46 protein-coding genes and 3 tRNA genes (1 of these 49 only partly in view) are annotated in these 57,671 nt (G+C 50.7%); 20 read left to right on the top strand and 29 right to left on the bottom strand.

What is annotated here, in order from left to right:
* Positions 1–40: 40 nt before the first annotated feature.
* From putA to HMPREF2551_RS04315, 4 genes are all read right to left on the bottom strand, one after another.
* The gene (gene putA, locus HMPREF2551_RS04300; protein ID WP_070837381.1) at positions 41–3,646 is read right to left on the bottom strand and encodes a bifunctional proline dehydrogenase/L-glutamate gamma-semialdehyde dehydrogenase PutA; all 3,606 of its coding nucleotides are present in this window, start codon (positions 3,644–3,646) and stop codon (positions 41–43) included.
* Positions 3,647–3,868: 222 nt separating this feature from the next.
* On the bottom strand, positions 3,869–5,395 hold the full coding sequence (gene putP / locus HMPREF2551_RS04305) for a sodium/proline symporter PutP (RefSeq protein WP_036493802.1): 1,527 nt from the start codon (positions 5,393–5,395) through the stop codon (positions 3,869–3,871).
* Positions 5,396–5,846: 451 nt separating this feature from the next.
* Positions 5,847–6,641 (bottom strand): formate/nitrite transporter family protein, encoded by a 795-nt coding sequence (locus HMPREF2551_RS04310; protein WP_036493807.1) that lies wholly within the window; start codon positions 6,639–6,641, stop codon positions 5,847–5,849.
* Positions 6,642–6,839: 198 nt separating this feature from the next.
* Complete coding sequence (locus HMPREF2551_RS04315; RefSeq protein ID WP_070837383.1) at positions 6,840–9,053, bottom strand: RelA/SpoT family protein; 2,214 nt, start codon at positions 9,051–9,053, stop codon at positions 6,840–6,842.
* 88 nt (positions 9,054–9,141) lie between these two features.
* Here HMPREF2551_RS04315 and grxB point away from each other — a divergent pair, with 88 nt between their 5' ends.
* Entirely contained in the window at positions 9,142–9,852 is a 711-nt protein-coding gene (grxB, locus tag HMPREF2551_RS04320) for a glutaredoxin 2 (protein ID WP_070837385.1), read from the top strand.
* Between the two features lie 60 nt (positions 9,853–9,912).
* On the opposite strand, the gene HMPREF2551_RS04325 is transcribed toward grxB, so the two are convergent.
* Genes HMPREF2551_RS04325 through HMPREF2551_RS04335 form a run of 3 tightly spaced genes read right to left on the bottom strand, consistent with a single transcriptional unit; the run spans position 9,913 to position 13,399 of the window.
* A complete protein-coding gene (locus tag HMPREF2551_RS04325) occupies positions 9,913–10,431 on the bottom strand; it encodes a PqiC family protein (protein WP_070837387.1) in 519 nt (172 codons plus the stop codon).
* Positions 10,431–12,092, bottom strand: a complete 1,662-nt coding sequence (gene pqiB / locus HMPREF2551_RS04330; RefSeq protein WP_070837389.1) for an intermembrane transport protein PqiB — start codon at positions 12,090–12,092, stop codon at positions 10,431–10,433. The genes HMPREF2551_RS04325 and pqiB overlap by 1 nt, the downstream gene beginning before the upstream one ends.
* On the bottom strand, positions 12,089–13,399 hold the full coding sequence (locus HMPREF2551_RS04335) for a paraquat-inducible protein A (protein ID WP_083323111.1): 1,311 nt from the start codon (positions 13,397–13,399) through the stop codon (positions 12,089–12,091). Before HMPREF2551_RS04335 ends, pqiB begins: the two co-directional genes overlap by 4 nt.
* Positions 13,400–13,792: 393 nt before the next feature.
* Between HMPREF2551_RS04335 and HMPREF2551_RS04345 the strand changes: the two genes are divergently transcribed.
* Positions 13,793–14,416 carry a biliverdin-producing heme oxygenase gene (locus HMPREF2551_RS04345; RefSeq protein ID WP_003747519.1) on the top strand — a complete coding sequence of 208 codons (624 nt, stop codon included), beginning with the start codon at positions 13,793–13,795 and terminating at the stop codon, positions 14,414–14,416.
* A 168-nt stretch (positions 14,417–14,584) separates the two neighbouring features.
* The gene (locus tag HMPREF2551_RS04350; protein ID WP_070837392.1) at positions 14,585–16,957 is read left to right on the top strand and encodes a TonB-dependent hemoglobin/transferrin/lactoferrin family receptor; all 2,373 of its coding nucleotides are present in this window, start codon (positions 14,585–14,587) and stop codon (positions 16,955–16,957) included.
* Positions 16,958–17,034: 77 nt separating this feature from the next.
* On the opposite strand, the gene mnmC is transcribed toward HMPREF2551_RS04350, so the two are convergent.
* Positions 17,035–18,645: an FAD-dependent 5-carboxymethylaminomethyl-2-thiouridine(34) oxidoreductase MnmC1 gene (gene mnmC / locus HMPREF2551_RS04355; protein WP_070837394.1), complete on the bottom strand. Its 1,611-nt coding sequence runs from the start codon at positions 18,643–18,645 to the stop codon at positions 17,035–17,037.
* Between the two features lie 124 nt (positions 18,646–18,769).
* Here mnmC and HMPREF2551_RS04360 point away from each other — a divergent pair, with 124 nt between their 5' ends.
* Entirely contained in the window at positions 18,770–19,360 is a 591-nt protein-coding gene (locus tag HMPREF2551_RS04360) for a tyrosine-protein phosphatase (protein ID WP_070837396.1), read from the top strand.
* A 75-nt stretch (positions 19,361–19,435) separates the two neighbouring features.
* On the opposite strand, the gene cysE is transcribed toward HMPREF2551_RS04360, so the two are convergent.
* Positions 19,436–20,254 carry a serine O-acetyltransferase gene (gene cysE / locus HMPREF2551_RS04365; RefSeq protein ID WP_003747509.1) on the bottom strand — a complete coding sequence of 273 codons (819 nt, stop codon included), beginning with the start codon at positions 20,252–20,254 and terminating at the stop codon, positions 19,436–19,438.
* A 150-nt stretch (positions 20,255–20,404) separates the two neighbouring features.
* Between cysE and grpE the strand changes: the two genes are divergently transcribed.
* The 3 genes from grpE to HMPREF2551_RS04380 all read left to right on the top strand — a co-directional run bounded on the left by grpE (position 20,405) and on the right by HMPREF2551_RS04380 (position 23,682).
* Positions 20,405–20,965 (top strand): nucleotide exchange factor GrpE, encoded by a 561-nt coding sequence (gene grpE, locus HMPREF2551_RS04370; RefSeq protein ID WP_003747507.1) that lies wholly within the window; start codon positions 20,405–20,407, stop codon positions 20,963–20,965.
* Positions 20,966–21,267: 302 nt separating this feature from the next.
* Complete coding sequence (dnaK, locus tag HMPREF2551_RS04375) at positions 21,268–23,196, top strand: molecular chaperone DnaK (RefSeq protein WP_049348822.1); 1,929 nt, start codon at positions 21,268–21,270, stop codon at positions 23,194–23,196.
* A gap of 267 nt (positions 23,197–23,463) precedes the next feature.
* A complete protein-coding gene (locus HMPREF2551_RS04380; protein WP_070837398.1) occupies positions 23,464–23,682 on the top strand; it encodes a hypothetical protein in 219 nt (72 codons plus the stop codon).
* Positions 23,683–23,755: 73 nt separating this feature from the next.
* Here HMPREF2551_RS04380 and HMPREF2551_RS04385 read toward each other — a convergent pair whose 3' ends face one another.
* From HMPREF2551_RS04385 to HMPREF2551_RS04435, 11 genes are all read right to left on the bottom strand, one after another.
* Positions 23,756–25,096 carry a DUF2868 domain-containing protein gene (locus HMPREF2551_RS04385; protein ID WP_070837400.1) on the bottom strand — a complete coding sequence of 447 codons (1,341 nt, stop codon included), beginning with the start codon at positions 25,094–25,096 and terminating at the stop codon, positions 23,756–23,758.
* Positions 25,097–25,799: 703 nt separating this feature from the next.
* A complete protein-coding gene (locus HMPREF2551_RS04390; RefSeq protein WP_070837402.1) occupies positions 25,800–27,545 on the bottom strand; it encodes a DUF927 domain-containing protein in 1,746 nt (581 codons plus the stop codon).
* Complete coding sequence (locus HMPREF2551_RS04395) at positions 27,542–28,642, bottom strand: DUF7146 domain-containing protein (RefSeq protein ID WP_070837404.1); 1,101 nt, start codon at positions 28,640–28,642, stop codon at positions 27,542–27,544. The genes HMPREF2551_RS04390 and HMPREF2551_RS04395 overlap by 4 nt, the downstream gene beginning before the upstream one ends.
* Positions 28,639–28,824, bottom strand: a complete 186-nt coding sequence (locus HMPREF2551_RS04400) for a polyribonucleotide nucleotidyltransferase (protein WP_070837406.1) — start codon at positions 28,822–28,824, stop codon at positions 28,639–28,641. Before HMPREF2551_RS04400 ends, HMPREF2551_RS04395 begins: the two co-directional genes overlap by 4 nt.
* On the bottom strand, positions 28,821–29,036 hold the full coding sequence (locus HMPREF2551_RS04405) for a PTS sugar transporter subunit IID (RefSeq protein ID WP_070837408.1): 216 nt from the start codon (positions 29,034–29,036) through the stop codon (positions 28,821–28,823). The genes HMPREF2551_RS04400 and HMPREF2551_RS04405 overlap by 4 nt, the downstream gene beginning before the upstream one ends.
* Before the next feature lie 144 nt (positions 29,037–29,180).
* The gene (locus HMPREF2551_RS04410) at positions 29,181–29,447 is read right to left on the bottom strand and encodes a hypothetical protein (RefSeq protein ID WP_070837411.1); all 267 of its coding nucleotides are present in this window, start codon (positions 29,445–29,447) and stop codon (positions 29,181–29,183) included.
* A 287-nt stretch (positions 29,448–29,734) separates the two neighbouring features.
* Complete coding sequence (locus tag HMPREF2551_RS04415) at positions 29,735–29,992, bottom strand: helix-turn-helix domain-containing protein (protein WP_070837413.1); 258 nt, start codon at positions 29,990–29,992, stop codon at positions 29,735–29,737.
* A gap of 119 nt (positions 29,993–30,111) precedes the next feature.
* The gene (locus HMPREF2551_RS04420) at positions 30,112–30,318 is read right to left on the bottom strand and encodes a helix-turn-helix transcriptional regulator (RefSeq protein ID WP_070837415.1); all 207 of its coding nucleotides are present in this window, start codon (positions 30,316–30,318) and stop codon (positions 30,112–30,114) included.
* Between the two features lie 252 nt (positions 30,319–30,570).
* Positions 30,571–31,221, bottom strand: coding sequence for a hypothetical protein (locus tag HMPREF2551_RS04425; protein WP_070837417.1), 651 nt, complete (start codon positions 31,219–31,221; stop codon positions 30,571–30,573).
* 334 nt (positions 31,222–31,555) lie between these two features.
* Positions 31,556–32,797 (bottom strand): tyrosine-type recombinase/integrase, encoded by a 1,242-nt coding sequence (locus HMPREF2551_RS04430; RefSeq protein WP_070837419.1) that lies wholly within the window; start codon positions 32,795–32,797, stop codon positions 31,556–31,558.
* A gap of 196 nt (positions 32,798–32,993) precedes the next feature.
* Positions 32,994–33,078: transfer RNA gene (locus tag HMPREF2551_RS04435), tRNA-Leu, on the bottom strand.
* A 161-nt stretch (positions 33,079–33,239) separates the two neighbouring features.
* Between HMPREF2551_RS04435 and HMPREF2551_RS04440 the strand changes: the two genes are divergently transcribed.
* From HMPREF2551_RS04440 to HMPREF2551_RS04455, 4 genes are all read left to right on the top strand, one after another.
* A complete protein-coding gene (locus HMPREF2551_RS04440) occupies positions 33,240–33,905 on the top strand; it encodes a hypothetical protein (protein WP_070837420.1) in 666 nt (221 codons plus the stop codon).
* Positions 33,898–34,491 (top strand): GTP cyclohydrolase II, encoded by a 594-nt coding sequence (ribA, locus tag HMPREF2551_RS04445; RefSeq protein WP_003685106.1) that lies wholly within the window; start codon positions 33,898–33,900, stop codon positions 34,489–34,491. Before HMPREF2551_RS04440 ends, ribA begins: the two co-directional genes overlap by 8 nt.
* A 125-nt stretch (positions 34,492–34,616) precedes the next feature.
* Positions 34,617–34,692: transfer RNA gene (locus HMPREF2551_RS04450), tRNA-Val, on the top strand.
* Between the two features lie 33 nt (positions 34,693–34,725).
* A tRNA-Asp gene (locus HMPREF2551_RS04455) sits at positions 34,726–34,802 on the top strand.
* A gap of 201 nt (positions 34,803–35,003) precedes the next feature.
* Here the strand turns inward: HMPREF2551_RS04455 and parE are convergent.
* Positions 35,004–36,989 (bottom strand): DNA topoisomerase IV subunit B, encoded by a 1,986-nt coding sequence (gene parE, locus HMPREF2551_RS04460; protein WP_049359887.1) that lies wholly within the window; start codon positions 36,987–36,989, stop codon positions 35,004–35,006.
* A 68-nt stretch (positions 36,990–37,057) separates the two neighbouring features.
* Entirely contained in the window at positions 37,058–37,594 is a 537-nt protein-coding gene (locus HMPREF2551_RS04465; protein ID WP_003747493.1) for an RNA pyrophosphohydrolase, read from the bottom strand.
* Positions 37,595–37,922: 328 nt separating this feature from the next.
* On the opposite strand from HMPREF2551_RS04465, the gene HMPREF2551_RS04470 reads away from it, so the two are divergent.
* The 3 genes from HMPREF2551_RS04470 to HMPREF2551_RS04480 all read left to right on the top strand — a co-directional run bounded on the left by HMPREF2551_RS04470 (position 37,923) and on the right by HMPREF2551_RS04480 (position 40,813).
* Positions 37,923–39,062 carry a polyamine ABC transporter substrate-binding protein gene (locus HMPREF2551_RS04470; RefSeq protein ID WP_070837422.1) on the top strand — a complete coding sequence of 380 codons (1,140 nt, stop codon included), beginning with the start codon at positions 37,923–37,925 and terminating at the stop codon, positions 39,060–39,062.
* A 107-nt stretch (positions 39,063–39,169) separates the two neighbouring features.
* A complete protein-coding gene (locus tag HMPREF2551_RS04475; RefSeq protein ID WP_063076269.1) occupies positions 39,170–39,442 on the top strand; it encodes an ACT domain-containing protein in 273 nt (90 codons plus the stop codon).
* A gap of 15 nt (positions 39,443–39,457) precedes the next feature.
* Positions 39,458–40,813, top strand: a complete 1,356-nt coding sequence (locus tag HMPREF2551_RS04480) for a PFL family protein (RefSeq protein ID WP_070837424.1) — start codon at positions 39,458–39,460, stop codon at positions 40,811–40,813.
* Positions 40,814–40,879: 66 nt separating this feature from the next.
* Here the strand turns inward: HMPREF2551_RS04480 and HMPREF2551_RS04485 are convergent, their stop codons facing one another.
* On the bottom strand, positions 40,880–42,409 hold the full coding sequence (locus HMPREF2551_RS04485; RefSeq protein ID WP_070837426.1) for a helicase HerA-like domain-containing protein: 1,530 nt from the start codon (positions 42,407–42,409) through the stop codon (positions 40,880–40,882).
* A 241-nt stretch (positions 42,410–42,650) separates the two neighbouring features.
* Between HMPREF2551_RS04485 and HMPREF2551_RS04490 the strand changes: the two genes are divergently transcribed.
* Positions 42,651–43,880, top strand: coding sequence for a multidrug effflux MFS transporter (locus HMPREF2551_RS04490; protein ID WP_070837428.1), 1,230 nt, complete (start codon positions 42,651–42,653; stop codon positions 43,878–43,880).
* 61 nt (positions 43,881–43,941) lie between these two features.
* A complete protein-coding gene (gene murI, locus HMPREF2551_RS04495) occupies positions 43,942–44,751 on the top strand; it encodes a glutamate racemase (protein WP_003747483.1) in 810 nt (269 codons plus the stop codon).
* Between the two features lie 63 nt (positions 44,752–44,814).
* Here murI and nadC read toward each other — a convergent pair whose 3' ends face one another.
* Both nadC and HMPREF2551_RS04505 read right to left on the bottom strand, forming a co-directional pair.
* A complete protein-coding gene (nadC, locus tag HMPREF2551_RS04500; protein ID WP_070837430.1) occupies positions 44,815–45,696 on the bottom strand; it encodes a carboxylating nicotinate-nucleotide diphosphorylase in 882 nt (293 codons plus the stop codon).
* Positions 45,697–45,925: 229 nt separating this feature from the next.
* The gene (locus HMPREF2551_RS04505; protein WP_070837432.1) at positions 45,926–46,864 is read right to left on the bottom strand and encodes an NUDIX hydrolase; all 939 of its coding nucleotides are present in this window, start codon (positions 46,862–46,864) and stop codon (positions 45,926–45,928) included.
* Positions 46,865–47,019: 155 nt separating this feature from the next.
* On the opposite strand from HMPREF2551_RS04505, the gene nadA reads away from it, so the two are divergent.
* Together nadA and nadB are read left to right on the top strand one after the other, a co-directional pair.
* Positions 47,020–48,132: a quinolinate synthase NadA gene (gene nadA / locus HMPREF2551_RS04510; RefSeq protein WP_070814239.1), complete on the top strand. Its 1,113-nt coding sequence runs from the start codon at positions 47,020–47,022 to the stop codon at positions 48,130–48,132.
* Between the two features lie 51 nt (positions 48,133–48,183).
* Positions 48,184–49,692, top strand: a complete 1,509-nt coding sequence (nadB, locus tag HMPREF2551_RS04515; protein WP_070837434.1) for an L-aspartate oxidase — start codon at positions 48,184–48,186, stop codon at positions 49,690–49,692.
* Positions 49,693–49,863: 171 nt separating this feature from the next.
* Here nadB and pgmB read toward each other — a convergent pair whose 3' ends face one another.
* From pgmB to HMPREF2551_RS04530, 3 genes are all read right to left on the bottom strand, one after another.
* Entirely contained in the window at positions 49,864–50,529 is a 666-nt protein-coding gene (pgmB, locus tag HMPREF2551_RS04520) for a beta-phosphoglucomutase (RefSeq protein WP_070837436.1), read from the bottom strand.
* A gap of 12 nt (positions 50,530–50,541) precedes the next feature.
* Complete coding sequence (locus HMPREF2551_RS04525) at positions 50,542–52,800, bottom strand: glycoside hydrolase family 65 protein (RefSeq protein WP_070837438.1); 2,259 nt, start codon at positions 52,798–52,800, stop codon at positions 50,542–50,544.
* A gap of 74 nt (positions 52,801–52,874) precedes the next feature.
* Positions 52,875–54,227 carry an SLC45 family MFS transporter gene (locus HMPREF2551_RS04530; protein ID WP_070837440.1) on the bottom strand — a complete coding sequence of 451 codons (1,353 nt, stop codon included), beginning with the start codon at positions 54,225–54,227 and terminating at the stop codon, positions 52,875–52,877.
* A gap of 340 nt (positions 54,228–54,567) precedes the next feature.
* On the opposite strand from HMPREF2551_RS04530, the gene ettA reads away from it, so the two are divergent.
* Positions 54,568–56,244, top strand: a complete 1,677-nt coding sequence (ettA, locus tag HMPREF2551_RS04535; RefSeq protein ID WP_070837441.1) for an energy-dependent translational throttle protein EttA — start codon at positions 54,568–54,570, stop codon at positions 56,242–56,244.
* Between the two features lie 65 nt (positions 56,245–56,309).
* Here ettA and HMPREF2551_RS04540 read toward each other — a convergent pair whose 3' ends face one another.
* A complete protein-coding gene (locus tag HMPREF2551_RS04540) occupies positions 56,310–56,945 on the bottom strand; it encodes a multidrug efflux system transcriptional repressor MtrR (protein ID WP_049343935.1) in 636 nt (211 codons plus the stop codon).
* 226 nt (positions 56,946–57,171) lie between these two features.
* Between HMPREF2551_RS04540 and HMPREF2551_RS04545 the strand changes: the two genes are divergently transcribed.
* Positions 57,172–57,671: the beginning of an efflux RND transporter periplasmic adaptor subunit gene (locus HMPREF2551_RS04545; RefSeq protein WP_070837443.1), read on the top strand. 769 nt of this gene lie beyond the right edge of the window; the window shows 500 of its 1,269 coding nt (coding positions 1–500); the start codon lies at positions 57,172–57,174; the stop codon falls past the right edge of the window.

Genomic DNA, 57,671 nt, shown 5'->3' on the forward strand with positions numbered 1-57,671 from the left:
AGGCCGTCTGAATTTCAGACGGCCTTTGATTTGGCTACGATTAGTCGGCAACTGCCATCAGGCTGGCATTACCACCGGCAGCGGTAGTATTGATACTGCAAGAGATTTCTTCAAATACTTGCAGGATGTCCAGACCTTGTTCGGAAGGCAGGATGCGGATAAGCGCACCGTCGCGGCCGGCCAATTCTTGTTTGCGCTCGCTGCTCAAAGGCTCGATGGCGGCAACATGGCTGATGCCTGCTTTTTCAGGTTTGCTGTTGACTTGCAGCAAACCGTCTAAATCGGCAGAGTAGGCAGCCAGTGGGCTGTTTGGCTCAACAACGGTTTGAATGCCTGCGGCAGCCAGCTCGGTCAGAGCAGAGAAGGCTTGCAACAAAGTACCGCCGTGTACCCAAACGTGTTTCGGAGAGCGCCAGCTCAATGAGTTGCGTTCGCCGGTTGGGCCGACCAATACGGTTTCGGCTTTGCGCAGAGTGCGAACTCGCGCGTGACCCAAAGCTGCGGCTGCAGTTTTCTTCTCTTCTGCATTAAACGGCAGTTTGTGAACCAAAGTTTCCAAACGTTTGAGCGCGTCTTCGTCTGCTTGGCCGATACGGCTGAGGGTTGGCGCAACCCATTCAGGAGTGCGAACCAAACGTTGCAGATAGAATGGACCGCCCGCTTTAGGACCGGTACCGGACAAGCCGTGACCGCCGAAAGGCTGTACGCCGACAACGGCACCGACGATGTTGCGGTTAACGTAGATGTTACCGGCTTCGATGCGGTCGCGGATGTGTTCGACAGTACCTTCGATACGGCTGTGTACACCGCTGGTCAAAGCATAGCCTTTGGCGTTGATTTGGTCGATGAGTTGATCCAATTCGTTGGCGCGATAGCGGACAACGTGCAATACCGGACCGAACACTTCGCGTTGCAACTCGTTCAAGTTGTTCAATTCAAACAGGATTGGACGAACAAAAGTAGAGTTGTTGCTATCAACGTCGGCAGCAGTTTTGACTTCGTGGTAAGCCTTCGCTACACCTTTCATTCTGTTGATGTGGGCCAACAGGTTTTGTTGGGCTTCAGCATCGATGGCAGGGCCGATGTCTGTGGTCAGTTGGGTCGGTTTGCCGACAACCAATTCGTCCATTGAGCCTTTGATGATGTTGACCATTTTATCGGCAACATCTTCTTGAACGCACAAGATACGCAGAGCGGAACAACGTTGGCCTGCGCTGTCGAAGGCAGAGTTCAATACGTCGAGGCAGACTTGTTCCGGCAGGGCGGTAGAATCCACAATCATCGCGTTTTGACCACCGGTCTCGGCAATCAGGACAGGGTTGTCGTCGCGTTTGGACAGTGCTTTGTTAATCAGACGCGCTACTTCGGTAGAACCGGTGAAGATGACACCGCCAATGCGGGCATCGCCGGTCAGGGCAGAGCCAACATCACCTGCGCCGAGTACGAGTTGCAGCGCAGAAGTCGGAATACCGGCTTGATGCATCAGGGAAACGGCGTAAGTAGCAATCAGGCTGGTTTGTTCGGCAGGTTTGGCGATAACGGTGTTACCGGCAGCCAATGCAGAAACCACTTCGCCGGTAAAGATGGCCAATGGGAAGTTCCATGGGCTGATGGCAACGATTGCGCCGACAGCTTTGGCATCTTTAGGCAGGGTGTTTTCAGATTCGTTGGCATAGTAGCGGCAGAAGTCAACGGCTTCGCGTACTTCGGCAACGGCGTTGTTCAAGGTTTTACCGGCTTCGCGGACTGCCAGCATCATCAATGCAGGCGTGTGTTGTTCCAACAGGTCGGCAAAACGGCGCAGGCAGTCGGCACGTTCTGAAGCAGGTTTGGCGCTCCACTCAGGCAGGGCGGCAACGGCTGCACCAATCGCTTCTTGAGCCAATGCAGCATCGGCAAAGCTGACGGTACCGACAACATCGTTGTGGTCTGCAGGGTTGCGGACAGGTTGCGCTTCGCATACGTTACGCGCTTCGCCATTGACGATAGAAGCAGCGTGGAAGTCTTCGGAAGAAGCTTGGTTGAGTTTTTCTTGCAGGTTTTGCAATACGGTTTCGTTGCTGAAATCTACGCCTTGAGAGTTCAGGCGGTCTTTGCCATACAAATCGCGTGGCAGAGGCAATGCCGGATGCAGGTGGATGCCTTGTTCGGCGATGGTGTCGAACGGGCTCTTAATCAGGTGGTCGATGCTGATGTTTTCGTCAACGATTTGGTTCACGAAAGAAGAGTTCGCACCGTTTTCCAACAGGCGGCGTACCAAGTAGGCAAGCAGGGTTTCGTGTGTGCCGACTGGGGCATACACGCGTACGCGGCGGCCTAAATTTTGCGGGCCGACCACTTGGTCGTACAGGGTTTCGCCCATGCCGTGCAGACATTGGTGTTCAAAGTCTTTGCCTTTACCCATTTGGTAGATTGCGCCCAAAGTGTAGGCGTTGTGGGTGGCAAATTGTGGGAACACGGCATCTTGCGCATCCAAGAGTTTGCGTGCGCAGGCGAGGTAGGAGATATCGGTGTGGACTTTACGGGTGTAAGTCGGATAGCCTTCCATGCCGTCTACTTGAGCCCATTTCACTTCGCTGTCCCAGTATGCGCCTTTAACCAAACGGATCATCAGTTTTTGGTTGTTGCGGCGGGCCAGGTCGATCAGATAGTCGATAACGAACGGGCAACGTTTTTGGTAGGCCTGAACAACGAAACCGATACCTTTGTAGCCGGCCAAGTCAGGGTCGGAAACCAAAGCTTCCATCAAGTCCAAAGACAATTCAAGACGGTTGGCTTCTTCGGCGTCGATGTTGATACCGATATCGTATTTTTTACCCAAAAGGAACAATTCTTTCAGGCGCGGCAGCAGTTCGCTCATCACGCGTTCGTGTTGGGCGCGTGAGTAGCGTGGGTGGATAGCGGAAAGTTTGACGGAGATACCGTTGCCTTCGTAAACGCCTTGGCCTGCGGCATCTTTACCGATGGCGTGAATGGCTTGGACGTAGTCGTTGTAGTAGCGGTTGGCATCTTCTTCGGTGTAGGCGGCTTCGCCCAACATATCGAAGGAGAAGCGGTAACCCATTTTCTCGCGCTCTTTACCGTTTTGCAGTGCTTCTTCAATGGTTTGACCGGTGACGAACTGTTTGCCCAACAGGCGCATGGCGTAGTTAACACCTTGACGGATCAGAGGGGCGCCGCCTTTGCTGATCAGACGGCTCAATGCGGAACTCATTTGTTTGTCGTTTGTCGCGGTCAGTTTGCCGGTAATCAGCAGACCCCATGCGGCCGCGTTAACGAAGAGGGAAGGGCTGTTGTTCAAGTGGCTTTTCCAGTTGCCTTCAGAGATTTTGTCGGCAATCAGGCGGTCACGGGTGGCATTGTCCGGAATACGCAGCAGGGCTTCGGCCAGACACATCAGTGCAACACCTTCTTCACTGGAGAGGGAAAACTCGTGCATCAAGGCATCTACACCGCTGGCTTTGGTACGGCTGGCACGGACTTGGGTAACCAAACGACGGGCAAGCTCGGAAGCGGCGTTGCGCTCTTCGTCGGTCATCTGTGCACGTTGCAACATATCCTGTACGGCTTCGATTTCATCGCGGCGGTAGGCATCGGTTATCGCTTGGCGCAGAGGAGTTTGTGTTGGAAAAGCAAAGTTAAACATTATTTAAGTTCTCCAGAGGTTTTTTCATGATTTCAGACGGCCTGGATAGGATTGCTAAAACAGGTATTCTGAAGGATAGTAATATCGTAATAAATTTATGATGCGGATACAAGATGCATCCGCATAAATTGCTGTTTTTTCTGATAAGTATCAGATTATTTTGAGACAGTTTATGTCGTAAAAACGGCCTGCACGGAATCATGCAGGCCGTCTGAAAACACCTTATTTAGAGGCGCGGTATTCTGCGTCTGCTTTTTCAAAGCGTTCTTGCAATTCGCGTGAAGGTTTTTTGTCGATCAGGGACACCAAAACAATCACGAGTGTGCAAATGATAAAGCCTGGAACGATTTCATAGACAGTAGTGAAACCTGTTTCTTGTGCGGCCAAAGCAGGTTTTTTGATCCATTCAGCCCAAACCACTACAGTCAGTGCACCTGCAATCATGCCGGAGAGTGCGCCGTAGGCAGTAATGCGTTTCCACAGTACAGACAGGATAACAACCGGGCCGAATGCGGCACCAAAACCTGCCCATGCGTAAGCCACCAAGCCCAATACTTTGCTGTTAGGGTCAGAAGCAATCAGGATGGAAATCACGGCAATCGCCAAAACCATCAGACGGCCAATCCATACCAACTCGGCTTGTTGTGCTTTTTTACGCAGGAAGCCTTTGTAGAAGTCTTCGGTAATCGCGCTGGAGCAAACCAACAATTGGCAAGACAGGGTGGACATTACGGCGGCGAGAATCGCGCTCAAGATGATACCGGCAATCCAAGGGTTGAAAAGCAGGGTGGCCAAAGCGATGAAGATACGTTCGTGGTTGCCGTTCATTTCATCAACGTGGGCAGGGTTGGCACCGAAGTAAGCGATACCGAAGTAGCCGACAGCTACGGCACCGGCCATACACAGAATCATCCAAGTCATACCGATGCGGCGTGCAGAAACCAAGGATTTGGCACTTTCGGCAGCCATGAAGCGGGCCAAAATGTGCGGTTGGCCGAAATAGCCCAAGCCCCAAGCCGCGGTGGAGATAATGCCGATGACGGTCGTTCCGGCAAACAGGCTGCCGTATTCTTTACCGGTAGAAGCGGCAACTTGTTGCATAGCGGCATTCATTTGATCTGCACCACCCAAGCCCAAGTACACCATTACAGGGGTCAGGATCAATGCAAAAATCATCAAAGAAGCCTGCAGGGTATCGGTCCAGCTTACGGCCAAGAAACCACCCAAGAAGGTATAGGCGATGGTTGCGCCGGCACCCAGCCACATGGCTTGATTGTAAGACATACCGTGGAACAGGCTTTGGAACAGGGTAGCACCGGCCACGATGCCTGAAGCACAGTAAATAGTGAAGAAGAACAAGATAATCAGTGCGGAAACCACTTTCATCAAGTGACCGCCGGCACCGAAGCGGTGGAAGAAGTAGTCAGGCAGCGTCAGTGCGTTGTTGGCGTATTCGGTATGCACGCGCAGACGGCCTGCAACCAAAAGCCAGTTGAAGTATGCGCCTACAATCAGACCAATGGCAATCCAAGCTTCATTCAAACCGCTCAGGTAAATGGCACCAGGCAAACCCATCAAGAGCCAACCTGACATATCGGAAGCGCCGGCAGACATTGCAGTCACGAACGGGCCCAAGCTGCGGCCGCCGAGGATGTAGTCGTCGAAGTTGCGGGTTGAAAAATAGGCGGCAAGGCCGATCAGTAATACGGCGACCAAATAGATCGCGAAAGTGATATACATGGGATTCATGTACTTATTCCTCATCTAACTTTTAAAATGGGTTTGAAATTGCAAGCAATTCATACCCAAACTTTTTTCTAATAAAAATACAGCTTAAAAATCCTGTTTTTTGCGAGAGAGACAGGATAAATTATTTTCAAATACAATAAAATACGAAATCTTAATGCATTAAATTGTAAATAATTTAAACCAGCATACCGCAAAAAGTCGCTTTTGCAAAGCGAAGAACTCAGCCTTTATTCGAAATTGATGCCGCCTTTTGGCTAAGTCATTTAAAAACATAAAAATATATAAATTTTTACCGATGATGACGAAGGAAAGTGTGTGAAACTATCTTTCCTGATGTTTTTTGGGGATTAAAGAGAAAAAGTAATTAAACGACTTGGACTTTCAGACGGCCTTGTGCAGAAACCCCGTATCTGTGTCGGGCAGATACGGGGTTTTTAGAAAAAAGGCTACATCAAATAGAAAAATCGTCTTTTAGTAAGTGTTTGTAAGCAAAGAGATAAGAGGCTGCAACAAAGGATGATCCGCCCAGGACGTTGCCTAAGAAAACGGGAATCATGTTGTAGAAAAATTGACCCCAGCTGACATTTGCGCCCGCCCAAATGCCGGCCGGGATGATGAACATATTGGCGACAAAGTGTTGAAAGCCGATTAACACGAAGATCATAACCGGGAACCACATGGCCAAGATTCGTCCTGAAGTATGGCGTGCGCCGAAATAAAACCAGATGCCCATACACACCATCCAGTTACATGCGATGGCGGAAACGAATGCGCGGCCGAAGTCCATATTGACTTTGGCTTCGGCAATGGCAATGGTTTTCGCTGTGGCCGGTCCTTCGGCAAGGCCGACGTAGTGGCCGAGGAAATAGGCCATGGCTACGGCGCCTGCCAGATTGCCCAAGCTGACAATCAGCCAGTTGCGCACCAGTTTGTGGGTGCTGACTCGGCCGGTCAATCTGCCCAAAGCCATAATCATCATATTTCCTGTTGCCAACTCGCCGCCGCCGATTAAGATACAAATCAGTGCGATAGGGAACACGGATGCGCCCAACAGGGCGGCCAGACCGTTCCATTCGGCAGGAATGCCGCTGATGACGCGCAGGCAGGCAAGATAGCCGAAGCCGACATAACCGCCGCCCAAGAAACTCAAAATCACCAACATCTTGATGCTGAATTCAGATTTGGCGCAACTCTTGCCGATGGCGTCCTGCAAAATTTCATGAGGGAACAGGTCTCGGGTATCCATGAAGTTTCCTTAAGGTTAATATAAGAATAAAAATATCTTTCTTTATCATACGGATGGCAAGTTTGCCTGAGAATATGGCGGACAGGAAATAATGGCTGATTGTAAGGATAGAAGCGTAGGTTATATATTGGCAGCCGATGTGTGAAAGGCCGTCTGAAAGCAATACTTTCAGACGGCCTTTAGATGGGGAGATGGAAATTATAAGCGCGTTACGCTTAAAACGCCTTTGATGTCGCCCAGACTGGCTAATACGCGCGGCAGGTCGTTGACTTGGCGGACTTCAAGGGTAAAGCGCATACTGGCTTCCAAATCGCGCGATTGGGTTTGTACCGCGGTGACGTTGAGTTTATGACGCGCCAGCGCATCCGAAACGTCGCGCAGCAAACCGGAGCGGTCTTGAGCGCGGATTTCGACATCGACGGCAAACACTTGTCCTTCCTGCAGGGCTGCCCAGCTTGCGTTCAACACTTTTTCCGGAGCCTGCTCGGCAAGGTGGCGGAAAGAAGGGCAGGTGCAGCGGTGGACGGAAATGCCGCGGTCGCGGGTAACAAAGCCCACAATATCATCGGGCGGCGCGGGTTTGCAGCATTTGGCAAGCGTGGTCATCAGGCCGTCTTCGCCGTCAATCAGAATGCCGTTTTTGCCGCCTTTTTTGATTTTGGACTGTTTGACGATATTGGTCTCGTCAACCGGTACCGGAGCCGGTTCGATCAAAGCGCCGCAGGCCTTACTGATGGCGCGGTTGGAAATTTCGCCCTGACCGATGGCCGTATAGAGTTCGTCGGTTTTTTTGAAGCCGAGTTTTTCCGCCAATGCTTGCAGATTGGGTTTGGGGAAGATTTTTGACAACTGTTTGTCCAGTTGGGCCCGGCCTGTTTCGCGCACGGTATCCGCATTTTGCTGGCGGATGAAGGCACGGATTTTGCTGATGGCGCGGTTGGATTTGACCCAGCCTTCGTAGAGCCAGTTGACGGAAGGATTGCCTTCTTTTGCAGTAATGATTTCAACACGTTGTCCGTTTTCCAAAGGCGTGGACAGTGGCACGATTTGTCCTTCGACTTTTGCACCGCGGCAACGGTCGCCCACGCTGCTGTGCAGGGCGTAGGCAAAGTCGATGGGAGTGGCGCCCGTAGGCAGGGAGAGGACTTTGCCGTGCGGGGTCAAAACATAAATCGTGTCGTTGAAAAGTTCGGTTTTAAAGGCGGCGGCGAGGTCTTCCTTGCCACTTTCGGCCATGTTTTCGCGCCAGTCTAAGAGTTGGCGCAACCAGGCGATTTTCTGTTCGTAGGCGGAATCGCCCTTGCCGCCTTCTTTATAACGCCAGTGGGCGGCGACACCGAATTCGTTGAATTGGTGCATGTCGAAGGTGCGGATTTGGACTTCTACGCCTTTGTCTTCCGGGCCGACGATAACGGTGTGCAAACTTTTGTAGCCGTTGCCTTTCGGGTTGGCGATGTAGTCGTCGAACTCGCCCGGAATCGGCTGCCAGAGACTGTGGACGATACCCAGCGTGGTGTAACACTCGGGAACGGTATCGACCAAAATCCGTACGGCGCGGATGTCGAACAGGCCGTCGAAAGTGAGCTTTTTCTTCACCATTTTTTTGTAAATGGAGTAGATGTGCTTCGGTCTTCCGGCGACTTCAAAATGAATATTGTATTTTTTCAGTTCCGTACGCAGGATATTGAGGAAGTTTTCGATGTATTCGAGGCGCTCGGTGCGCTTTTCGTCCAAAAGCAGGGCGATTTCGCGGTATTTTTCCGGCTCTTGATGGCGGAAGCCCAAATCTTCGAGCTGCCATTTGAGTTGCCACACGCCCAAGCGGTTGGCGAGCGGGGCAAAAATGTCAAGGGTTTCTTTGGCAACGGCGCGTTTTTCAGGATTGTCGGGAACGTTGCTTAAGAATTGCAGGGTGCGCGTGCGCATGGCCAGTTTGATCAGGACGACGCGGATGTCGGTAACCATCGCCAACAGCATTTTACGCATGGTTTCGGCTTGCTGGGCGCGCTCTTCCGGCGTGGCAAGGCTGTCCACGCGTGCGAATTGGGTCAGTTTTTGTACTTCGTCTACGCCTTTGACCAACTCGCAAACGGTGCTGTTGCAGCGTTCGGCAACCAATTCTTGCCAAGTGGGAACGTATTTGCCGATGTCGGACAAAATCGTAGCGGCCACAGCATCGGGCAATAGGTCGAGTTCGCTGACGATTTGCATCGAACCGAGGAAATGTTCCATTAAAGGCTCGCCGTAAGTCGTTAGGGCATCGGCGGGATAATGTTCTTTAGCCAGGTCAAAGGCCGTCTGAATCAGGTTTTTATCGGGATCAGGCAGCGCGGCGATATAGCCGTCGAACCATGCGAGGAGGCCTTCCAGCGTTACGCTCGATGTTTGGGGCGTTTGGCGAATAGTGGTCATGGCGTGCGTTTTTTTCTTTTTGATAAAAACGTTGCCATTGTAACAGTTTATTGCCGGCAGCCCTAGATTTGTATGCAAAGGTGGCGCTATGTTTCAGGAAGCCTTGTTTCAGACGGCCTTGGGTGTTATGGTTAACCGTTTTGAAATTTTAAGGAGTATTTTGATGAAACTGTATATTTACGACCATTGCCCGTTTTGCGTTCGTGCAAGGATGATTTTCGGCTTGCGCGATGTGGCGGTGGAAGAGGTTGTTTTGGCGAACGATGACGAAGCTACGCCGATTGGCATGATTGGCTCAAAACAAGTGCCGATTTTGCAAAAAGAAGATGGTTCGTTTATGGGCGAGAGTTTGGATATTGTCCGTTACATTGATCAAGGCTGTCTGAAAGAAGAAGTTCGTCCAGAAGTGCAGGCTTGGTTGGACAAAGTGGGTGAATACAATAACAAATTGGTACAGCCGCGCATGGTCAAAATCGGCTTGCCTGAATTTGAGACCGATGAGGCGAAACAATACTTTATTGACAAAAAAGAGAAAAATATCGGCAATTTCGAGACTAATCTGAACAAAACGGCGCAGTATCTGGAGCGTCTGCATCAAGACTTGGCCGAACTGGAAACGCTGGTGTGTGAAAGCGAGGGTTTGGGCGGTGAAATCAGTTTGGAAGATATCCTGACTTTCCCTATTTTGCGCAATCTGACCGTTGTGCGCGGTATTCAATGGCCGCAAAAATTGATGGATTATTTGCTGGCGATGAGCGAGCGATCCGGCGTGGCTCTGTATTTTGACCGCGCGTTGTGATGAATGTTTGAAACATAAAAAAGGCCGTCTGAAAATGTTCAGACGGCCTTTCGTTTAAGTTTAATAAGCAATCGTATCGGCAACCTGTGACAAACCGTTTTCCAATGATTCGAGCATGGCGGTATAGCCGTCGCCTTGCTGCGGCGTGATGGCGTTAAACGGTTTGCTGCGTCCGTCCGGCCATTGTGCATAACCACTGATGGTGGTCTGCCCCTGATAGCTGCCTTGGAAGGCTTCGATATAGACTTTTAGGGTTTGGCTGCTTTGGCTGCGTGAAGCAGGGACAAAAGTATGGCGCGGATTGAGGCGGTTGAGCTTGTTGCTGAGGTTGGCCGCCAATGCGCCATCGAGCGGTGCTGCCCAAAGGTGGTTTTTCGCCAGATTCACGTGATAGGCGTCGGTTTGGTAAACGAGGCCGCCGTTGGCAAGCGGTTCGGCAAGGTTGACTTTGACCGCGATTTCATTGCCTTGTGCAGCCGGACGGATGTATTGGCTGTCGGGCAGGACGAAATATTGTGTGCTTTGCGCGGTGCCGCAGGCGGCAAGCGTCAGGGCGGCGACAATCGGGAAGAGGCGCATTATCGGCTTCCTTTCGGGATAGGGTCTTTGCTGCTGCTGTTGAAAATCAGCGCATTGGGTTTTTCTTTCAAAGTATTAATCACGGGTTGAACGTCTTTTAAAGTCTTGTCCAAACTTTGCAGCGTATTTTGTACGTCGCCATAGATAGGCGATTGAGGCGATACGCCTTGCAGGGTTTGACGCAATTCTTTCAGGGTTTGGTTCAACTCGTTCGGAATGTTTTGCGTTTGCGGTTTGCCGACCAGTTTGTCGATGGAGCTTAGGGCAGCATTGGCAGATTTGAGGGTGGATTTGAGTTCGGCAAGCGAGCCGTTCAAGCCGGCAACGGTTTTATCCAATGGCAGATTGTTGAATTTATCTAACAAGTCGGCCACTTTTGCCTGCAAATCATCCAAACCGCCGCCTTGTGTGGCAATGACGGTATCGCCTGCGTAAACAGTATGCGGTCGCAGCTTGGGCGAGGCGGAAGGCTGATCGTTCAACTCAATCATTTTGCTGCCAGTCAGCAGGTTGTTGCTGGAGATGGTGGCAGTCAGACCTTTGTTTAAGGCCGTCTGAAATTGTTGTTTCCAATGCTCTTTGCTTTGCTCGTCGGCATTGATTTCCAAACGGGAAGGCTCGATGCGGATGCGTACGGGAATCCAGCCGTTTTCAAACAAATGCAGGCTGTCGTTGCGGTCGAAATAAGGAACGTCGGAAACCACGCCGACATTCAGGCCTTTGTATTCGACGGGCGAACCGGCGGTCAGGCCGCGTACGGATTGTTTGAAAAATGCAGTGTAATACAGTGAGCGGTCATCAGGCAGGTTGGCGACTTCGCTGCGGCTGTCATAAAGCGTGAAGCTGTCTTCGCTTTTGACGTTTTTACTGTTTTTGGTTTTCGGCGAATCAAACGAAATCGCGCCTGACAGCAGGGCAGGCAGAGGGGCGGAGTTGAGTTTGACGCCGCTGCCTGTGGTTTCGATATTGATGCCGTTCTCCAACCAGAAACGGCTTTCCGAATTAATCAGTTTGTCGTTGGGGCTTTGGATGAAAATGGTGTAATGCACACTTTGGTCGGACGGGTCGAAATGCGCGCTTTCTACTTGGCCGACCATAAAGTTTTCATACAGAATCGGGCTGCTGGCATTGAGGATGCGGTCGTTTTTACCAACTAAATTCAGGCGCAGGCCGCTTTGGCCGATGGCGGCAATCGGCGGAATGTCCTGCACGACAAACACATCTTGGGTTTCGCTGCTTTTGCCCGGCGTAAATGCGATATAGGAGCCGGAAAGCAAAGTGCCCAAACCGGTAACGCCGCTTTGGTCGATACGCGGTTTGACCACCCAAAATTGGGTATCGCTGCGGATAAGGTCTTTGGCATCAGCGCTGAGTTGGGCGGTAACTTCCACTCCTTTTTGGTCGTCGCGTAATTTGATGCGGGTAACGTGTCCGACATCGACGTTCAACACTTTAATAATGGTGTTGTTGACTTCGATGCCTTCGGCGCTGTCCATCAACAGCGTAACGACAGGGCCGCGGTTGCGGATGTCTTTAACCAAAAGCCAGCCGCCGGCAATCAGCGCAATTAGCGGAATCAACCACACGACAGACGTGAAGACATTGGTTTTCTTGACACGCGCCGGGGCGTGATAATTGGGTGAAGAATCGTGTTTTTTCATTGTTTTAAGGTCTGGTCAGAATCAAGGCCGTCTGAAAGCTGCTGTTGCTTGTCCCAAATCAGACGGGGATCGAAATAATAGGCCGAAAGCATGGTCAAAATAACGACCAGGCAGAAATAAACCGCCGCACCACCCGGCACGACGCGCGCCATATTGGTGTGGAACGAACTCATCAAAATAATAATCACAAAAATATCGATCATCGACCAGCGGCCGATGGATTCGGTAATCCGATACAAAACCGACATCTTGTCCGCGCTCATCATGGGTTTGAAGTATGCGGAATAAATCAAAACCGCCATCGCGATAATCTTCAATACCGGCACCATGATGCTCGCGCTGAAAATAATCACCGCAATCAACCGGTCGCCGTCGTCCCACATATACACAATGCCGTTGAAAATTGTATTGATCTCCAAAGCCGTCGGGTTGGACGAAATCATAATCGGCAGGATGTTGGCAGGGAAATACAGGATAAACGCCGCCACTAAAAACGCCAGCGAAATGCTCAGGCTTTTCGGGCGGCGGCGGTATAAGTCCGCACCGCAAACGCCGCAAGGCTGCTCGTTTTTATCGCGGAAATACAGGCAGCGGCTGCAACAGATTTTGTCTTCAGAGGCCGTCTGAACCGCATGGCCGCCGGTTAAACGGTGAATCTTATAATAAACCCAATGCTGCGGAATCGATACCGAAGTCCGAATCAGCATGACCGACAGCGGAAACATCAGATAAAACGCCGAGCCGAACTCTACCGTAGCAACGGACGAGAGCTTGATATACGCCACCAAAGTGGAAATGAAAAACACATCCACCATAATCCAATGACGCAGCCGCACCAATACACGCGTCGCAAAGCGCAGCGCAGGGTAGGCCTTTTCGCGTATCAAAGCCGTATAAACATACAGGCAGAGCAGTAAAAACAATAAAGGCGCACCGAAAGTAAGGATAAACATCACTTCCGCCAGAAAACCGTAATCCAGCGAAATTAAAAGCCGCATCATTTGTGGTAGCGACAAAATCGATGTTACGCCGAACAAATCGACGCGGATATACACCATATTGTACGCAAACGCCATCAGAATCAAGGTTGTCAGCGCATAGGCGATCGGCGCGATATACGGATTGTTTTCCACCTCCACGATTTCATGGTTGCATACCGGACAATGCGCTTCCTGCCCCTGACGCAGGCGCGGAATATCCATACGGCAGCCGCAATCCGGGCATTCCACCGTATGTGCAGGCAGCGTCGCATCAGGAAGATAAGACTTGTAGCGCCACCAGCGATGGTAGGCAGGAATCCGTTTCATGGTTCGGCAGGGGGTAAAGAAGGTGCAAAGAGTGTCGCATTATAAAGGAAAACAGCAGGATAGCCCAAATTTAGCAGATATTTGGTTGAATGGCGGCTGCTTCATAAGAAGGCCGTCTGAAAAGGCAGCAAAGGTTTTAGAAGACACTGGCTATGGGCCGTTAGATTTTATTAATAAGACCCAATTGAATTTATTGTCATTGAAATAGAAATGATATATATTATATTTAAAAAAGATGAGACTTATTGAATTGCAAAAGGCACGCCAACACTGAGCCGGAAGCATTTAAAAAGTTACATTCTTTGTTTTTAAAACGATTCTTTTCAAATTAGACGGTATTTTTAACCATAAAGGCCGTCTGAAACCGTTTGTCCTCTATTCAAAGGAAACATCATGAGTGAAACACAAGAGCTGACTTTCGCCAAACGCTTGAAAGAACAAACCACAGTTACACACGACAGCGTTGATAACTTGGTTATGTTTGTTCAGCCTTTCGTCAGCAAAGAAAACTACATCAAATTTTTGAAACTCCAATCAGTTTTCCACAAAGCTGTTGATCACATCTATAAAGATGCTGAATTAAACAAAGCCATTCCAGAGCTTGAATACATGGCGCGTTACGATGCTGTGACTCAAGACCTGAAAGACTTGGGCGAAGAGCCTTACAAATTCGACAAAGAATTGCCGCATGAAACAGGCAATAAAGCCATCGGCTGGCTCTATTGCGCCGAAGGTTCAAATTTAGGTGCCGCTTTCTTGTTCAAACACGCTCAAAAACTCGAATACAACGGCGAACATGGCGCACGTCACCTGGCCCCGCATCCCAACGGCCGCGGCAAACACTGGCGCGCCTTCGTCGAGCACCTGAATGCCCTGAATTTAACTCCGGAAGCAGAAGCAGAAGCCATTCAAGGCGCGCAGGAAGCGTTTGCCTTCTATAAAGTGATTCTGCGTGAAACCTTCGGTTTGCCGGAAGGCACAGAAGCCCCCGAAGGCATGACGCCGCACAGACATTAAAAATAATGAAACAAACAAGGTCTCGGCATGGATGTTTGCAGAGACCTTTAATTACACGACACAGATTTAGTTGTACGGGTTGCTGTCTTATTAATCATTAATGATTATCAGAATTTTTTTATGCATTAACTGATGGATGAACAATCCATTACATCTTGAGTTGATAATATGAAACCATTACAAATGCTCCCTATTGCTGCGCTGGTCGGCAGTATTTTCGGCAATCCAGTCTTGGCAGCGGATGAAGCTGCAACCGAAACCACACCCGTTAAAGCAGAGATAAAAGAAGTCCGCGTTAAAGGCCAGCGTAATGCGCCTGCAACCGTGGAACGTGTCAACCTCGGTCGCATTCAACAGGAAATGATACGCGACAACAAAGACTTGGTGCGTTACTCCACCGATGTCGGCCTGAGCGACAGCGGCCGCCATCAAAAAGGCTTTGCTGTGCGCGGCGTGGAAGGCAACCGTGTCGGTGTCAGCATTGACGGCGTGAGCCTGCCTGATTCGGAAGAAAACTCACTGTATGCCCGTTATGGCAACTTCAATAGTTCGCGCCTGTCCATCGACCCCGAACTCGTGCGCAACATTGAAATCGTGAAGGGCGCTGACTCTTTCAATACCGGCAGCGGCGCATTGGGTGGCGGCGTGAATTACCAAACCCTGCAAGGCCATGATTTGCTGTTGCCTGAGCGTCAGTTCGGCGTGATGATGAAAAACGGTTACAGCAGCCGCAACCGCGAATGGACAAATACACTTGGTTTCGGCGTGAGCAACGACCGCGTGGATGCTGCTTTGCTGTATTCGCAACGTCGCGGTCATGAGACCGAAAGTGCGGGCGAGCGTGGCTATCCGGTAGAGGGTGCCGGCAGCGGAGCGAATATCCGTGGTTCTGCGCGCGGTATTCCTGATCCGTCCAAACATAAATACCACAGCTTCTTGGGTAAGATTGCTTATCAAATCAACGACAACCACCGTATCGGCGCATCGCTCAACGGTCAGCAGGGCCACAATTACACGACTGAAGAGTCTTATAACCTGACCGCTTCTTCTTGGCGCGAAGCCGACGACGTAAACAGACGGCGCAATGCCAACCTGTTTTACGAGTGGACGCCCGATTCGAATTGGTTGTCGTTGTTGAAAGCGGACTTCGATTATCAGAAAACCAAAGTAGCGGCGGTTAACAACAAAGGCTCGTTCCCGATAGATTATTCCACCTGGACGCGCAACTACAACCAGAAGGATTTGGACGAAATCTACAACCGCAGCATGGATACAACCTTCAAACGCATTACGCTGCGTATGGACAGCCAGCCGTTGCAACTGGGCGGGCAACACCGCCTGTCGTTTAAAACATTTGCCAGCCAACGTGAGTTTGAAAACTTAAACCGCGACGATTACTACTTCAGCGGCCGTATTTTGCGCACGACCAGCTCGATTCAACACCCTGTGAAAACCACCAACTATGGTTTCTCGCTGTCTGACCAAATCCAATGGAACGACGTGTTCAGTAGCCGCGCAGGTATCCGTTACGACTACACCAAAATGACGCCGCAGCAACTGAATGCCGAGTGTCATGCTTGTGACAAAACACCACCTGCAGCCAACACTTATAAAGGCTGGAGCGGTTTTGTCGGCTTGGCTGCACAGCTGAGTCAGACATGGCGTTTGGGTTACGATGTAACTTCCGGTTTCCGCGTGCCGAATGCGTCTGAAGTGTATTTCACTTACAACCACGGCTCAGGTACCTGGTTGCCTAATCCGAACCTGAAAGCCGAGCGCAGCACCACCCATACCCTTTCTCTGCAAGGCCGCAGCGAAAAAGGTACTTTGGATGCCAACCTGTATCAAAGCAATTACCGCAACTTCTTGTCTGAAGAGCAGAAGCTGACCACCAGTGGCGATGTCGGCTGTACTCAGATGAATTACTACTATGGTATTTGTAGCAATCCTTATTCCGAAAAACTGGAATGGCAGATGCAAAACATCGACAAGGCCCGAATCCGTGGTCTTGAGCTGACAGGCCGTCTGAATTTAGGTCAAGTGGTTTCTTTTGTACCTGAAGGCTGGAAATTGTTTGGTTCTGTCGGTTACGCGAAGAGCAAACTGTCAGGCAACAACAGCCTGCTGTCCACTCAGCCTCTGAAAGTGATTGCCGGTGTCGATTACGAAAGCCCAAGCGAAAAATGGGGTGTGTTCTCCCGCCTGACTTATTTGGGTGCGAAAAAAGCCAAAGACGCTCAATATACCGTGTTTGAAAACACTGGTTGGGGTACGCCTTTGCAAGAAAAAGTAGTAGATTACCCATGGCTGAACAAATCGGCTTATGTGTTTGATATGTACGGCTTCTACAAACCGGCTAAAAACCTGACTTTGCGTGCCGGCGTGTACAATGTATTCAACCGCAAATACACCACTTGGGACTCCCTGCGCGGTCTGTACAGCTACAGCACCACCAACGGCGTTGACCGCGATGGCAAAGGCTTAGACCGCTACCGCGCGCCCGGCCGCAATTACGCCGTATCGCTGGAATGGAAATTCTAAGTAGTTAACGGGTAGCTAAAGGCCGTCTGAAAGTTTTGATGACTTTCAGACGGCCTTTTTTAGTTAAAACGAAATTTTTAAACGGATAACAACGGCTGCTGCCGAACAATCGCGCGGATGATGGCGCGGTTGGGGTGTAGCGCGGTTCTCAGCCTTTGTGATAGCGGATGCGGCAAGCCGAGTATTTCGGCTGCAATGGCAGCGGCGCAGATGGGGGCTGTCGCCAGGCCGCGTGTGCCGTGTGCCGTATTGATGTAGGCATGGGGCAGGTAAGGGCAGGGAATATTGTCGAGGCGGTAGTTTTTGTCCAATGCCAGTTTGGCGTAGGCGGACTGCATGGCGGCGATGTCGCTGAGTGCGCCGACAACGGGCAAGTGGTCGAGGCTGTCGCAACGCAGGGCGGCATGGCCTTGTGTGGATTGGAGCGGGGGAGTTTGCAGGCCGTCTGAAAATAGGGATTGTGCCAATGGCGGATTGAGTTGTTGCAAGGCGGAGCGGTTGTCGGCTTCTTCGTGCGGATACCAAGTTTCATCGTTGCTGTTGAGGACAAATGTCGCGCCGTAGCAGTGGCTGCCTTGCCAGCTCGGGCTGATGTAGCTTTCGCCGGAAATGGCGCAACGCAGCTTTTGTGAAAACGGGCTGGCGGACACAACGCCGGTTTGACCGCGGATTTGGCGGAAAGGCAGGGCGGAGACGTTGGTGTCGGCGGCAGTCGGGCTGTGTGCGCCCATACAATAAACGATATGGCTGGCGTTGAAATGAGCGTTTGGCGTGTGTGCCGTCCATTGTGCGCCGTCATGCGATACGGCGGTCAGCGGCGAGTGTTCGTGTAACTCGATCAGCGGATGGTTCAATAAGGCATGCACGACGGCGGGCGGATTCAGCCATACGCCTTGCGGCCAGTAAAGGCCGTCTGAAAATACGTCTATGCCTGCGATAGATGCAGCCTCTCCGGCAGATACGCTGCGGTAGAGGTGTTTATGCTGGTGTTGCAAACCCAAGGCCTGATTGCGTTTGCGTTCGCTGTCGTCAAAATTCAAATGCAATACGCCGTCTCCGCCCCATACGTCGGAATCGGGCAGCAAGTCTTCCAGCAATCGGCGCGTGTAGCCGTAGCCTGTCAGCAGCAGCTCGGTTTGTTCGGTATCGTGCGGTGAGATTTTGGCGTAGAGCAAGCCTTGGCGGTTGCCGCTGCCTGCCTGCGCTGCTTTTCCGGCCTCTAAAACGGTAACGCGTACGCCGTGTTCCGCCAGTTTGCGTGCGGTCGCTGCGCCGGCAATGCCTGCGCCGATAATCAGGACGTGTTCGGGCGCGGCTTGATGTTCAGGCCGTCTGAACCAAGGTTTTAGGGGAGTTGGGGTGGATTGGGGTATGGCTTCGGTTTGCCATTCGATATGAGGGAAATGTTCGTGCAAGCAGTCGGCGCGGTGTGGCGGAACCAGCCAAAGGTGCACGTCAGGCAAGAGGTTTTCTAAAACATTGACGCTGTTGAACTGAAGGCATTTCATGGCTTGAACGAGGCGGCTGTTCAGACGGCCTTCAAGCTCGGAGGGATGATTCGATAATGGAAAATCGGGAATATGGTTTTCAGGCAGGCAGACAATCAAATAAAGCGGCGCGGTATGTTGTTCGATGGCGCGGCAAAGGGTAGCAAGGGAAGGTGTGGTGTTCCAAGCAAGGCAGGTCATGATGAAAGGCCGTCTGAAAAAAGAGGCTTTATTGTAACGCGGTTTGCGCGGATAGAATATCCGGACGGGTTTTGATAAAATCTTTCGATATTTGTTTTCCCATTGATTTTCATACAGGAATTTTATGCGCCGTCTTTTATTGTGCCTTCTCGCTTCCGGCTTGCCCATCGCTTGCTCGTCCGCGCCGCCGGATAACGGCGGCAAAGCCTTTCAGTCCGAACGGTGGGCAACACCCATTAAACACGATGTCAACCTTTATCGCATCGATGACAAGCTTTACCGCAGTGAGCAGCCCGTTGCCGAAGATGGCGAAGCCATTGTCAAGCTGGGCATTCAAAGCGTGATCAACCTGCGCTTTTTCGACCGCAACGATGACGACCATTTGAAAGCGTATGGTTTGACCTTGCTAAACCGTCCGTTGCTGTCATGGAGCATTAAGCCGAAAGAGATTGCGGAAATCCTATACCTGATTGAAAAACAACAGCAAAACGGCGCGGTACTTATCCATTGTTATCACGGCGCGGACCGTACCGGTTTGATTGCCGGAATGTACCGCATCATTTATCAAGGCTGGCCGGTGGAAGAGGCAAAAGCCGAAATGCAACACGGTCCTTACGGTTATCACAGCATTTGGAAAAACATTGCCAAGCTGTTTACCGAAGAGAAAGTCAAGCAGGTTAAAACGCACTTGGAAGCCTTGCGCAAACGCGGTTGACGCCAAGATTTAAAATCATAAAAAGGCCGTCTGAAAGATTTGTTTTTTCAGACGGCCTTTTTAATGGCAGACGGTTTAAATCACAAAATCCGTAGATGATAATTGAATGCTTTGATCCATATCGGCAGAAGGGGTTTTGGAAGAGCGGCCGACCGGTTTGGCCGGTACGCCGACAACGGTAATTGAAGACGGTACGTCGGCAACCACCACGCTGCCTGCGCCGATTTTGGCATTTTTGCCGATGCGGATGTTGCCCAATATCGAAGCGTTCGCACCAATCATCACGCCGTCGCCGATTTTCGGGTGGCGGTCGCCGCTTTCTTTGCCCGAGCCGCCCAGCGTTACGCCGTGGAGGATGGAAATATTGTTACCCAAGACGGCGGTTTCGCCCGCGACAAAACCGGTGGCATGGTCGAGCATTAAACCATGACCGAAACGCGCAGCCGGGTGGATATCGACGCCGAACACTTCCGACATGCGGTTTTGCAGGAAATACGCCAGCGTTTTGCGGCCGTTTTGATAGAGCCAGTGGTTGATGCGGTGCGCCTGTACGGCGTGGAAACCTTTGAAATACAACAGCGGCAGCGAATATTCATCACAAGCCGGGTCGCGCTCGTAAATGGCTTTCAAGTCGGCCTCGACACATTTGCTGATGCGGGTGTCCGCACTTAAAGCCTGCTGATAAATTTCAAACAGCGCGCGCACGTCCATAATCGGACTGCCGAGCTTGCTGGAAAGATGGTAGGCCAATACCGAATCGAGAGACTGGTGGCGCAATACGGTTTGATGCAGGAAGCTCGCCAGCATCGGCTCGGCCGCGGCGGCGGCTTCGGTTTCTTCGCGGATGGTGTGCCACAGATTAAAATCAGTTGAATTCAAATGGTCTTTTTTCATGTTTGAGGCCGTCTGAAGAATACAATCAGATGGTTATCTTACCGTTTTCCAACGTATTTTAACAAGGCATTTGATAATCGGCATTCAAATGCTTGAAGTTTTTTCAGACGGCCTTATATATGAAACATCGAATATCAACACGCTAAAAGGATGTCAGAAATGACGGAGCATAACGAACAACATCAACACGAAGCAGAAGAAGCGGCAGCCGTAGAAACTGCCGAAACCGTTGAAACCGAACAAGCCGAACCGACTTACGAAGAACTTCAGGCGCGTGTCGCCGAGTTGGAAGGCCAGCTCAAAGACAGTGAATTGCGCGGTCTGGCAAACGAGCAAAACCTGCGCCGTCGCCATCAGCAGGAAATCGCTGATACCCATAAATTCGCCGGACAAAAATTTGCAGCAGAAATGTTGCCGGTTAAAGATTATCTCGAAATGGCGCTGCTGGACCAAAGCGGCAATTTCGATGCGCTGAAAATGGGCGTGCAAATGACTTTGAACGAGCTGCAAAAAGCGTTTGATGCCACCCATATTAAAGAAATCAACCCGCAGCCGGGCGACAAACTTGATCCGCACCAACATCAAGCGATGCAGGCAGTCGTCAGCGAGCAAGAGCCGAATACCATCGTCAGCGTGATGAAAAAAGGTTATACATTGGCCGACCGCGTGCTGCGTCCTGCAATGGTTGTTGTGGCGAAAAAAGAAGATTGAAGGCATCGCTTGATAAAGTTTATCAAGCATAAAATCTTCAGACGGCCTTATCCGGTTTCAAAACCCGATGTTCCGCTATTGGAAAATCATTCTGATAAACCGGAATCGGAAAATGAAAACCGGGCCGTCTGAAAAAAGAATAAACGGCTTGTGGATAAATAAATCAAGCACTTGAATTTAATCTTAAAAAAAATTCAAAATAGGCCTTGAAAAAAAATGAAGCAACCCTATTTACAAGCCATCGGAACGAAATGTTCCACAGGATTATTAATTAAGAAAAGTTTATTTAGGAGCAACATAATATGGCAAAAGTAATCGGTATTGACTTAGGTACAACCAACTCTTGTTTGGCCATTTCTGAAAACGGTCAAACCAAAGTAATCGAAAACGCAGAAGGCGCACGCACCACTCCTTCCGTTATCGCTTATTTGGACGGCGGCGAAATCCTCGTCGGCGCGCCAGCAAAACGCCAAGCGGTAACCAACGCTAAAAACACTATTTACGCCGCCAAACGTTTGATCGGCCACAAATTTGAAGACAAAGAAGTACAACGCGACATTGAATCCATGCCTTTTGAAATCATCAAAGCCAACAACGGCGACGCATGGGTAAAAGCACAAGGCAAAGAGCTGTCTCCTCCTCAAATTTCCGCAGAAGTTTTGCGTAAAATGAAAGAAGCAGCCGAGGCTTACTTGGGCGAAAAAGTAACCGAAGCCGTGATTACCGTTCCTGCCTACTTCAACGACAGCCAACGTCAAGCAACTAAAGACGCAGGCCGTATCGCAGGTTTGGAAGTAAAACGCATCATCAACGAACCGACCGCAGCCGCTTTGGCATTCGGTATGGACAAAGGCGACAGCAAAGACCGTAAAATTGCCGTGTATGACTTGGGTGGCGGTACTTTCGATATTTCCATCATCGAAATTGCCAACATCGACGGCGACAAACAATTCGAAGTATTGGCAACCAACGGCGACACCTTCTTGGGCGGCGAAGACTTCGACCAACGCTTGATCGACTACATCATTGACGAGTTCAAAAAAGAACAAGGCATTGATTTGAAACAAGACGTCATGGCTCTGCAACGCCTGAAAGAAGCTGCCGAGAAAGCCAAAATCGAATTGTCCAGCGGTCAGCAAACCGAAATCAACCTGCCGTACATTACTATGGACGCAACCGGTCCGAAACACTTGGCCATGAAAATTACCCGTGCCAAATTTGAAAGCTTGGTTGAAGATTTGATCCAACGTTCTATCGAGCCTTGCAAAATCGCATTGAAAGATGCCGGCTTGAGCACCAGCGACATCGACGACGTGATTTTGGTCGGCGGTCAAAGCCGTATGCCGAAAGTACAAGAAGCCGTTCGAGACTTCTTCGGCAAAGAGCCTCGCAAAGACGTGAACCCTGACGAAGCCGTTGCCGTAGGTGCAGCGATTCAAGGCGAAGTATTGAGCGGCGGCCGCAGCGACGTATTGCTGCTGGACGTAACCCCTCTGTCCTTGGGTATCGAAACCATGGGCGGCGTGATGACCAAGCTGATTCAAAAGAACACTACTATTCCGACTAAAGCGTCTCAAGTGTTCTCTACTGCCGAAGACAACCAAAGCGCGGTAACCATCCATGTGCTGCAAGGCGAACGCGAACGCGCTTCTGCCAACAAGTCTTTGGGTCAGTTCAACTTGACCGACATCGCACCTGCACCACGCGGTATGCCACAAATTGAAGTTACTTTCGACATCGATGCCAACGGTATCCTGCACGTTTCTGCCAAAGACAAAGGCACCGGCAAAGCCGCCAACATCACCATCCAAGGTTCTTCCGGTTTGAGCGAAGAAGAAATCGAACGCATGGTGAAAGATGCCGAAGCCAACGCTGAAGAAGATAAAAAACTGACTGAATTGGTCGCTTCACGCAACCAAGCCGAAGCTCTGATTCACTCCGTGAAAAAATCTTTGGCTGACTATGGCGACAAACTCGACGCGGCTGAGAAAGAAAAAATCGAAGCTGCGTTGAAAGAAGCTGAAGAAGCCGTTAAAGGCGACGACAAAGCCGCTATCGATGCTAAAGCCGAAGCTTTGGGTACAGCCAGCCAAAAACTGGGCGAAATGGTTTACGCTCAAGCGCAAGCCGAAGCACAAGCAGGCGAGGGCGCACAAGCCGAGTCTTCTGCTAAGAAAGACGACGACGTTGTAGATGCCGACTTTGAAGAAGTAAAAGACGACAAAAAATAATTGATGCCGTCTGAAAAAAGCGCGAATCGAAAGGTTCGCGCTTTTTGTCGTTTGGGAAATGTGTAAAGACGCTTTGTCAAAATTGACGGTAAACTTTCAAAACCTTGCTACATCATTGTGTTGCCATACTTCTATTGCCAAAATTTGAACAGATTTCGCCGAATGCTGACAGTAGCTGGCAGTCAAAGCCATTAATATCTGTCCATCGCTTGAGTGCGAATAAATGCTTATTTTTACCTCAAATCAACCTCTTGAAAGAAGATAAATATGAAAAAACTGATTCAAATGACCTCTTTGATAGTTGCCGCTGCCGGTTTGGTCTTGGCACCAGTCGCTTCTGCGCATGGCAAACACGACATGCATCCGAAACAAGAGCGTATGCACGAAAAAGCCAAACCGCAAAAAATGAAAAAACCTGCACCAAAAGCCAAACACCACGCAGCCAAGCCCAAACATCATCAAGAGCATCACCACGAACCTCATTAAGATGAATCCTCAACAATAAATAAGGCCGTCTGAAACCCAAACATCAGGTTTCAGACGGCCTTCGGTTTATCTGTCAAATAGCGCTTTGCCGTTTTTCTTGTGCCAAACGGGTCGGCTCCAGCCAGGCAATGTTTCTTTCTGCCAGCGCATCGCGCCAATAATCCAGTTTGGTATCCAAATCTTCAGAGAAACTGTCTTGATTCAAAAGCTGAATGATAACGCCGCCATCCGTAGCTTCGGCCAAGCGGCTGATTTGACGCAAAATGCCGCGGTCGGGAACAGTTTGCGTGCGTACGCCGATGAGAAGTTGCGCCGGAGTTTGTTTCAATTCGGCTTCCAATTGTTCCAAATCTTTTCTGCCGACGACTACGCCTTTGTCTATCCACTCTTGCGCCAAAACGCCGGAAAACCAAAGCGGATCAGGCCATTCCGTTTCCAGTGTAACAGCCCATTTGGGCGCATTGTTCAGCGTAATTTTAGATGAAACGGGAACGATGTTTTCCTGAAAATCATCGGCATCAACAATCTTCGTCTGCCATGTGCGGAGAATGTTTTGATAGTAGGGCTGATTCAGATCCAAACGTTCGTGCAGGGTTTTTAAAGTAATCTTGCAAGCCAGCCAAGCAATCAAGCGAGGCAGAATGCCATAGCAGATAATGCTGCCGATGAGTAAACCCGCCCAAGCGCGTGCATCTTCGATATGATTGTTCAGACGGCCTGCAATTACGGCCTGACTGTCGGGAACAGGAAAGCCCAAACGTTCCGGCAGCCATGACAAAGCCTCAACCGTTTTTACCAATGCCGTATTGCTTAAAAGCGTACTTTCCCAGTTGAACGTATATTGACGCACCAAAAGCAGCAGCAAAACAGAAACCAACATCCCCGACAGCGTACAAAGCCACAGACTGTGTGAGGTTGCGCCAATTAGCCAACGCGTTTGCGGTTTGCGCCATTCGCCCATATAAAGCCGCAAAATTGCCTGATTGACCGGGTCTTTACCTCGGAACCAAGTTGCCGGACTGCTGATAAAGTGCACATTTTTCAAACGCAGGAATAAAGTCGCCAGCCACACCAGCAGCATGACCGTATTCATGCCCAAAATCCCGGCCAACACCAGAAAAAAGTTCAGCCCCTGATGGTCCATCAACAGATAAGTGCTGGAAAAACCGACCGTAAACAACAACGTCGCCGCAACAATCCAAAGCCAAAACGAGCCTGTCTCCACCTGTTGCAACACATATTTCAAATGCTGGTCGCGGTCAATAATTTGAGCGCGGCGTATCAGTTTTTCCTCATTGCCGCCGTCAATATGTCGCAACGCTTCCGTCGCCTGTACAGGATCTCCCGGAAAAATATAGGCACGCTCTTCAAGGATACGGACCAATTCGACAAGTTTTTGCGATGGATTCAACATAAATGATAGGCCGTCTGAAAGATAAAATGGAAACGTCTGTTATACCCCCAAATAAACCCCTTTTTTGCAAAGGTCAAAAAATAATTTAGCAGTCTAGTGCCGGTCATTATAACTTTTTTTGGTGCGTGTTGTTATTTGAGTGATTAGGCCGGCGGCTTCCATCTCAAATTTAAAACGCTATATATATATATATATATATACAAATGCACTGGTTACTCTGGTTACCTGGTTACCAGCCCCTAAAAACCTTTATAAATCAACGATAATGCGGTAACCAGTTATGCTATATGAATTGGTTACCGCTGCCGGTTAAGTGGTTACCCGCCGTTTTTCGCTTTCTTTTTATGGACTCTAAAAATTCAAGGGGCTGCATGATTATGCGCTTATTGGTATAAAAAACATTAAAAAACATGGGTGTAGTCATATGAATACACCATTATTACGCGCGGGCGCGCGCGTATTGGTGTCGAAATTATTTATTCCACTGCCTGCCTTTTGGGTAGATATGGCGTAAATAGGCTAAAATTGCGCCGTAAGCGTGTTTCGTTGATTTGGTAGGGTAGGGTATAGGGAAAGGGTTGAACAGCCCTAATTTTTGAGATTTAGGGGCTTCCTGTCGATTTTATGCTTTATAAGTAGGTCTGCTTGAATGTTTGGACGTAAAAAAGCCCGCCTGTGTTGGTCATGGCGGGCTTGCTCTTGGTTATTCGTCAAAGTCGGGCGGGGCTTCTTCCATCAAAACATAGAATCGGCTTGCAACGCCGTTTTTTTTGCGCTGGTGTTGCCATCTGCCGTTTTCGGCTTTTTTTAACCATTCGTGATTATGTAGGACTTCACATACTTTGCGCGGGCTGTATCCTTTACAGACTTCATTTTCAAAGACTACGGGGATTATCCAGTATTCATCTATGCTCCCCTCTTGTTTCCGATAACCTGCATGGTCGCGGTTTACGGTTTGGCTGTTCCAGTCTGAAAAGCGCATAGACAGGGCGTTAACGTCCATAAAGGCGATTGCTTGCTCAATAATCCGGCGGTCTTCGCGGTTTCCTGTGCCGTTTTCTTCAAGCCATTCATTGAAACACTGCCTTACTCCTGCTTCTCCTGCTCCTTGTCTCATGCCGGTAATAGGGGCGGCATATTCCAAGACGGCGGCCAAAAGGGCAAAGCGGCGGGCAATTCTTCGCGCCTGTCCCTCCATTGGTGGCAAGGTCTCAAGGAATCGGGCGCGGCTGGCTTCTACGGCTTGGGCGGCGGCTTCTTTTCCGTCTTTGAGGATTTGGCGGATAAGGGCGCGGCCTGCTGTTCCTCGCTGCTTGGCTGTGGCTTGGTTGATATGCTCCGACAGTTTTGCGCCATCTGCGAAGCCGTGTAACGTGTCGTAAATGCCATATCTTGCCTCTGCCTGTATGTCAGGCAATCTAACATGATTACCCGCTTTCCATTGGGCGCGGTCTCCTATCAGGCTCTCTGGGTTTATTTCACCGGTTGAAAGGATCAGATTGCGCCATGTTTTCTGCCGGCGGTTGCCGCCATCTTTTGCGCCTTGTGTTTTTGACACGCCGTTGATCACGCTGTAAACCATTTGCGGGATTTTTCGCGGGTCGGCTGATTGCCCGATTTCATCTAACACCAGCAAGCCATCATTGCGGGCTAAAGCTAAATTCTGCAAGCCAAGCGGGGTAGTATCCCAATTTCCTTTAGTGGTTTCAGGGTCGCCCCATACGCTCAAGTCAAGACGCGCGGCGGTTGTTTTGCCTTTTGAGGAATCGCCCGCCAAATGGAAACCGCCTCCCTCTTCGTTCAAAAGTGCCAAGAATGGCGCGGCCATGCTTAAACCTAAAGCAAGGCATAGGCGGCTATTGTTCTCTGCGTATCGCGCGGCCTGCTCCTGCCATTCCTTGAGGCTGCCTTTTTCTGTGTAACCGTCTTTTTGGCTGGTGTCTCCGTTGTATAGAATGTTTGCGCCGTCTGCATTAACGGCTTCCCCGCCTGCCAGTATGTAGGCTTCCCCGTTCCAGCCGGCGCGGTCGGTAATGGTAAAGACGGCATTGCCGCTATGTTTTAGTAAATAATTGCGTAGCTTTCCACTTTCTATGCCCTCTGAATAAACATCTATACCATGCCAGCCTAACCGCTTCCAGCCATGCGCCGTGCCGATTTCTTCTTGTGGTAGGGCGGCGGTCTTTTGTTGGCGTGTGTTTTTGTCTTTGAATTTGATAATCCGATAATACGCGCCGTCATTGTCTTGCCCTGTGCCGATAATATCGATAGGTTCAGAAAGTAATAGCGGCTCTGATTTGATAATATCCCCGTTTTTGTTGGTTCTAACGTTTATCCACCATACGCCCCGATTGTTGATTTCAAAGTGAGGGCGTGGGCGGAATGGCTCGGCATTTTCAAGGTTGTAATCGTTGGTGCTTTCCTGCTTCGCTGTTTCGGTATTTTTCATGCTGTCTGTCCTCCGAAATGGTTGTCTGATTGCTTCTTCTCGTTCAGGTCGTCTAATGCGTCATAGCCGGGCGTTTTGCTTTTCAATACTTTTGCCCTGATTCCTTGCTCAAAGGCTCGCATTGCCAAGTCACAAGCGGCTCTGTAACCAACAGGGCGGGGCGTGTCGTTATCGGCAATAATCGCAATTTCTTTTATACCGTTCGGAAAGTGAAAATTAGTCATGCCGCTTGTACTTAAGGCCGCGTATAAGCCCCAATCGTAAGCCTTGTACAATTCGCGGGCGGCTAGGGCGGTTTCTATGCCCTCTGCAATGACAAGACGGCCATTTTCAGGAATCGGGAACAAGTGGACGGCTTGCCCCGATATGCTGCCTTGCTTACGGTTTCGCATTTTCTTGGCCGGTAATGTTTCGCCTGTTACGGGGTCTTTGATTGCCAGTTTCTGATAGCGCGGGGCGTGTAGTCCGTCCTCTCCGCATGGCTTGTCATAGCTCGCCTGCAAATAGGTTAGGTGTAAGCCTTGTAGCTCTTCGTCCATATCGCGGATAGCACAAACCATACACGGGAAACTACCAAGCAAAAGCGGCTTATCCGCGCCCGTTGTCCAATAGTCTTTTTCAGGTAGAAAACGGACGTTTTCGGGTAAATGCGCCATGTCCAAACCGCGTGATTTCAAATACTGAATAACAGGGGAATCGGGGCGGATAGGTTCTGTGCTTCTCCACAATTCGGCCAGTTTCTCGATTTGGTCTTTTTCGGGGTATGGTTGCTCTTGTAGGCGTGTTGGCGGTATCGGCAAAGGGTCTGCATTATCCATGCCTAAAACGCCTGAAACCTGCTTTAAGGCCGTCTGAAAATCACACCCGAAAAAGTGCATTACCAAGCCGAAACCATCGCCCGCGCCGTTGTTGTAATGGCTGCAAATAAATGTGCCGTTTCCGTCCTTGTCGTCATATCTGAAACGGTCTTTTCCTCCACACGCGGGGCAGGGCTGGTGTTTGTTTTTCAGGTATCGCGGGTCTATGCCTAATGCCGCGTGGATTTTCGGCCAGTGGTATTGCGCGGCGGCTCTGATTTCTTTGTATGTTGGTTTCATTTTCCTACCTCCTCGAATCTGTCCATAGCTTCGCGGGCTATGACTGATACAGTATGAATTGCCTCTTTTTGGCTTGCTCCGTCATTCACAATCAGCAAGATGGTGCTTATAACGTCCACCGCTGCGATTGCTTTCTCTTTGCTGTTTAGTTGGTTTGCCAGCTTATCCATGATGGTTTTCATTGCTCTGCCTCCTCTGATACAGGTTCTAAAACGATTCCGGCTGTCGGGTCTGTTTCCCATATTGCGGGCGTTTCCGGCTCTAGTTGCTCCGTGTCGGCGTGGGCGGGCTGATCACAGGCTCGGACTACCAACGCCAAAAGCAACGCCCAAAACACCAGCAAGGCGCGGTTTAAATACCGGCGGAAACGGTCTGATTTATTGGTCTGTTTCATGGTTTATCCTTTGCTCTGCCTCCAGTGTTTCAAAACATGAATCTAATAAAATCAATGAGTTATGAAAACACTAGGGCGAAGTTTGCCCTATGCCGTCTGAAATAGGCGGCATAAAGGCGGGTAAATTTCAGGGAATAGGTGGGCTTAACCGGCGTGGGTTACGCTGTAAGCAGCCCATTCTTTCAGGCCGTCTGAAATGGAATTGATAAAGGATTTACAGGCTAAGATGGCCGCGCCTTGTGATGGATAGATACCAAGTGGGCGGGCAATAGATGAACAGGCCTTTAAATCGTCAAAGTAGGCGATAGGCTCGTAAACAATGGCGGCAAAGCCTGAAGCATGGCAAGTGGAAGCCATAGCAGCGGCTTGATTTTGAGTGGTTTGGATTTGGGGAAAAGTGCAAGATTGCATTTGAAATGCTCCTAATCGTAAAGTGAGATTTGAGAAATGCCCAAAATAGGGGGCGGCGCTCTCTCCTGCGATTAGTCAGGCGTGGACGTTACCGTTACCACACACCGCCATAAACTTTGATATGCCGTCCAAAGCCTGTAAATAGGCTTCAAACGCCATAGGGGAAAATGGCGATAAAAAATCAGCGTTTACCCTGCTGATTTGGGCTAATCGTATTTGAGAGAGAAACTAAATTCTGCTTCTCAAAGCTCAATCTGTCAAATGGTTTTTTACGGGGTTAGATGGCGTTATGACTTACTCTTTTCCGACACCAGCAAACAAAACCGCCCGCATTTCACGGTCTCCCCGAATTGGTTTTGCACTTCTTCCATCACGGTTATGATTTCATGCCCCGCTCTGCGAAGCTCCATAATGCGTGTGTTATAGCTAAGTATGCCCATCTGTGCCAGCTCCCATGAAGTAACGCTCCCTTTTCTTAATCGGGCTAAAATGCGCTCTCTTTGGCTTGGCGTTTTGGACTTAATGCTGATAGAATGGTTATCCATAATTTTCTTACCTCTTAATTTGTTTGGCCGTCTGAATGTCCGTTCAGGCGGTTTTATTTTGTCTAAAGGGATAGATTCCCGATGATTCTTCGCGCGCGCGCGTATTGTTACGAAAACTCCTACTCTTCACGCTTGGCGGCCAGTTTGTTGAGATACTCTTCAATCTCACTGGAAAGCCAGCCGGTAATATTTTCAGAAAGTTTGATAGGCTTAGGAAAATCAGGGCGGTGATGGCGGCTCTTAGGGTTTGCCCAATTCCAAATAGTGGCTCGTGAAACGCCCATAATGCGGGCAGTATCGTTTACTCTTAATACTGTATTATTCATATGCTTTGCCTTTCATTCGTGTGGTTTAGATGGGCATATTTTGCGAAAGACAACCAAACAAAAAAACGGAATCAGGATTTAACTTAACCTGATTCCGCTTGTTGAAAGCCTTATAAATAAAGGCTGGAAAGATAGATTACCTTTTTTTTATTTATCGGGTTTTCTTCCCGTTGCCGCCCATTCAGGGCGAATGATTTGCGCTATTTTATCTGCCATTGTTTGCGTGATTTTCCCTCCTGATTGCTCAATTACTCATTTAGCAATATCTGAATTATTTGGCTGTGTGTCTTTTTCCGCTGGGTTTGCATTTCCCCAAAATCTCGAAAAGGCATTATTAGCAAGTTTTAAAGATAATGGTTGCTCATGAAAAGAACTATAACTTTCTTGCTTGCTTTCATCATTATCGATTCCAAATAATTCAATCATGATATTATCATTAACCTTTCTATTTTCTTCGTTTTCTCTTTGTATTTCTTCTAAAACCTCATCAATATCAGAAAGGCTGGAATAATCTTTTCCAAGAATGTCGGCTGCATATTGAATTACTAAATGCTTTTCTAAATAATAATTCAATCCAAAATATTCTGCCGATTCTAAGTTATATTTAGCCATGTCTTCTAAGTAAAGACGGAATGGGTTAGCTACTTCGCTTTGGGCATATTCTGTTTGAGTAGAATTTAGCATATAAGCATTATCATCTATCATTTCTCCCTCAAACTCGTAGTCATCGATTAAAAGCACTTTCCCGGCATCAAATTTCTTTTCATAATCCATCAGCAAGAATCTTGCTACATCAGCTAAATCGGCTTCTCCCCCGTCTGCTTTTTGAATATATTTCAAAATGTTCTCAAATGAAATATATAGGCTGCTCTCTCTTTTTAATTCTTTCTGAATAAGGCTCATTGTTCTAAATCCTCCTAAACGGATTTATCGGACTAATGTCTCTATGCTCAATACCGGCCGCCGTTGCGTGTTGCTCTGTGCCGGTCTCAAGCTCTATGTTTCCCACGTCCAAGCGGTCAAACGAAAGCAAAACATCTAATGCACTGTATTTCATAGGGTTAATTTCTTTCTGTATAAAATGGTAACCAGTGGTAACCAGTTGGTAACCAGTAAATTTACGTTAATTGGTTACCGCTTTTTCTTTGTATTTATATTTATATTCATATAGTTATATTTGTAAAGTTTTGTGGTAACCAGTGTAACCAGTATATTTACTCACGCGCATAGGGAATTTTTAATCCGTCTTGCTCTCTTGGATCATCTGTAATGCCTGGTTGTATTGCTCCCGTAAATAGTCGCTATACCATTGCATAAACTCGATACGCTGGGGCATATACTCGGCCATGTAGGCGTATGAATCCTTTGTTTTATCTTCTTCAACGTGGGCAAGCTGAATTTCGATTGCGCCGCCGTTGAAGTTGTTTTCATAAAGCAAACTACTTGCTACTGCTCTGAAGCCATGCGGCGTGGCCTTGCCCTTGTAGCCTAGTTTCTCGTTAATGATTTTTCCTAGCGTGTTTTCGCTGATATGGCGGTTTACGTTGGTTCTACTTGGAAACATAAACCGGCTATACCCTGTCAGCGTGTGTAACTCTTGAAGAAGCTCTATTGCCCAATCAGAAAGAGGCACACATAAAGCGGGCTTCGGCTTCATCTTTTCATGCTTCATTCTTTCAGCGGGAATAATCCAACGCTTGTTTTTAAAGTCCACTTCTTGCCATTGGCCGCCGCGTAATTCGTTATTTCTCACAAACACCAGCATAACCAGCATGATGGCAATTTTGTTTTGCCGTTCTATGTTGGTTGCCAGTATCAGGCGGCGGTAAAACTCCGGCAATTCTTCACGGGGCAGGGCGGGTTTATGTTTGGTGGGTAAATTGGGAATATGACTTTTCAACAGGCGGGCGGGGTTGTTTTCTGAAATTTCCAGCATGGCGGAATAGTCAAAAATCGCTCCTATCCAGCCCCTGATTTTGTCGGCGGTATCAGTAACGCCCCGCGCCATCACGGAATCAAGCAGGGTTTTGATGTGGGTTACCTTGATTTCATTAACGGGGATTTCCCCAATGACTGGGAAAACGTCATTTTTCAAATAACGCATGATTCGCTCGGCGTGGTGTTCTTTCCAGCGGGGCAAATTGTCCTTGTGCCATTGCTTGGCTAAATGCTCAAAAGTATTTAACAAGGCGGCTTGTCGAGCTGCTTCGGCTTCTTGCTTGGCTTTGGTAGGGTCTTGCCCTTGTGCAATCATGCGGCGGGCGTTTTCGGTAGCTTGTCGGGCTTCTACCAGTGAAACGGCTGGATATTTCCCGATAGTGAAGTCTTTATCTTTGCCATTCATGCGGTATCTCATGCGGAATATTTTCCCGCCCGCTGGCGTAATTTCAAGATATAGGCTGTTTCCGTCAAATAACTTAACTTTCTTTCCAGTGTTAGACGGTTTGGCAGCTTTAATTTGGCGGTCGTTTAGTGGCATTGTGGGGATGTTTTTCAGTGGTTTTGGCTGATTCCCTGAATCATACCCACAATTTGTGGTTTACTCAATTAAACGGCATTATTTGTATTAGACGATTAGAAAGCGGTTGATTGGCCTTAAGGCATTGATATTACTGGGATTGGTTGCCCGCGTTGGGCGAGATTAGACGAAAAAAAAGCCCCGTAAAGGGGTTGGGTGGTGCGGACGGAGAGACTCGAACTCTCACACCTCGCGGCGCCAGAACCTAAATCTGGTGCGTCTACCAATTTCGCCACGTCCGCACTAATTTGAACCGTGGATTATACACAAGATTAATGGGGGCGCAAAGTCTTGTTTGCTTGAATTTTTCGGTTTATCCCTTATATAATGGCTTATTCCGGCCGTCTGAAAGCAGGGTTTGTTTTCAGACGGCCTCAACTTTACTATTGGTGAGGAAGGGCAGATGCCTGCTTTATTGATTAAAGATTTTTTGCAGACGCAAGGTTTGAAGTTGCCTGCGGATGAGATACATGTTGCTTATTTGACTGCCCAGGCTGTGATTAAAATGGGCAATGCTTCGGTTGAGCGTTCGATTTTGTGGCCGTCTGAAGACGGTTGGCAGTTGGCGGATTATGTTGATGCCGAACATGAATTATTGCTGAAACAGATTTTTATGGCTTTGGATTCGGTTGCCGAGCGCACCGAGCATTTGAAAAGTGCAGCCGTTTATACTGCGTTTCCGAAAGATGGTGCGTTGTCGCTGGTTCGTCTGAGCCGTTGGGGCGTGCCGTTGGAAAATGTGATTCCAATCGATGAGCCGGCCGGGCAGGCTTTTTTGGCTGTGCGTACGGCGCAAAGCGGCTGGATGAATGTTTGCCAGAATGTGGCGTATTGGCAGGAAATCGGTGAATTGTCGGACGAACGCAATCATCCCGGCTTGAGCCAGATTTCTGTTCCCGTCTGTATGCCCAGCGGTGCAGTTTTAGGCGTGGTACATGCTGAATTTGATGTCAAGGACGGTGCGCCTGACGAAGTGTTGGTGGCCTGGATTGCCCTTGCATTAGCCTTGGCGGAACCTTTGAAAAACCTCTTGGGCGTGGCTGAAAACGAGGAAGCGGAAAATGAGTAACGCGTTGAAGTTTGTCGCGTCATGCCGTTTGCCTACGGAGTGGGGCGAATTTACGATGCACGGCTTTGAAGAAGAGGGCGGTCAGGAACATGTCGCATTGACGATGGGCGATGTTTCAGACGGCCTGCCTGTATTGTCGCGTATTCATTCCGAGTGCTTGACTGGCGATGCTTTATTTTCGGTGAAATGTGATTGCGGTCCTCAGCTTCAAGCGGCGATGCAGGCCGTTCAGAAAGAAGGGCGCGGTGTTATCGTATATTTGCGCCAAGAAGGCAGGGGCATTGGTTTGATAAACAAAATCCGTGCGTATCGTTTGCAAGACCAAGGCTTGGATACGGTTGAGGCCAATGTTGCACTCGGCCTTCCTGTTGATGCGCGCGACTTTACTTTGGCCAAGCAGATTTATGATTATCTGCATATTCGTGAAGTCAGGTTGCTGACTAATAACCCTGAGAAAATTCAAACGTTGAAAGATTCCGGCATTAATGTGGTTGAACGGATTGCATTACATGTCGGCGAAAATGTGGAAAATGAGCGTTATCTGCATACCAAGGCGGATAAATTGGGGCATTTGATTTTTGATTGATAGATGGGCATAACGGTTATTTTTATTGTTAAATAAAATATTCTATATTCTTTCAATGGGATATGTTTTTATTTAAATAAAAACCTTGCGCGCAACCTGATTTTTTGATTTAATGTCAGCTTATCGGGTGATTAGCTCAGTTGGTAGAGCGTCTGCCTTACAAGCAGAATGTCGGCGGTTCGACTCCGTCATCACCCACCAAGTTTCCTTTTCATTGTCTTTGACAGTGGATGCGCGGTGGTAGCTCAGTTGGTTAGAGTACCGGCCTGTCACGCCGGGGGTCGCGGGTTCGAGCCCCGTCCGCCGCGCCATTATTTAAAAAGCACTGATTATATCAGTGCTTTTTTGTTTGTCTTATAAAGGCACAATTAAGCCGCGAAAATAGAAACAGGTAAATAACCGCAGTGTATTGAAATTGAAATACTGTTTAATCTTAATTTTCTTATGTTTTAAAAAAGGCCGTCTGAAACTTTTAAAGTTTCAGACGGCCTTTATTCTATTGAAACAATGGATTAAATATCCAATTCTGCCGTATCGCCTTCTTTTTCCATCCATGCGCGGCGGGCGGCGGCTTCGCCTTTGCCCATCAGTTTGACGAAGATGTCGCGTGTTTCGTCATCTGCGCCTTCCGGGATTTGCACCTGCAACAGACGGCGGGTGTCGGGGTGCATGGTGGTGTCTTTGAGCTGGTCGGGGTTCATCTCGCCCAAGCCTTTGAAACGGCTGATGGAATAGGCAGTTTCTTTAACGCCTTCTTTTTGCAGCCGCTCCAAAATGCTGTCGAGTTCGTTTTGGTCGAGGGCGTAGAATTTGCGGGCAGGTTTGCTCTTGCCTTGTGCATTGACATCGACGCGGAACAGCGGCGGTTGGGCGACGTAGATGTGTCCGTCGGCAATCAGTTTCGGGAAGTGGCGGTAGAACAGGGTCAACAGCAAAACCTGAATATGTGAACCGTCCACGTCGGCATCGGACAAGATGGCGATTTTGCCGTAGCGCAGGCCGCTTAAATCGGGATTATCGTTGATGCCGTGCGGATCAACGCCGATGGCAACGGAAATATCATGGATTTCGGCGTTACCGAAGAGTTGGTCGGGGTGGACTTCGAAGCTGTTGAGCACCTTACCGCGCAGGGGCAAGATAGCCTGTGTGGCTTTGTCGCGGGCAAGTTTGGCGGAGCCACCGGCGGAATCGCCTTCGACGAGGAAGAGTTCGTTTTCACGGATGTCTTCGCTTTCGCAGTCGGTCAGTTTGCCGGGCAGGACGGCGACGCCGCTGCCTTTTTTCTTTTCAATCTTTTTAACCGAACGCATCCGCGCTTGTGCCTGACGGATGGCGAGTTCGGCGATTTTTTTGCCGAAGTCTACGTTTTGGTTCAGCCACAATTCCAAAGGGTCGCCCGATACGGTGGCAACAAGTTTCAATGCGTCGCGGTTGGTCAGTTTGTCTTTAGTCTGACCTTGGAACTGCGGGTCAAGGACGCGGGCGGAGAGGACGAAGGCGGTTTTGCCGAACACGTCGTCGCTTTGTACTTTCACGCCGCGCGGTAGGAGGTTGTGCAGGTTGATGAAGTTGTTGACCGCGTTGAACACGGCTTGTTTCAAGCCCGCTTCGTGCGTGCCGCCCAGCGGGGTGGGGATGAGGTTGACGTAGCTTTCGTTGGCGCACGAGCCTTCTTCCAGCCAAGTCAGGGCAAACGCGGCGCCTTCTCCGATACTGAAATCGCCGTTGTGGCCGTCTGAAATGTAGTTTTCGCAGGAGAAGATAGGCACGGCTTCTTGTGCATCAGCAATCAGGTCGGTCAGATAGCTTTTCAGGCCATCCGGGTAGTGCCAAGTTTGGGTGTATGCTTCGTCTTCGCCTTTGACCGGACGAGTCAGGGAAACGCGCACACCGGGCAGCAATACAGCTTTGGCGCGCAATAATCGCTCGAGTTCGGGAATGCTGTAATTCGGGCTTTCAAAATATTTGCCGTCCGGCCACACGCGCACTTCGGTGCCGCTGTCTTTGACGGCGCATTTGCCCACTTCAGTCAAAGGCTCAATGACGTCGCCACCGGAAAAGACGATGCGGTGGATTTTGCCTTCGCGTTTGACCGTTACTTCAAGGCGGGTGGAGAGGGCGTTGGTCACGGATACGCCGACGCCGTGCAGGCCGCCCGAAAAGGCATACGCGCTGCCGCCGTCTTTTTTATTGAACTTGCCGCCTGCGTGCAGACGGGTGAACACGAGTTCGACTACGGGTACGCCTTCTTCAGGGTGCAGGCCGACGGGAATGCCGCGGCCGTTGTCGCGCACGGAAAGCGAACCGTCTTCATGAATTTGCACGTCAATTTCAGTCGCGAAACCGCCCAACGCCTCGTCCGCCGCGTTATCAATCACTTCCTGACAGATATGGGTCGGGCTGTCGGTACGGGTGTACATGCCGGGACGTTCTTTGACCGGCTCCAAACCTTTGAGGACGGTAATGCTGGATTCGCTGTATTGATTGTTTTTAGCCATAGGAATAATGTAAAGGCCGTCTGAAAGGATGAAAAACAACGCTTTCAGACGGCCTGAAAGCGTTTGGGTTATAGGTTTTCTATTGGATTGCGACGGATAAATTCTTCATAGCTTTCTATGCCGCGCAAGAAACGGGAAAGTTCGGTCAATGCGCCCAAATACACGCCGCGCTTGAAGTCGATGACTTCGTCAACCGGCGCCCAGTATTGGTGCCAACGCCAGCCGTCGAATTCAGGATGATGGCAGGCGCGGAGGTTGACGTCGCTGTCGCGGCCGACCAAACGCAAAAGATACCAAATCTGTTTTTGTCCGCGATACGAACCGCGCCATTCGCGGCGCACCCAGTGGCTGGGCACATCATAGCGCAGCCAGTCGCGCGTGCGGCCGATAATTTTGACATGTTGCGGCAGCAGGCCGACTTCTTCGTACAACTCGCGGTACATGGCGGTCTCAGGGCTTTCGCCCGGCTTGATGCCGCCTTGCGGAAACTGCCAAGAATGTTCGCGTACGCGTTTGCCCCAAAAGACTTCGTTACGTTCGTTAATCAGGATAATACCGACATTGGGGCGATAGCCTTCTCTGTCTAACACGGGGTCGCCCTTCATTAAATTCAATCGTGCAATTTTCCCACAAATTGGGCGGTTTTGACAAATATTGAGGCCGTCTGAATAAGCATACAGTTTTTTCCAGACGGCATGAAACCGTTTCTGAAAAAATGTTGTTTATGAATAAAACCATAGCTTCAGGCCGTCTGAAAAGGGAGAATTTTTTCTGCTTTAAGGTCTTGCATTCAAAAGCTTTTTGCCGTTTAATGCGAACCTTGCTGAATCAAGGGCAAAGGACACATGCCGGCCGCCCCCACAGTTTCCCTTTTGTAAGTGGCATCTGCCACCGCTGCAATATTTTTACCCCCCGAACAAAAGGTCTGAAACCATGAAAAAATCTTTGATGGCGGCGGCAATCTTGAGCCTCGTCTTGACTGCGTGTAGTGGTGGAAAAGAAACCGCCGCAGAATCTTCCGCATCTCAAACTTCTTCCTCTCAAACGGATAAACTCAATATCTACAACTGGTCGGATTATGTCGATCCGGCCACGCTGTCTGCGTTTGAAAAAAATACGCATATCAACGTCCGCTACGATTACTACGACAGCAACGAAGCGCTGGAAGCCAAGCTGCTGACCGGCAAGTCGGGTTATGATCTGGTTGCTCCGTCTATTGCCAATGTCGGCCGCCAGATTAAAGCCGGCGCGTATCAAAAAATCGACAAATCGCAAATTCCCGATTACGCCAACATCGATCCTGATTTGCTGAAAATGATGGAAACCGTCGATCCGGGCAACGAATATGCAGTCCCTTATTTCTGGGGCATCAATACGCTGGCGATTAACAAGCAGCAGGTTCAAAAGGCTTTGGGTACGGACAAACTGCCTGAAAACGAATGGGAGTTGGTGTTTAACCCTGAATACACCCAAAAACTGAAATCCTGCGGCATCAGCTATTTTGACAGCGCCATCGAGCAGATTCCTTTGGCTTTGCATTATTTGGGCAAAGACCCGAACAGCGAAAACCCTGATGACATCAAAGCTGCTGTCGATATGATGAAAAAAGTGCGTCCCGACATCAAACGCTTTACCTCGTCCGGCTATATCGACGATATGGCTGCCGGTAATCTTTGCGTATCGGTAGGCTACGGCGGCGACCTCAATATTGCCAAAACCCGTGCCAAAGAAGCAGGAAACGGCGTCGAAGTCGAAGTATTGGCGCCGAAAAGCGGCGTCGGTATTTGGGTGGATTCGCTGATGATTCCGCGTGATGCGCAAAATGTGGCCAATGCACACAAATACATCAATCACACGCTCAATCCGGAAACAGCGGCCAAAAACGGCAACTATGTGACTTATGCTCCGGCCAGCCGTCCGGCGCGTGATTTGATGGATGAAAAATATACATCTGACGAATCGATTTTCCCAAGTAAAGAATTGATGGAAAAAAGCTTCATCGTCTCTCCCAAGTCAACCGATGCGAGCAAACTCAGTGTTCGCTTGTGGCAGGCTTTGAAAGCAGGGCGATAATTAAAATTGAAATTTGAATACTCAGGCCGTCTGAAACAGTTTTTCAGACGGCCTGAGTGTTATAATTGTCAACACTTTTCAAATATTCTATAAGGAGAAACAGCGTTATGAGCAATTCAGTCATCACCGTCATCGGTAAAGACCGCGTGGGCATTGTGTACGACGTTTCCAAAATTTTAGCGGAAAACCAAATTAATATTCTCAACATCAGCCAACAGCTGATGGACGATTTTTTTACCATGATTATTTTGGTGGACACTTCAAAATGCACCAAATCACGTCAAGAGGTTTTGGATTTGTTTGCGGAAGAGAGCAAAAAACTCGCGCTTGATATCCGTATGCAAAACGAAGAAATTTTCCAAGCCATGCACCGTATTTAAGTCGGAGGGAGAGCCATGAGTATTCAATCCGGCGAGATTTTAGAAACCGTCAAAATGGTGGCCGACCAGAATTTTGATGTCCGTACCATTACCATCGGCATTGATCTGCACGACTGTATCAGCAGCGATATCAATGTGTTGAACCAAAATATTTACAATAAAATCACCACGGTCGGCAAAGACTTGGTGGCGACGGCAAAATATTTGTCTGCCAAATACGGCGTGCCGATTGTGAATCAGCGCATTTCCGTCACGCCGATTGCCCAAATCGCCGCGGCCACCCATGCCGATTCCTATGTCAGCGTGGCGCAAACTTTAGATAAAGCTGCCAAAGCCATCGGCGTGTCGTTTATTGGCGGCTTCTCTGCGCTGGTGCAAAAAGGCATGTCGCCTTCGGACGAAGTGCTGATCCGTTCCATTCCCGAAGCGATGAAGACTACCGATATCGTGTGTAGCTCCATCAATATCGGCAGCACGCGCGCCGGTATCAATATGGATGCGGTCAAGCTAGCAGGCGAAACCATCAAACGCACGGCTGAAATCACGCCCGAAGGTTTCGGCTGCGCCAAAATCGTCGTGTTCTGCAATGCAGTGGAAGACAACCCGTTTATGGCGGGCGCGTTTCATGGTTCGGGCGAAGCGGATGCCGTCATCAATGTCGGCGTATCCGGCCCGGGTGTTGTAAAAGCCGCGTTGGGAAATTCAGATGCAACGACATTGACTGAAGTTGCGGAAGTTGTGAAGAAAACCGCTTTCAAAATTACCCGTGTGGGCGAACTTATCGGCCGCGAAGCCTCGAAAATACTGGGCATCCCGTTCGGCATTCTCGATTTGTCGCTGGCGCCGACCCCTGCCGTTGGCGACTCGGTGGCACGCATTCTTGAAGAAATGGGTTTGAGCGTCTGCGGTACGCACGGCACGACAGCGGCTTTGGCCTTGCTGAACGATGCCGTGAAAAAAGGCGGCATGATGGCTTCCAGCGCGGTCGGCGGTTTGAGCGGCGCGTTTATCCCCGTTTCCGAAGATGAAGGCATGATTGCCGCCGCCGAAGCTGGTGTGCTGACGCTGGACAAACTCGAAGCCATGACCGCTGTCTGCTCCGTTGGTTTGGACATGATTGCCGTCCCCGGCGACACGCCTGCTCATACTATTTCCGGCATCATCGCCGACGAAGCCGCCATCGGTATGATCAACAGCAAAACCACTGCCGTGCGCATTATTCCGGTTACCGGTAAAACCGTCGGCGACAGCGTCGAGTTCGGCGGCCTGCTGGGCTACGCACCTGTAATGCCGGTTAAAGAAGGTTCGTGCGAAGTATTCGTCAACCGAGGCGGCAGGATTCCTGCGCCGGTGCAGTCGATGAAGAACTGATTGGATTGATAAATAAAAGGCCGTCTGAAATTGATTTTCAGACGGCCTTTTATGTTTGCAGGCTGATTATTTGAACATATTTTTTATAATGCCCATTACGCTGCGGGAAATGGCGTTGGTGACTTGGCGGTTGATTTGGCTGCCGATGGCGTCGGCAACATTGTAGCCCAAACCTTGGCCGGATTTTTTACGTCCGCCGCTCAAGCCGCCGAGCAATCCGCCGAGGATGCCTGGATCGGCATTGGCGGCTTCTTTTTCTGCGGCTTTTTGTGCTTTTTCCTGCTCTTTGGCGGTATTTGCGGCTTCTTTTTCAGCAGCAGCTTGGCTGTCTGCTTCGGCCAATGCTTCAAAAGCGGAGTAGTTGTCCACCATGTCTTTGTAGGTTGGATACAAATCGTCGTTTTGGAACAAGCGGTTGCGCTCTTCTGCGGCAAGCGGGGTCAAAGAAGATTGCGGCGGCAGAATGAGGGCGCGTTCTACCGGCTCGGGCATACCTTTTTCATCAAGGAAGGAAACAAGGGCTTCACCGACGCCGAGTTCGGCAATCGCTTCGGCAACTTTGATGTTTGGGTTGCTGCGGAAGGTTTCGGCAGCGGCCTTAACCGCTTTTTGGTCGCGCGGCGTGAAGGCGCGCAGGGCGTGTTGTACGCGGTTACCCAGTTGGCCGAGAATGGTGTCAGGTAAGTCGAGCGGGTTTTGGGTGACGAAATATACGCCCACGCCTTTGGAGCGGATCAGGCGCACGACTTGTTCGATTTGTTCGACCAGTGCATTGGCGGCATTGTCGAACATCAAATGCGCTTCGTCGAAGAACATCACGAATTTCGGTTTGTCCAAATCGCCGACTTCGGGCAGGGTTTCAAACAATTCTGCCAACATCCACAGCAAAAACGCGCTGTACATACGCGGCGAGCGCATCAGTTTTTCGGAGTTGAGGATGTTGATGATGCCTTTGCCGTTGTCGGTTTGCATCCAGTCTTGCAGGTTGAGGGAAGGTTCGCCGAAGAATTTTTCCGCACCTTCGTTCTCCAGTGTCAAAAGCTGACGCTGAATCGCGCCGATACTGGCGGCGGAGACGTTGCCGTATTGCGTACGGTATTCCGAAGCGTGGTCGGAAACGTGTTTCAGCATGCTGCGCAGGTCTTTCAAGTCCAGAATGTGCCAGCCTCTGTCGTCGGCAACTTTGAACACGAGGTTGAGCAGGCCTTCCTGCGTGTCGTTCAGATTCATCAGGCGGGCCAAAAGCATAGGGCCCATTTCAGAAACGGTCACGCGTACGGGAATACCAGTTTCGCCGTAAACATCCCAAAAGCGCACGGGGAAACTTTGCAGCCATTGCTCGCCCAAATCAAACTCGGCGATGCGTTCGCCCACTTTGCCGCTGTTGGCACCGGCTTGCGCAATGCCCGACAAATCGCCTTTGACATCGACCAAGAATACGGGGACGCCTTCGCTGCTGAAGGCTTCCGCCATGCGGCGCAGGGTAACGGTTTTACCCGTACCGGTCGCACCGGCGATCAAGCCGTGGCGGTTGGCCATTTTGCCTTGGATTTCGAGCGTTTTCCCGTCGGCACGCGCAATTTGAAATGTAGTCATGATTATTCCTTAGAATCCGTGATGTGAAACAATTTGTTGTCTTAAAAAACAAGCATTTTAACGTTTGCGGCGAGGGGATTCAACCAAGCAAAGTTTCAGACGGCCTTAAGTTTTGCAAAGGTTTTTTTGCGGTGATTGGACAAGGTTGAAATCTGCTATAATTCCATCCAATCCGCAACCGTCTGACAAGGCGGTTGTTTTCTTTGTTTTTTGAATATTTTTTACGAAAGCGAAAGTCGCAATGACTGCACAACAAGCCCCTTTGGGCGAAAAAACCATGGCCGTGCTGATGGCGATGTTGGTCGCGCTGATGCCGTTTTCTGTCGATGCTTATCTGCCTGCGATTCCCGAAATGGCGAAGTCGCTGGGTTCGGACATCCACCGTATCGAGCAAAGCCTGAGCTTTTTTATGTTTGGCGTGGCGTTTGGCCAGGTGGTCGGTGGTTCGATTTCGGATATTAAAGGCCGCAAACCTGTCGCCTTGGTGGGCTTGAGCATTTACTTTGCCGCCGTTATCGGTTTGACGATGGTGAATAATGTCGAGCAGCTGCTGAACTTGCGTGCCTTGCAGGCGTTTGGCGCGGGGATGACCGTGGTGATTTCCGGTGCGATGGTGCGCGATTATTATTCCGGACGCAAAGCCGCGCAGATGTTTGCCTTAATCGGCATCATTCTGATGATTGTGCCGCTGATGGCGCCGATGATTGGTGCGGGCTTGCAGAATTTGGGCGGCTGGCGCATGATTTTCGGCTTTCTGGCCTGCTATTCGCTGCTGCTTTGGGGTTTGATGTGGTATTTCCTGCCCAAGCCGCACCAAAAAGGCAAAATCAGCATGGACGTGTTCGGCGTGGTGGCGGGCAGGTTTAAACGTGTTTTGAGGACGCGTGCCGCGATGGGCTATTTGTTTTTCCAAGCTTTCAGTTTCGGTTCGATGTTTGCCTTTTTGACCGAATCATCGTTCGTGTACCAACACCTGTATCATGTTTCACCAAACCAATACGCTTGGATATTTGCGCTTAATATCATTACCATGATGTCGTTTAACCGTGTTACCGCATGGCGTTTGAAAACCGGTACGCATCCGCAAAACATCCTCAAATGGGGCATTATCGTCCAATTTGCCGCCAATCTGCTGATGGCTGTTTTGGTGTTGTTGCTGTCTTTACCGCCTTTGTGGGCTTTGGTGTTGTGCGTGATGTTTTCAGTCGGTACGCAAGGCTTGGTCGGTGCGAACACGCAAGCCTGCTTTATGGGCTATTTCAGCGAAGAGGGCGGCAGCGCAAATGCCGTTTTGGGCGTGTTCCAATCCCTCATCGGCGCATCGGTCGGCATGGCCACGACTTGGCTGCACAATGGTTCTGCCTTGGTAATGGCCGGTATGATGTTGAGCTCGACCGTGTGCGGTATCGTACTGTTGTGGGTTTGCTCGCATCAGGCTTGGATGGAAAACGATAAAAAAGAATATGTTTAACCTTCAGGCCGTCTGAAAAACGGTTTCAGACGGCCTCGAATTTATATTGAAGAAATTAACCATGAGTACCAGCAAACAACGCCCCATCGGCGTATTTGATTCCGGCGTCGGCGGCTTGACCAATGTTCGCGCCCTGATGGAACGCCTGCCGATGGAAAACATCATCTATTTCGGCGATACCGCACGCGTTCCCTACGGCACCAAATCCCGCGCCACCATCGAAACCTTTGCCATGCAGATTGTCGATTTCCTGCTGGAAAACGATGTCAAGGCACTCGTCATCGCGTGCAACACCATCGCCGCCGTTGCCGGACAAAAAATCCGTCAAAAAGCAGGCAATATGCCTGTATTGGACGTCATCTCTGCCGGCGCGGAAGCCGCTTTACAAACCACCAAAAACAACCGAATCGGCATTATCGCAACCAACACTACCGTCAACAGCAACGCCTATGCGCGCGCCATCCATTCGCAAAACAACGACACACTGGTGCGCACGCAAGCCGCGCCCCTGCTTGTGCCATTGGTGGAAGAGGGCTGGCTTGATCACGAAGTTACCCGCCTGACCGTGCGCGAATATCTCAAGCCGCTTTTGGCTGACGACATCGACACGCTGGTGTTGGGTTGTACCCACTTCCCACTGCTCAAACCGCTTATCGGCCGTGAAGCACAAAACGTTACCTTGGTCGATTCCGCCATCACCACCGCCGAAGCCACCGCCAAAGCCTTGGCGCAAGCAGGTTTGCTGAACACGGAAAACGACAATCCGGATTACCGCTTCTACGTCAGCGACATCCCACTGCGTTTCCGCACCATCGGCGAACGCTTCTTGGGTAGAAGTATGGAGCAGATTGAGATGGTAACGTTGGGTTGATGGGTAATATTAAAGGCCGTCTGAAATTTCAGACGGCCTTTTTGCTTTATAGCCAACTCGAACTTAAGCCATGAAATCCAAGCCTATGTCCAACGAGCGGCTGCTGTGGGTCAGATAGCCGAGGGCAATGCCGTCCACGCCGGTTTGTGCCACGCGCTTCAGGCGGTCGAAGCCGATGCCGCCCGATGCTTCGCAATAGACGGTGTGGGGGTGGGCGGTTTGCGTGTGGCAGCGGTTTGCCGCTTCTTTCAAGGTTTCGTCGTCCATGTTGTCCAGCAAAATCCGTTCCGCGCCCGCCACGATGGCTTCGTCCAGTTGTGCCAGCGTGTCCACTTCGATTTCCACGCAGGTCAACGGTCCGACCGCCTGTTTTGCCTGCTGCACGGCTTGGGCGATGCTGTCGCAATAGGCAAGATGGTTGTCTTTAATGAGTACGGCATCGTCCAAACCCATACGGTGGTTTACGCCGCCGCCTGTCCTGACAGCGTATTTTTGCAGGACGCGCAGCAGGGGGATGGTTTTGCGGCTGCACACGATGTCTGTACCGTATTCGGCGACTTCGGTGACGGCACGCGCGGTGGCGGTGGCGATGCCGCTCAAGTGCGTAAGGTAGTTGAGCGCGGTGCGTTCGGCAGCGAGCAGTGCGCGGGCGTTGCCTTCGACGGCTGCCAGCGTCTGACCTGCGCGGACGGCTTGTCCGTCTTGGATTTCGGCTTGGAAGCGGACTGACGGATCTATCGTCTGAAAGGCGAGACGAGCCAAGTCTATGCCGGCGATGACACCGTCTTCGCGGCTGACGAGGAAGAGTTTGGCGGTTTTGTCGGGTGCGATGACGGCGGCGGACGTAATGTCGCCGCGCCTGCCCAAATCTTCGCTCAAGGCTTGTTCGATCATAGGGCGAAACAGGGTGTCGGGCAGGGGGAAGAGGGTGTTTTCAGACGGCATGGGGTTTCCTTTGTTGAAAAAGATGGATGTTGCACCGATGGGGCAAAACTTCATTTTATAGTGGATTAAATTTAAACCAGTACGGCGTTGCCTCGCCTTAGCTCAAAGAGAACGATTCTCTAAGGTGCTGAAGCACCAAGTGAATCGATTCCGTACTATCTGTACTGTCTGCGGCTTCGTTGCCTTGTCCTGATTTTTGTTAATCCACTATAGGTCATCTGAAAACGGGCTAACGGCTGCCCAGCGGCAGTCCGATGTCCGAAATTAACCTGTCGGGCAGGACGTCGTCGCGGAAGCGGTAAAGCTGCGCGGGACGGCCTTTGCTGCCCGATACGCCGGTATCCGACGGCTCGATGAGGTTTTGCTGCTGAATCTGGCGGCGGAAGTTTTGTTTGTGCAGCAGTCTGCCGCTGATGGCTTCGACACTGTTTTGCAGTTGCAGCAGCGTAAATTCGGGCGGCATCAGTTCGAAAATAACGGGGCGGTATTTGATTTTGGCGCGCAGGCGGGACAGGGCGGTTGCCAACACGCGGCGGTGGTCGTGGCGCATGGGCTGCCCCGTGAGCGCAAAGTCGAAGTTTGCCTGCGGCTCGGCGGCTTCCGCTATCAGGCCGCTTTCATACAGTATTTCATAGCGTTGCAAAACGTATTCTTCCGACCAGTTTTCCGGTTCGACCCCCCAGCACAAGTGAATGCGCTTGAGCCGCTTTTGGCGCACTTCCTCCGTGTCCGCCGAGTTTGCCCAAATGCGCAGGCGGCTGACGATGGCGTCGCGCTGCCCGCTGTCGGTGCGCAAATCTTCCCACGGGAAATAGCTGTAGCAGTCCTGCCATTTCGCATCCGGGTGCAGGATGCTGTCGGAGGCCTCGCGCACCAGTCCCAGATAGCTGACGTACAAGACAGGCAGGCCTTGCTCGTTTTGACGGCGCGTATCGACAAATGTGTAAAGCTGTTCTACATAACCCATGGGCTGAGATGTCTGCTTAGCGACCCACATCCTGACCCCTGCCTGCAAGGAGTGGCGAAGCGGTGCAAGCAGGCCGTTGGGCAGCAGCGCTCCTTGGGCAACGGTCAAAACCCTCAAGCTGCCGTTTGTAATGGCGATCAGTACAGGAACCAGCTCGACGATACTTTGCGTATTGGCTGCTGTTTCAGGATAGGCATCCATGCGTGGCTTTCATTCAAGAGAAAACCTTATTGTAAACCAAAGCGGTTTTCAGACGACCTTGCATATTATACTCAAGTTGAGCATAATATAAAAACTATTTGAAACATAGACGGCAAACCTTTATGCCGTCTGAAAAACAGCCACAAGGAAACATCATGCAAACCGCCGCCCGCCGCTCGTTCGACTACGATATGCCCCTCATTCAGACGCCGACTTCCGCCTGCCAAATCCGTCAGGCGTGGGCGAAGGTTGCCGACACACCCGACCGCGAGACGGCAGGCCGTCTGAAAGATGAAATCAAGGCTTTGTTGAAGGAGAAAAACGCGGTCTTGGTGGCGCATTATTACGTCGATCCGCTGATTCAGGATTTGGCTTTGGAAACGGGCGGATGCGTGGGCGATTCGCTGGAGATGGCGCGCTTCGGCGCGGAACACGAAGCCGATACATTGGTGGTGGCGGGCGTACGCTTCATGGGCGAGAGCGCGAAAATCCTCTGCCCTGAAAAAACAGTGCTGATGCCTGATTTGGAAGCAGAATGTTCTTTGGATTTGGGTTGCCCGGAAGAGGCGTTTTCAGCGTTTTGCGACCAACACCCCGACCGCACAGTCGTAGTGTACGCCAACACTTCCGCTGCCGTGAAAGCGTGTGCCGACTGGGTGGTCACGTCTTCGGTGGCGTTGGAAATCGTGTCGTATTTGAAATCGCGCGGCGAGAAGTTGATTTGGGGACCCGACCGCCACCTCGGCGACTACATCCGCCGCGAAACGGGCGCGGATATGCTGCTGTGGCAGGGTTCGTGTATCGTCCATAACGAATTCAAAGGGCAGGAATTGGCGGCGTTGAAGGCGGAACATCCCGACGCGGTGGTGCTGGTTCATCCCGAATCGCCTCAAAGCGTCATCGAATTGGGCGACGTGGTCGGCTCGACCAGCAAGCTACTCAAAGCCGCCGTATCGCGCCCCGAAAAAAAATTCATCGTGGCGACCGATTTGGGCATCCTGCACGAAATGCAAAAGCAGGCACCCGACAAAGAGTTTATCGCCGCCCCGACGGCGGGCAACGGCGGAAGCTGCAAAAGCTGCGCGTTCTGCCCGTGGATGGCAATGAATTCGCTGGGTGGCATCAAATACGCCCTGGCAAGCGGGTACAACGAAATCCTGTTGGACAGAAAGCTGGGAGAAGCCGCCAAACTGCCTTTGCAGCGTATGCTCGACTTCGCGGCAGGGCTGAAGAAAAAAGATGTGTTCAACGGCATGGGCCCCGCCTGATTTTCCGTCCATATTGCCGTTTCAGACGACCTCTCAAACAAGGACAACACCATGCAAACCGATTGCGACGTATTGATTGCCGGAAACGGGCTGGCGGCATTGACGCTCGCCTTGTCGCTGCCTGAATCGTTCCGCATCGTCATTTTGTGCAAAAACTGGCTGGACGACACCGCCAGCCGTCATGCGCAAGGCGGGATTGCGGCGGTGTGGTCGGGAGAGGATGACATCGGAAAACACGTTGCCGATACTTTGGAAGCGGGAGCAGGTTTGTGCAACGAAGCCGCCGTCCGCACCATCCTGTCGCAGGGCAAACCGGCAATCGAATGGCTGCTGGCGCAGGGCGTGGCGTTCGACCAAAATAATAACGACCTGCACCTGACGCGCGAAGGCGGGCATACCTGCCGCCGAATCGTCCACGTCGCCGACTACACGGGCGAAGCCGTCATGCAGAGCCTGATCGCCCAAATACGCCGCCGCCCGAACATCCGCGTTTGCGAGCGGCAGATGGCGTTGGACGTTCAAACCGAATCAGGCGCAGTGTGCGGGCTAACCGTCCTTGACCGCCGAACGCAAGAAACCTACCGCATCCACGCCCATCATACCGTACTTGCAGGCGGCGGCTTGGGGCAGATTTACGCCGCCACCACCACGCCGCCCGAATGCACGGGCGACGCTATCGCCATGGCGATACGCGCAGGCTGCGTAGTCGAAAACCTCGAATTTATCCAATTCCACCCTACAGGCTTGGCAAGGCCGTCTGAAAACGGCCGCACCTTCCTGATTTCCGAAGCCGTGCGCGGCGAAGGCGGCATCCTAACCAACCAATCGGGCGAACGGTTTATGCCGCATTACGACCGCCGCGCCGAACTCGCACCGCGCGACATCGTTGCCCGCGCCATCGCCGCCGAAATCGCCAAACAAACGCAAGACTTCGTCTCACTCGACATCAGCCATCAACCCGCGGCGTTCGTCCGTCAGCATTTCCCGTCTATCCACCGACACTGTTTATCCCAATGCGGCTTGGACATCACGCGCCAAGCCATCCCCGTCCGCCCCGTGCAACACTACACCTGCGGCGGCATCCAAACCGACCCCTGCGGCAGAACCTCCCTGCCGCAGCTCTACGCCTTAGGCGAAACCGCCTGCACAGGGTTGCACGGAGCCAACCGCCTCGCCAGCAACTCCCTGCTCGAATGCGTCGTAACCGCCAGACTTGCCGCCCAAACCATCGCGGACGGACAAGCGTTCCAAACCGCACCGTCCAAAAGGTCGTCTGAAAATCCCTCCGCCGAAGCAGACATCTTTTCAGACGACCTCCAAAACACATTCAGCCGCCCCGTCCTGCAAGCGTTCAACCAACGCCATCTGGGCATCCTCCGCAACGATACCGACCTGCGCCGCGCCATCGCCCAACTGCGGCTTTGGAAGCAAAACCAAGCCGAGCCGCACACCGCGTCCGAATACGAAAACCGCAACCTGCTCGAATGCAGCCTCGCCGTAGCCCAAGCCGCATACGCTAGACGGCAAAACATCGGCGCGCATTTCAATAGTGATTGTTAAGGTTGGCTGGTCAGAGAAAATCTTTCAAATAAATTTGAATAGCATGGTTGAAAAGTTGGTATTCAGTTTTTAGGGTTGTGTAAGTTGGGTTATCACTCTGTTCTAAAAGAAGAAAGGCCGTCTGAAAACCTGAATCAGGTTTTCAGACGGCCTTTTTACTTCTTTAATATTTTATCTGCCCGACTGCTCCCACACGTTTTGCAGGTAGGCGTAGGTCAGCTCGGCAGTGCCGGACACCAGCGCGATGTCGCTGCCCAAGTCTTCGGCTTTGCCCACGCCGATGGGCAAGGCGCCGGCGGCTTTGATGGCGGCGACGCCGGCGGCGGCGTCTTCAATGCCGATGCATTGGCGGATGTCCGCGCCCACGCCCTCGGCGGCGGCGAGGAAGATGTCGGGGGCGGGTTTGGAATGCGCGACGGCGGCAGGGTCGGCGACGGCGTCGAAGAAGTGGGTAAGTCCCATGCGTTCCAGCAGGAACGGGCCGTTTTTACTGGCGGACGCGAGGGCGATTTTTTTGCCGTTTGCCCTCAATGCTTCCAGCAGCGGCAAAATGCCGGGGTACACGTCTTCGGGTTTGACTGCCTGAATCATCTCGACGTAGTTGTCGTTTTTGCGGCTGGTCAGTTCGGCGAACTCGGCTTCGCTGACGGTTTTGCCGCCGTGCGCGAGGATGCGTTTGAGTGAATCGTCGCGCGATACGCCTTTGAGCTGCTCGTTAAACTTGCGGTCGATACTGATGCCCAGTTCTTCGGCGAGCTTTTTCCATGCGCGGTAGTGGTATTCGGCGGTGTCGGTGATGACGCCGTCGAGGTCAAAGAGCACTGCGGTAAAAGTCATTTTGCGCCCTCCTTATTTTTCCAATGCAACGGTGTGGCTGCCGCTAAGCGTGATGTCTTTGCCATACACCTGCAAATCGAGCGGCTCGCCTTTGAGCAGGGTGAAAACCACGTTTTCTTTGCCAACGGCGACTTTAATCAGACGGCCTCGGTAGTTGATGTGGAAGGCGTAGCCTGTCCACGCACTCGGCAGGAACGGTGCGAAGCTGAGTTTGCCACCCCAGGTTTTCATTTGGGCGAAACCTTGGACGATGGCGAGCCACGAGCCGGTCATGGAGGTGATGTGCAAACCGTCTTCGGTGTCGTTGTTGTAGTTGTCCAAGTCCAGGCGGGCGGTGCGCTGGTACATTTCCACGGCTTTTTCTTCTTTGCCCAGTTCGGCGGCGAGGATGGCGTGGATACAAGGCGACAACGAGCTTTCGTGCACGGTCATCGGTTCGTAGAAGTCGAAGTTGCGGCGTTTTTCGTCGATATTGAAACGGTCGCCGAAGAAGTAGATGCCTTGCAATACGTCCGCCTGTTTGATGAAGGGCGAACGCAGGATTTTGTCCCACGACCATTTCTGGTTGAGTGGCAAATCTTCGGGCGAAAGTGCGGACACGGGGCGGATGTCTTTGTCGAGGAAGCCGTCGTGTTGTACGAACACGCCGAGTTCTTCGTCATGCGGACGGTACATATTCGCGCTGATGTCCGCCCATTTTTCCAACTCGGCGGCGCTCACGTTCAAATCCGGACGCGGGTATTTCGCCAAGGCTTCGCGGGTGTAGTCCAATACCCATGCGGCGAGGGTGTTGGTGTACCAGTTGTTGTTGATGTTGTTTTCGTATTCGTTCGGGCCGGTTACGCCGTGAATCATGTATTTGCCGTTGCGTTTGGAGAAGTGGACGCGGTCCGCCCAGAAGCGGGACACTTCGACCAAGACTTCCAAGCCTTCTTTGGCAAGATAGCTTTCGTCGCCGGTGTAGTTGGTGTAGTTGTAGATGGCGTAAGGAATCGCGCCGTTGCGGTGGATTTCCTCGAAGGTGATTTCCCATTCGTTGTGGCACTCAATGCCTGTAAACGTTACCATCGGATAGAGTGCGCCCGCCAAGCCCTGTTCGCGCGCGTTGTGCTGCGCCTGCGGCAGTTGGTTGCGACGGTATTGCAGCAGGTTGCGGGTAACTTCGGGTTCCGCCAGTGCAAGATAGAGCGGTACGGCATAGGCTTCGGTGTCCCAATAGGTCGCGCCACCGTATTTTTCGCCGGTAAAGCCTTTGGGGCCGATGTTCAGACGCGCGTCTTCGCCGTAGTAGGTGGAGAACAGTTGGAACAGGTTGAAGCGGATGCCCTGCTGCGCTTCGTCGCTGCCTTCAATGACCACGTCGGCGATTTCCCAACGGTGCAGCCAGCCTGCTTTGTGTGCGTCCAGCAAGGTTTCAAACGCAACGCCTGCGATTTTTTCCGACAAGGCGCGGCCTGTGGCTTTCACCGCTTCCAAGCCTTGATAATCGCGGCTGGTGGTAACAATCACGCGTTTTTCAAAGGTTTCAGGCGTGCCGCCGACTTCGGCCTCGAAAGAATTGGAGACCTGCCAGTCGGTTTGGCTGCCGCCGAGGGCTTTGAAGCTGCCGGCGAAGGTTTGCTCGGCGTTGACGATGAATTGTTCCACGCCGAAAGGATTGGCGACGGTTTGGGTGGCAATGTAGGAGCGGTCGTCTGAAACGCCTTTGTCCAATACCTGCCAGAATTTTTCTTCGTAGTTGGAGTCTTCGTTTTTCACGTCGGCGTCGATGATGGAATCGATGCGGACTTGGTGGGTTTTGCCGTCGACGGATACGGCTTCCCAGCGGATAACCGCCAGCTCTTTTTGCGCGACGGACAGGAATTTGCACACATCGAAACGCACGCCGAATACGGTGAACGAGCGGCGCAACACGCCGTGCTGCATATCGAGTTCGACGGAGAAGCCAGCAACGTCGTTTTTCGCCAAATCCACTTCCTGATTGTCGACAAAGATTCTGACTTTGCTGAAATTGAGCGCATTGATGGCTTTGCCGAAATATTTAGGATAGCCGTTTTTCCACCAGCCGACACGGGTTTTGTCGGGGAACCACACGCCGGCGATGTAGGTACCCAAGTGGCTGTCGGCGGAGTAGGTTTCTTCAAAGTTGCCGCGCATGCCCATATAGCCGTTGCCCAAGCTGGTCAGGCTCTCTTGCAGCCGTTTGTGCTCTTTTTCCAGTTTTGTCGAACGCAGTGTCCAAGGGCTGACTTCCATGATTCTCGTGTACATTTATGAAGCTCCTGTTATTAAAATCGTAAGTTCGGCAAAGGTTTCAGACGGCCTTTGCCGATGGTATGGATGGATTATTCGCCGTGGGTCTCTTTAATCAGACATACTGAGAAGGCTCCCAGCAGCAAGACCGCGCCTGCAACCAAGAACATGGTTGCCTGATGGCTGCCCAGCATAGGGAAGAGGATAAAGCTCAGCAGAGAGGCGACGATCTGAGGCATACAGATAGAACCGTTAAACAGACCCAAATAAGTACCCATGTGTTTGCCTGAGAGGGCATTGGTCACAATCGTCAAAGGATAGGTAATGATACCGGCCCACGCAATACCGATTAAGGTATAAGACAACACCAGCGCGTATTGATTGCTGATGAAGAAAACGGAGAAGAAACCGAGCGCACCCAAAGCCAAGCAACCGAAATAACCGACTTTATGGTATTTATTCGGTACTTTTGCCAGAATAAACGAGCAGATAACGGCAGCAATGGATTGTACCGCCGCCAAAACGCCGTACCAGTTGCCTGCTTCTTGGTAGCCTACGGAAGAGGCATCGGTTGTCTGCCACACGTTTTCCGCAATCGCGCCTGCCGAGTAAGTCCACATATATTGGAAGGCAAACCAGCAGAAGAATTGTACCAAAGTCACCGTCCAAAACGCTTTAGGTGCGGTTTTCAAAAGTTCGAACCAGTTGGCTTTTTCCTGATTCGCGGCGACATCGATGCCGTGATAGCGGGCGTAGGTTTCCGGATCGTATTCTTTGACTTTGAAAATCGTGAACGCGCTGGTAATTACCAGCAACGCCGCACCCACATAAAACGCAACGACCACGGTCTGCGGCACGACGCCTTTTTCGGCCGTGTTCGCCAAACCGATATACGCAAACACAAACGGCAGAATCGCCGCCACAACCGCGCCCGTATTTGCTAAGAAACTTTGAATGCCGTAGGCGTAGCTTTTCTGCTCCTCGTTGACCATGTCGCCGACCATCATCTTAAACGGCTGCATTGCCATATTGGAGGACACGTCCAACAGCGCAATCATCAGCGCGCCAAACGACAAGGCCGCCAAAGAAGCGTAACCAAAACCGAAGCTGCCCGAGTTCGGCATCAGAATCATGACGATAACCGCAATCAGCGTACCGTAAAGCAGATAGGGCAGACGGCGGCCGCCCAAGCGCGGCATCCAGGTGCGGTCTGAGTAGTAGCCCACAATCGGCTGAACCAACATACCGGCCAATGGGGGCAGAATGAAAAACCAGCCCAAATTGTGCGGGTCGGCGCCTAAAGTTTGAAAAATTCGGCTCATTTGTGAGCTTTGCAGGGTAAAGGCCGTCTGAACGCCGAGATAGCCGAAGCTCAGCATCCAAATCGTACTTTTTGCCAGTGACGGCAAACCTTGTTTTGCTGTTTTTTGCGTATTTTCCGACATGAGGTAAATCCTTTTTTTAAAAAGTATTTTTATTGAGAAATCTGAAAGGTTCCTTGGTGTGGTGTTCTCTGTCGTTATTGTTTGTGTGCGTACTTTCAAGGATATAGGTGCATTTTATGAAGCGCGCCGGATATTGGCAATGCCAGTTCAAGGATAAACTGGCTTAAATCAAATTTTTTGCGGTTTGGCATTGATACCGTCGGGCAATGAGGGTATCGGTTCGGCGCGGTGTATATTTTGATGCTTATTTCTATTTTCAGACGGCATTTGAACAAGCAAGTATTGGGGCAATAGGTTAAAATGGGCCGTCTGAAATTTGTTTGATGAAAACGAGAAAACTATGTCCCAACAATACGTCTATTCTATGCTGCGCGTGAGCAAGGTTGTGCCGCCGCAAAAAACCATTATTAAAGACATTTCCCTTTCATTTTTCCCCGGTGCAAAAATCGGTTTGCTTGGTTTGAACGGTGCGGGTAAATCTACTGTACTGCGGATTATGGCGGGCGTGGATAAAGAATTTGAGGGCGAAGCCGTGCCGATGGGCGGCATTAAAATCGGCTACCTGCCGCAAGAGCCCGAGCTTGATCCTGAGAAAACTGTGCGCGAGGAAGTGGAAAGCGGTTTGGGTGAAGTGGCTGCCACGCAGAAACGTTTGGAAGAAGTGTATGCCGAGTATGCCAATCCCGATGCGGATTTTGACGCGCTGGCGGAAGAACAGGGCCGTTTGGAAGCGATTATTGCGGCAGGTTCGTCCACGGGCGGCGGTGCGGAACACGAATTGGAAATCGCCGCCGATGCGCTGCGCTTGCCGGAATGGGATGCCAAAATCGGCAATCTGTCCGGCGGTGAAAAACGCCGCGTTGCCTTGTGCAAACTCTTGTTGAGCAAACCGGATATGCTGCTGCTGGACGAGCCGACCAACCACTTGGATGCGGAATCGGTGGAATGGCTGGAGCAATTCTTAGTGCGCTTCCCCGGTACAGTCGTTGCGGTAACGCACGACCGCTACTTCCTCGATAATGCTGCCGAATGGATTTTGGAACTTGACCGCGGCCACGGTATTCCTTGGAAAGGCAATTACTCGTCTTGGCTGGAACAGAAAGAAAAACGCTTGGAAAACGAGGCTAAATCCGAAGCCGCGCGCGTGAAAGCGATGAAGCAGGAATTGGAATGGGTGCGCCAAAATGCCAAAGGCCGCCAAGCCAAGTCCAAAGCGCGTCTGGCGCGTTTTGAAGAAATGAGTAACTACGAATACCAAAAACGCAATGAAACGCAGGAAATCTTCATTCCTGTTGCCGAGCGTTTGGGTAACGAAGTGATTGAATTTGTGAATGTTTCCAAATCGTTCGGCGACAAAGTGTTGATTGACGATTTGAGCTTCAAAGTGCCTGCTGGCGCGATTGTCGGCATCATCGGCCCGAACGGCGCGGGTAAATCGACGTTGTTCAAAATGATTTCGGGCAAAGAGCAGCCCGATTCCGGCGAAGTGAAAATCGGCCAAACCGTGAAAATGAGCTTGATTGACCAAAGTCGCGAAGGTTTGCAAAACGACAAAACTGTGTTCGACAACATCGCCGAAGGCCGCGACATTTTACAGGTTGGTCAGTTTGAAATTCCTGCCCGCCAATATTTGGGACGCTTCAACTTCAAAGGCAGCGACCAAAGCAAAATTGCCGGTCAATTGTCTGGTGGCGAACGCGGCCGTCTGCACTTGGCAAAAACCTTGTTGAGCGGCGGCAACGTCTTGCTGTTGGACGAACCGTCCAACGACCTCGATGTGGAAACTCTGCGCGCGTTGGAAGACGCATTGTTGGAATTTGCCGGCAGCGTGATGGTGATTTCGCATGACCGTTGGTTCCTCGACCGTATCGCTACGCATATCTTGGCTTGTGAAGGCGACTCTAAATGGGTGTTCTTTGACGGCAACTATCAGGAATACGAAGCCGATAAGAAACGCCGTTTGGGTGAAGAGGGCGCGAAACCGAAACGTATCCGTTACAAACCGGTAACACGTTAATTAGGTTTGAACCAAAAGGCCGTCTGAAACTTTTAATGTTTCAGACGGCCTTTTATTTTTGATGTTTATGATTGTTTTCTTAATTGCGGATGATTTTCCAATGTATCAATGATGATTTCAATCATGCGGGGGGCGGTTTGCGCCAAATCGAAGCCTTGACCTGAAGAAAGCCAGCGCCAAATCAAGCCGTCTAATGAAGACTTGATGAAGATGACTGCCATATCGATATCTAAATTATCCGCCAACGCTTTTTGTTGTACCGCATCAGTCAGGACAGCAACGATTTTTTCACGCCATAGCGATTGGTGTTTTTTAGCGATGGCAATGACCGCCTCGTTTTGCTCGGTGTGTTCGCATTTTAAAAACAAAATGCTGTGGAATTTATAGTGAAGATCGTTGTGTTGCAGGCGCTCGAAGAAACGGGTCAGAGTTAGTCGGAAGCTTGACCAAGCCTGTTCGTTATTGTTGTTCGAGTCTTCTTTTATGCAGCTTTCGATGTCGTCGCAAATCCGTTGGAACAAGGCGTCAAACAAATCTTCTTTGTTTTTGAAATGCCAATACAGCGCGCCGCGCGTTACGCCTGCGGCTTGGGCAATTTCGTTAAGCGAGTTGCGGGCAATGCCTTTCTGATAAAACGTATCCAATGCGGCAAGCATGAGATATTCTTTGGTTTTTAAGGCTTCGGTTTTGGTTCTTCTCATAGTTGTTTTGTGGGGAATGTAAATTTATGGTTCGGATTATAAAAAATTACTTCTGAAAATGCAAGAATGTATGTATAATTTAATTCAATACTTGATAGTGTTTCTCAACACTATATAATCAGCCTGTTTTTCATAAAAGCAGGCAATTTCTGTTTGCGAAATATGAGATTAAAGTAATCAATTTTTAATTAGTCAAACCCTTATTTATCATAGAGATAGGAAAATTATGGCTCTTTATGCTTCTAAAATGATGCGTGTCGTATCGATTGCGGCGGCTACTGCATTGGCGCTTTCTGCTTGCGGCAAAGGCGATGAGAAGGCAGCCGGCCAACAGGCGCAAGGCAGTCAGCAACAGCAAAATCAACCTGCCCCTGAAGTCCGCGTGGTTACCGTGCATCCGGAAACCGTTGCATTGACAACCGAGTTGCCGGGCCGTCTGGAATCATTGCGTACTGCTGAAGTTCGCGCCCAAGTCGGCGGTATTTTGCAAAAACGCCTATTCCAAGAGGGCAGCTATGTGCAAGCCGGTCAGCCTTTATACCAAATCGACAGCTCGACTTATGAAGCAAACTTAGAAAGCGCACGCGCCCAGTTGGCGAGTGCGCAAGCGACTTTGGCCAAAGCGAATGCCGACTTGGCCCGCTACAAACCGCTGGTTGCCGCCGATGCCATCAGCCAACAGGAATATGATGCAGCCGTAACCGCCAAGCGCTCAGCCGAGGCAGG

The organism is Neisseria sp. HMSC066H01, assembly GCF_001837375.1.
Taxonomy (GTDB): domain Bacteria; phylum Pseudomonadota; class Gammaproteobacteria; order Burkholderiales; family Neisseriaceae; genus Neisseria.

Excerpts from the sequence above, each read along its gene's own strand:
- putA (WP_070837381.1), bottom strand. The coding sequence starts at position 3,646 with ATGTTTAACTTTGCTTTTCCAACACAAACTCCTCTGCGCCAAGCGATA.
- putP (WP_036493802.1), bottom strand. The coding sequence starts at position 5,395 with ATGAATCCCATGTATATCACTTTCGCGATCTATTTGGTCGCCGTATTA.
- HMPREF2551_RS04310 (WP_036493807.1), bottom strand. The coding sequence starts at position 6,641 with ATGGATACCCGAGACCTGTTCCCTCATGAAATTTTGCAGGACGCCATC.
- HMPREF2551_RS04315 (WP_070837383.1), bottom strand. The coding sequence starts at position 9,053 with ATGACCACTATTCGCCAAACGCCCCAAACATCGAGCGTAACGCTGGAA.
- grxB (WP_070837385.1), top strand. The coding sequence starts at position 9,142 with ATGTTTCAGGAAGCCTTGTTTCAGACGGCCTTGGGTGTTATGGTTAAC.
- HMPREF2551_RS04325 (WP_070837387.1), bottom strand. The coding sequence starts at position 10,431 with ATGCGCCTCTTCCCGATTGTCGCCGCCCTGACGCTTGCCGCCTGCGGC.
- pqiB (WP_070837389.1), bottom strand. The coding sequence starts at position 12,092 with ATGAAAAAACACGATTCTTCACCCAATTATCACGCCCCGGCGCGTGTC.
- HMPREF2551_RS04335 (WP_083323111.1), bottom strand. The coding sequence starts at position 13,399 with ATGAAACGGATTCCTGCCTACCATCGCTGGTGGCGCTACAAGTCTTAT.
- HMPREF2551_RS04345 (WP_003747519.1), top strand. The coding sequence starts at position 13,793 with ATGAGTGAAACACAAGAGCTGACTTTCGCCAAACGCTTGAAAGAACAA.
- HMPREF2551_RS04350 (WP_070837392.1), top strand. The coding sequence starts at position 14,585 with ATGAAACCATTACAAATGCTCCCTATTGCTGCGCTGGTCGGCAGTATT.
- mnmC (WP_070837394.1), bottom strand. The coding sequence starts at position 18,645 with ATGACCTGCCTTGCTTGGAACACCACACCTTCCCTTGCTACCCTTTGC.
- HMPREF2551_RS04360 (WP_070837396.1), top strand. The coding sequence starts at position 18,770 with ATGCGCCGTCTTTTATTGTGCCTTCTCGCTTCCGGCTTGCCCATCGCT.
- cysE (WP_003747509.1), bottom strand. The coding sequence starts at position 20,254 with ATGAAAAAAGACCATTTGAATTCAACTGATTTTAATCTGTGGCACACC.
- grpE (WP_003747507.1), top strand. The coding sequence starts at position 20,405 with ATGTCAGAAATGACGGAGCATAACGAACAACATCAACACGAAGCAGAA.
- dnaK (WP_049348822.1), top strand. The coding sequence starts at position 21,268 with ATGGCAAAAGTAATCGGTATTGACTTAGGTACAACCAACTCTTGTTTG.
- HMPREF2551_RS04380 (WP_070837398.1), top strand. The coding sequence starts at position 23,464 with ATGAAAAAACTGATTCAAATGACCTCTTTGATAGTTGCCGCTGCCGGT.
- HMPREF2551_RS04385 (WP_070837400.1), bottom strand. The coding sequence starts at position 25,096 with ATGTTGAATCCATCGCAAAAACTTGTCGAATTGGTCCGTATCCTTGAA.
- HMPREF2551_RS04390 (WP_070837402.1), bottom strand. The coding sequence starts at position 27,545 with ATGAAAAATACCGAAACAGCGAAGCAGGAAAGCACCAACGATTACAAC.
- HMPREF2551_RS04395 (WP_070837404.1), bottom strand. The coding sequence starts at position 28,642 with ATGAAACCAACATACAAAGAAATCAGAGCCGCCGCGCAATACCACTGG.
- HMPREF2551_RS04400 (WP_070837406.1), bottom strand. The coding sequence starts at position 28,824 with ATGAAAACCATCATGGATAAGCTGGCAAACCAACTAAACAGCAAAGAG.
- HMPREF2551_RS04405 (WP_070837408.1), bottom strand. The coding sequence starts at position 29,036 with ATGAAACAGACCAATAAATCAGACCGTTTCCGCCGGTATTTAAACCGC.
- HMPREF2551_RS04410 (WP_070837411.1), bottom strand. The coding sequence starts at position 29,447 with ATGCAATCTTGCACTTTTCCCCAAATCCAAACCACTCAAAATCAAGCC.
- HMPREF2551_RS04415 (WP_070837413.1), bottom strand. The coding sequence starts at position 29,992 with ATGGATAACCATTCTATCAGCATTAAGTCCAAAACGCCAAGCCAAAGA.
- HMPREF2551_RS04420 (WP_070837415.1), bottom strand. The coding sequence starts at position 30,318 with ATGAATAATACAGTATTAAGAGTAAACGATACTGCCCGCATTATGGGC.
- HMPREF2551_RS04425 (WP_070837417.1), bottom strand. The coding sequence starts at position 31,221 with ATGAGCCTTATTCAGAAAGAATTAAAAAGAGAGAGCAGCCTATATATT.
- HMPREF2551_RS04430 (WP_070837419.1), bottom strand. The coding sequence starts at position 32,797 with ATGCCACTAAACGACCGCCAAATTAAAGCTGCCAAACCGTCTAACACT.
- HMPREF2551_RS04440 (WP_070837420.1), top strand. The coding sequence starts at position 33,240 with ATGCCTGCTTTATTGATTAAAGATTTTTTGCAGACGCAAGGTTTGAAG.
- ribA (WP_003685106.1), top strand. The coding sequence starts at position 33,898 with ATGAGTAACGCGTTGAAGTTTGTCGCGTCATGCCGTTTGCCTACGGAG.
- parE (WP_049359887.1), bottom strand. The coding sequence starts at position 36,989 with ATGGCTAAAAACAATCAATACAGCGAATCCAGCATTACCGTCCTCAAA.
- HMPREF2551_RS04465 (WP_003747493.1), bottom strand. The coding sequence starts at position 37,594 with ATGAAGGGCGACCCCGTGTTAGACAGAGAAGGCTATCGCCCCAATGTC.
- HMPREF2551_RS04470 (WP_070837422.1), top strand. The coding sequence starts at position 37,923 with ATGAAAAAATCTTTGATGGCGGCGGCAATCTTGAGCCTCGTCTTGACT.
- HMPREF2551_RS04475 (WP_063076269.1), top strand. The coding sequence starts at position 39,170 with ATGAGCAATTCAGTCATCACCGTCATCGGTAAAGACCGCGTGGGCATT.
- HMPREF2551_RS04480 (WP_070837424.1), top strand. The coding sequence starts at position 39,458 with ATGAGTATTCAATCCGGCGAGATTTTAGAAACCGTCAAAATGGTGGCC.
- HMPREF2551_RS04485 (WP_070837426.1), bottom strand. The coding sequence starts at position 42,409 with ATGACTACATTTCAAATTGCGCGTGCCGACGGGAAAACGCTCGAAATC.
- HMPREF2551_RS04490 (WP_070837428.1), top strand. The coding sequence starts at position 42,651 with ATGACTGCACAACAAGCCCCTTTGGGCGAAAAAACCATGGCCGTGCTG.
- murI (WP_003747483.1), top strand. The coding sequence starts at position 43,942 with ATGAGTACCAGCAAACAACGCCCCATCGGCGTATTTGATTCCGGCGTC.
- nadC (WP_070837430.1), bottom strand. The coding sequence starts at position 45,696 with ATGCCGTCTGAAAACACCCTCTTCCCCCTGCCCGACACCCTGTTTCGC.
- HMPREF2551_RS04505 (WP_070837432.1), bottom strand. The coding sequence starts at position 46,864 with ATGGATGCCTATCCTGAAACAGCAGCCAATACGCAAAGTATCGTCGAG.
- nadA (WP_070814239.1), top strand. The coding sequence starts at position 47,020 with ATGCAAACCGCCGCCCGCCGCTCGTTCGACTACGATATGCCCCTCATT.
- nadB (WP_070837434.1), top strand. The coding sequence starts at position 48,184 with ATGCAAACCGATTGCGACGTATTGATTGCCGGAAACGGGCTGGCGGCA.
- pgmB (WP_070837436.1), bottom strand. The coding sequence starts at position 50,529 with ATGACTTTTACCGCAGTGCTCTTTGACCTCGACGGCGTCATCACCGAC.
- HMPREF2551_RS04525 (WP_070837438.1), bottom strand. The coding sequence starts at position 52,800 with ATGTACACGAGAATCATGGAAGTCAGCCCTTGGACACTGCGTTCGACA.
- HMPREF2551_RS04530 (WP_070837440.1), bottom strand. The coding sequence starts at position 54,227 with ATGTCGGAAAATACGCAAAAAACAGCAAAACAAGGTTTGCCGTCACTG.
- ettA (WP_070837441.1), top strand. The coding sequence starts at position 54,568 with ATGTCCCAACAATACGTCTATTCTATGCTGCGCGTGAGCAAGGTTGTG.
- HMPREF2551_RS04540 (WP_049343935.1), bottom strand. The coding sequence starts at position 56,945 with ATGAGAAGAACCAAAACCGAAGCCTTAAAAACCAAAGAATATCTCATG.